Genomic DNA, 56,037 nt, shown 5'->3' on the forward strand with positions numbered 1-56,037 from the left:
ATGGTACTGCACTCGTGAGGGTGTGGGAGAGTAGGACGCCGCCGGACAATCTTCCAGAAAAGGCCACCCCATCACGGGGTGGCCTTTTCTGCGTCCACCGATTGGTGGGCTCACCGACCCGGGTTCCTCGCGCCGGAGGCAAGGTCACGCTCGAACCAGGATGTCGTGCTGTCCCCGACGTGCTGACCCCCACTACAACCAGGATGTTGCGCGACCCTGCGGCCTGCGGCCGGTCTTGCCCAAAACCGAACAGCCGCCAGGCGTCGACGTGTTGCCGCACGTGCCGACATCGGCGCAGCTGGCCGACACCGGGGCACCGGCGAGGGCTGAGGCTCGCCGCTACGCTCAGCGGGTGGGCGACGCGCTGATACTCCTGGTCTTCTCCGGCTGCGTGGCAGCGATCCTGGGGATCCTGTGGTGGCTGGCGTCCCGGGTACGGCGCCGCGGTATCGGTGGTGAGGTCATGGGCCCGTTCGAGGAGATCTGGCATCCGGCCGCACACCGTTTCCGTGCCGAGATCCGAGTGCAGGACGCACGGGTGGTGCCCATGCCACCGCAGGGTGGCCGGCGCCACGGCGAGGGCCGTGACGCCGGCGAGTAGACCTCGGAGCGGGTGCGACGTCAGGAGGGCTTGGGCCCGCAGACGTAGCGGGGTTCCGCGTCGTAGCGCCAGGTGAACTTCTCCCGCTTGACCACCGCGCCGTCCTTCTTGATGACCCGGAAGGCGTCCTGGGTGAAGCCGTTGATGCCATTGGTCGCGATGCACGAGGGACCGGGTTCCAGGTGGATCAGCTTCGGCGTGGTGATGTTGCGACGCGGCCCGTACTCCGTTTTCACGCTGTCGTAGATCTTCGTGCTCCAGATCGACACGGTGATCGTGCTCGACGTGTACGAGGTGTCGATGAGGACGCCGTACTCCGTGTTGTTGCGGAATTTGAAGTCCAGGTCCGGCCAGAAGATCGTCGACTCGATGACCGCCGGGTAGCGGTCGAACCAGTACGAGTGGGGCTTGTGCTCGACGTCCTCCAGGCCGGCGTAGTACGTCGCATTGAACAGCGTGGTGGTGAACTGTGAGGTACCGCCGCCGACACCCGGCACGAGCTTGCCGCCGAGGATGACCGGAGCGTCCCGGTAGCCCTGGGCGTAGCCGCGCTCGCCGGTGTGACCGTTCAACGAGAACGTCTTCCCGGGCAGGACGACAGTGCCGTCCACCTGCTTCGCGATGGTCGCGATGTTCTGGCTGCGCGACGAGGCCATACCGCCGGTGAAACGGGTGGTGAAGGTGGACACCCGCTCCTTGATGCCCAGGCCGGCCAGCTTCTCCGCGGTCAGCTCCGGCGGCGTCGGCTTCAGCTCGCCGGTCACCTCGCGGCCGTCCGCCTTCGGCAGGACCGCCAGCAGGTCCCGACCCAGGGTCGCGGTGTCCAACTGCTGACCAGGTCGCCCATCCTTGGTGGTGGGCCGCCCGCCGGCGATGGCCATCGTGGCGTTCTTCGGTGGCGCCTCGATGGCGGCCAGGCCGTCGCCGAGCGCCGCCCGCAACCGCTTGACGTCCACCGACGGAGTCAGCTTGCCGGCCTTGTCGGCGGTGAATCGCAGGCTCTTCGCGATGGCGGCGGGCGGGACCTGCACGGAACCCTTGTCGGTACGCAGGGTGACCGGTTTGGCGACCGCAGGCTTGGCCAACTCGGTGACCAGCCGGTCCAACTCCTCCGGGGTGGTCGCCGGGTGGCTCTCCACGAGTGGCACGGTGACCGGGGTGCCGGCCAACCAGCCGGCGCGCACCACCTCGGCCGAGCGTTGCGGTTCCAGGCTCAGCCCCGGCTTGGGCTGCACGACCTTCGGCGTGGTGCCCTGGTAGGTGATGGCCGGCATCGTCATACCCCGGGCCTGGTTGCCGAGCACCTTTCGGAGCGCGTCGTCCAACCGGTCCACGTCGACGGTGACCACCGGGTCGACCGTGCGGGAGCCGACCAGGCGGCTGACCGCGTGCGCGTCGGCGGCAGCCGCTGCCGCGACGGTCGCCGGCACGTCGACCGCCAACCCCACCTCGGCCGGGTTGATCTCGGCGGTCCGCCCGTCGACAGTGATCTTCAACGGGCCGGCGAGAGCTGCCGCCCGCCGGTCCAGCTCGGCCCGCAACTCCCGGTCGGCGTCCGCGCGGCTCCGGCCACCCAGTTCGGTGCCGAGCACGGTGGTGCCACGAGGAACGTCACCGGCGTACGCCCAGGCGCCGGCACCCGCCACGGCGGCGAGGACGCCACCGGTGACACCGGCGGCGAGCAGCATCCGTACCCGGCGGGGCCGGCTCGGGCCACCCTCCGGCTCGCCCGGGGCGGAGGTCGTCACCGAACCGTCGTCCGGCCAGGTGACCGCGGTGACCTGCACGGTGGGCCGGTCGTCGGCGGGGGGACTGTTTTCGCCGTACAGCGTCACTGCAACCTCGATCGCCAGGGTGCCGCGGGAGGTACGCCCTCCCGGAGGCACCTACGGTAACCAATACCCGGCCGTCCCTGCGGTTGCGCCCATCCGGTGCTGCTGGCGCGTGTCGTCGGCGCGCGGGGGCGGTGCCGGCGGCGAACCACAGACGTGGCACGGTGACCGGGTGGACACTGCGGAGCGGGTGTTGGCGTACGGCGGCGGTTGGTTGGACCGGGCGGGTCCCCTGCGCACCGAGCCGGCCCGGTTGAGCGCGCTGCTCGCCGAGTCGGGCACCGTGGTGTTGGCGCTGTGGCGGGACCGCTGTCTCGTCGACGCGGACGGGCCGGTCCGGCTCAGCGCGGAGCGGGCTGCGCTCGTCCGGTCCGCCGCGGGTGAGACGGTCTTCCTGGGGCTCGACGGTGACGTGGCCACGTTTGCCGTGGACCTGTCCGCACTCTCCGAGCGGGCCGCCGTCGAGATGGCCGGTGCGGCACGTTCCGTCGACGTGCGGGCCCTGGTCGGGCGGCTCGAACCGGGTGACGCGGCCGTCCAGGCGTACGCCCGGGGTTTGTTGCACTGGCATCGGCAGCAGCGATACTGCGGGGCGTGCGGGTCGCCGGCCGTCGCGGACGGCGGCGGACACATGCGCACCTGCACCGGCGGTGACTGCGGGCGTCTCCTCTTCCCCCGGATCGAACCGGCGATCATCGTGCTGGTCGAGGCGCCCGGCCCACCGGGTCGGTGTCTGCTGGCCCGGCACGCGGGCGCGGCCGAGGACGCGTTCTCGACGCTGGCCGGCTTCGTGGAGGTCGGCGAGAGCCTGGAGGACGCGGTTCGTCGGGAGATGGCCGAGGAGGCGGGCGTGACCGTCACCGACGTGACCTACCAGGGGTCGCAGGCGTGGCCGTTCCCCGCCGGCCTGATGGTGGGCTTCCGGGCCACCGCCACGTCCGACGAGGTACGCGTCGACGGTGAGGAGTTGCTGGAGGCGCGCTGGTTCACCCGGGCGGAGTTGCGGGAGCGGGTGGCCTCCGGCCGTACGCTCGGGCGGGTGGACGCCATCGACCACCGCCTTCTCGAGGACTGGTTGGCCGGGGTCTGACCGGTTGGACCGCTCCTGAGCTGCGTCAAACCACCCGCTGCGCGGTCGTTACATTATTGTAATCGGGCGATGTCTCGTCACGCTCCGCAGCAGTTCCGGCGAATCGCGCCGCTCTCCGTCCTTTTTGCCTTCTTTATCGACGGCTTCCGCAACCCAGCGTGATGCGGTGCCGGTGTCGACGCGGGCCTCTATTACTGCCCGGTAATCGGGGGGTTGTGACCTACGCCCCAACGGGTGCACCATCAACCCCGATCGTTACCCGCCGGTAACAGTGCCGAGCCCGGCACGGGGCCGCCAGTTCGTCACCGGCAACCGCGCGCATCCACCTCGAGGAGGAACCCGTGCAGGATCGGTTGAACAATCAGGGTCGTACCCGGTGGCGGCGGTTCGCCGCGATGGCGGTACCCGCCACGGCCGCCGCGGGCGCCATCCTGTTCGGAATGTCGACGGGCGCGATCGCGTCCGACATCACGGTCTCCGGCCAGACCTTCAAGATCGGCGCCGAGCGCCTCGAGGGTGACGGCTTCAAGCAGTACGGCGGCATCGTCCGGGAGAAGGGCAAGGACGGAAAGGCCGGTCAGGTCCACCCGATCGCGCTCTCCGAGATCAGCAGCGCCGAGTTGTACAGCCTCTGCCAGTCCGTCCGCGCCGACCTGCCGGGCCTGCCGGTGGTGCTCACCATCAACGCCGGTGAGGGCAAGGAGCCCGCGCGGGCCAAGGACCTGCTGATCGCGATGGACTCGCTCAACGGCAACGCGACCTTCACCAACATCAAGATCGGTCGGGACGCCACCGACCTGAACCCGACGGCGCAGGCCGGCTCGTTCGGCCAGAACTCCGACCACGTCACCATCACCAACCTGCAGCAGGTGTCCCGCTACACCACGGCGGCCACGTTCAACCTGGTCGGGCTTCGACTGAAGGTCAACGTGGGCGACGACGCCAAGGGCAAGGAGTGCTTCTGAGGTGAGCCGAGGCCCGCGGCGCGCCACCGCCGCGGGTCCGGCCCGTGTCCGTTTCCCCGCGTGGCCAGGAGGAGTACGTGACAACCGCGAACCCGTCCCACGCCCGGCCCGGCGGTCCGGCTCAGGCGTGGCGGCTCTTCCGCCGATGGCGGCGCAGTCGACCGTTTTACGGTGGCCTGCTCACCGCCCTGGCCGGGCTGGAGATGTTTGCGTCCACCCGGATGACCCTCAACGGCCTCAGCTTTCACAGTGGGGCGAGCGGCCTACTCTCGCTGCTGATCCCGGTCATCCTGGTCACCTGCGGTCTGCTGCTCTGGTTCACCCCGGCGCAGCGCCTGTTCTACTCGGTCGTCGCGGCGGTCACCGCGGTCTACTCGCTGATCGGGCTCAACCTCGGCGGCTTCTTCGTCGGTCTGCTCCTCGGCATCGTCGGCAGCGCGCTCGCCTTCGCCTGGACGCCGGCCACGCCACCGGCTGGCGATGAGCGGTCGGCTGGTGGGCTTGGCGGCGTCGAGTCGGCTGGCGATGAGCGGTCGGATGCCGAGCCGGCTGGCGTCGAGCGGGCCGTTCTCCCGACGACGGCCCAGGTGGCCGACGACGGCGAGCCGCCCGCGCGGCCGGGACCGTCGACTGACCCCCACCGGACGTACGGCATCGTTCTCGTGGTGCTCGGCCTGGCCGCGGGTGGGCTGGCGATCCAACCCCGAGTGGTGCGAGCCGCCCCGAGCCGGCCGGCGGCGACCGCCTGCCCCACCCCGTCCCGGGAGGCCAGCCCGTCGCCCAGCCACACCCCGGCCACACCGACCCCGAGCCCGGACGGCAACGTGGTCACCGACCTCCTGGACGGCATCGGTGATCTGCTGGGTGGTGGGCGCCGCGAGGAGCCCTCGACGAGCCCGGCCGCCCCGCCCACTCTGGGACCGACCGGCACCCCGACGGACGGCCCCGGCAACTGCCCGCCGCCGGCCCCGGGCGGGCCGGGCACGGCGACCCCCGAGGGGCCGGGCGGACCAACCCCCGACCGGCCGGGTACGCCGAACCCCGACAGGCCGGGCGCGGTCGAGCCGGGCAAGCCGCTGCCGCGCATCGCCGCCGATCCGACCCTGCCGACGGTGGCGCAGACGCCCTCCAAGCTCACCGGATCGTCGGTCCGGATGACCGGGCTGCGGTTCGAGGGAACCACCGACCTGCGTACCGTCAGAGGCGACCTCAAGGTGCTGAAGTTCAGCATGCGTGAGGCGGTGACCGACGACTTCCTGCTCAGCGCCGACGGCCCCGCTGGGCGCAACCAGCGTTACGCGACCGACCGGCTGACCGTCAGCGGAGACGTGGCGTTCTACGCCACCCGGTTCGTCGGCCGGCTACTCGGCATCAAGATCACCCTGACGCCGGATCTGCCGCTGCCGGACGGTGTGCCGGTCACCTCGCCCATCCCGATCACGTTCACCGACCCGGTCATCGACCTGGCGTACGTCACAAGTGACACGCTGACCGCCCGACCGGCGTTGGCGCTGACCCTCGGCTGAACGGCACGGCGGCAAGCGCCGGCGGTACGTCGTACCGCCGGCGCTTGAAGCCTTTGCTGGCTCAGAGCCGGGCCAGCGCCCGGCGCAGCGGGTCGAGACCCAGCGCGCCCAGGTCCAACGCCTGGCGGTGGAACTCCCGCAGGTCGAAGTCGGCGCCCTTGCGGGCCTTGGCGTCCTCGCGGGCCTGGAGCCAGATCCGCTCACCCACCTTGTACGACGGCGCCTGCCCCGGCCAACCCAGGTAGCGGTTCAGCTCGAAGCGCAGATTCTCGTCCGGAACCCGGCAGTGCGCCCGCATGAACTCCCAGCCCAGCTCGGGCGTCCACCGCTCGCCCGGGTGGAAGCCGAACGGATTGTCCTTGGGGATCTCCAGCTCCAGGTGCATGCCGATGTCGACGATCACCCGTGCCGCGCGCATCGCCTGGCCGTCGAGCATGCCCAGTTTGTCGCCCGGGTCCTCCAGGTAACCCAGCTCGTCCATCAGCCGCTCCGAGTAGAGAGCCCAGCCCTCGCCGTGCCCGGAGACCCAGCAGAGCAGCCGCTGCCAACGGTTGAGCAGGTCGGCGCGGACGGCGGTCTGCCCCACCTGGAGATGGTGACCGGGCACGCCCTCGTGGTAGACCGTGGTCACCTCTCGCCACGTCGAGAAGTCGCTGATGCCCTGCGGCACCGCCCACCACATCCGACCCGGGCGGGAGAAGTCCTCACTGGGGCCGGTGTAGTAGATCGCGCCGTCGCTGGTCGGGGCGAGGCAGCACTCGATGCGCCGGACCTGCTCCGGGATGTCGAAGTGGGTGCCGTGCAACTCGGTGATCGCCTTGTCGGCGAGGGCCTGCATCCAGTCCCGGAACGCCTCCTTGCCCTGGATGGTCCGCGCCGGGTCGGCGTCCAACCTGGCCACGGCCTCGTCGACGGTGGCACCGGAGCCCGCGATGCGTCCCGCGACGACCCGCATCTCCGCCTCCAGGCGGGCCAGCTCCGCGAAACCCCAGGCGTACGTCTCGTCCAGATCGACCTTGGCGCCGAGGAAGTACTGCGAGGCGAGCTCGTAGCGCTCCCGGCCAGCGGCCTGCTTGTCCCGCCCGTGCGGGGCCAGTTCGGTACGCAGGAACTGGCCGAACTCGGCGGTCGCCGCGGTTGCCGCCGCCGCGCCCCGCCGCAGTTCCGCGCCGAGCGAGCCCTCAGCGCCCAGCCGCTCGACCAGCCCGTGGAAGAAGTTGTCGCCGGTCGGGTCGACCCAGATGTCGCACTGCTTGGCCACCTCGACCAGCTGCACCTTCGAGCTGACCTGACCGGAGGCGAGCGCCTCACGCAGGGTGGTCTTGTAGCCGTCCAGCGCGGCACCGAAGCCGTTGAGCCGGGCGGCGATGTTCGCCCGATCGTCGCTGGTCGCGGTCGGCATCAGGTCGAACACCATGCGGATCTCGTGCAGCCCGCTTTCGATCACGCTGATGCCGCTTGTCGTCTCGCCGGAGTCGTACCGGGCCAGGTCCAGGCCGAGCCGTTCCTGCATGGCCTCCTTGGCGATCCGCTCGGACTCGGTCTGCGGCTCGGTCACCTCAAGCTCGGCAAGCGTCCGGCGGGTGAGGTCCGCGCGCGCCCGGTAACCCTCAGGTGAGAGATCGTCGAGTTGGTCTTCATGGCCGGCGATGCCGACGAAGGTCGCGCCGGTGGGGCTCAACGGCGCCCACTCGGCCACATAACGGTTGGCGATTTCATCGATTCGTCCCACGCAGCGACCCTACGTGACCACCCCGCCCTCGTGTCGACGACGTTTGGCGTGTTCAGACCACTGACGTGACGAGCGGCGCAACGGCCGAAAGGCGCGCGACTTTGTCGGAGGGGTCCGGCAGAGTGTCAGGGGTGACTGCCGATACCACTCCTGACAAGGCACCGGTTCGCGCCTGGCTGCCAGGCTTCGTCGCCCTCGCCGTGATCTGGGGTTCCAGCTTCCTGTTCATCAAGGTCGGGGTGGCCGAGCTGCACCCGGTCCAGCTCACCCTCTACCGGGTCGTCGCCGGTGCGTTGACCCTCTTGGTCGTCCTCGCCGTGCTGCGCGACCGGCTGCCTCGCGAGCCCCGGATCTGGGCGCACCTGACCGTCGGCGCCGCGTTCGGCGTGGCCGTGCCGTTCACCCTCTTCGGCTACGGCGAGCAGCGGGTCGAGTCGATGCTCGCCGGGATCTGGAACGCCACCACGCCCCTGATCGTGCTGCCGCTGGCGGTGCTCGTCTTCCGCACCGAGCGGCTGACCGTGCGCCGCGCGATCGGGCTCGGCCTCGGCTTCCTCGGGGTGCTCGTGGTGCTGGGGGTCTGGGAGGGCATCGGCGGTGCGCACTTCACCGGGCAGTTGATGTGCTTCGGCGCGGCCGCCTGCTACGGCGTCGCCATCCCGTACCAGAAGCGGTTCGTCGCCGGCAGCTCCTACTCCGGCCTGTCGCTCTCCGCGGCGCAACTGCTGCTGGCCGCCGTGCAACTGGCCATCGTCACCCCGTTCGTCGCCGGCCTGCCGCCGCTGCCCACCGAGTTGTCCGCCGGGGTGGTCGCGAGCGTGCTGACCCTCGGCGCGCTCGGCACGGGGCTCGCCTTCGTCATCAACATGCGCAACATCCGGGTGGCCGGCGCGAGCACCGCGTCCACCGTCACGTACCTGATCCCGATCTTCGCGGTGCTGATCGGAGCCATGGCGCTCGACGAGCGGCTCAACTGGCACCAGCCGGTCGGCGCGCTCATCGTGCTGCTGGGGGTCGCGGTCGCGCAGGGCGCGTTCGGGCGCCGGAAGTCCCGCCCGGTGGTCGGTGTCGGTGCTCCCGCCGCCCCAGCCGCCGAGCCCACCGCCACCCCCGCCGCCGAGCCCGCCCACCACTGACCGGCCCGGCCCGGCTCCGCGCGGCGCGTGATCGACTCGGCCCGGCTCCGCGCGGCGCGTGATCGACTCGGCCCGGCTCCGCGCGGCGAGTGATCGACTCGGCTTCATTGGAGTCGGGGTGTCCAAGGCAGTAGGACAGGCCGATTTCCTTGAAGTCGAGTCGATCAAGGCCGAGCGGCCGGTCGGGCGATCTGCGCCGAGCGGCCGGGTCGGGCGATCTGCGCCGAGCGGCCGGGTCGCCGGGCGAGCAGAGCCGCCGTGATTGGACGCGACGTTGGTCAGGCTCGCTCGTGCGTCCAGGCGACCAACTGTTTCGCCGGCCAGGTGTTGACCACCGAGTCGACGGGGACGCCGCAGAGGGCGGCCCGCTCACAGCCGAACCGCTGCCAGTCGAGTTGGCCGGGCGCGTGCGCGTCGGTGTTGATGGCGAACCGGCAGCCAGCCTCCAGCGCACGGCGGATCAGGCGCTTCGGCGGATCCTGCCGTTCCGGCCGGGAGTTGATCTCGACGGCGGTGTCGTACTCGGCGCACGCGGCGAAGACGGCATCCGCGTCGAAGTCGCTCTCCGCCCTGGTCCGGGCGCGGTGCCCCCGGTCACCCGGCCCGGTCACCCCGGCCGGGCGGGACGAGACCATCCGGCCGGTGACGTGACCGAGGATGTCCAGGTGCGGGTTGGCGACCGCGGTCAGCATGCGACGGGTCATCTTCGACCGTTCGTCCTTGAGGCCGCTGTGCACCGAGCCGACCACCACGTCCAGCCGGGCCAGCAGCTCGTCGTCCTGGTCGAGGGAGCCGTCGGCGAGGATGTCCACCTCGATGCCGGTGAGGATCCGGAAGCCCTCGGGCAGCGCCGCGTTCACCTGCGCCACGTGGTCGAGCTGCCGGCGCAGGCGGTCGGCGGTCAGCCCCCGGGCCACCGTCAGCCGTGGTGAGTGGTCGGTCAGCACCAGGTATTCGTGGCCCAACTCGACCGCGGCCAGTGCCATCTCCTCGATCGGCGAGCCGCCGTCGGACCAGTCCGAGTGGGTGTGGCAGTCGCCCTTCAGGGCGGCGCGCAACGCCGTGGCCTCGGCGTCGAGGTCACTGCCCTCGGTCGCCACCAGTCGGCGCAGGTAGACCGGCTCCTCACCGGCCAGCGACTCCGCCACGCATCGGGCCGTGACGTCGCCGACCCCGGCCAACTCGGTGAGCGTGCCGTTGTCCGCCCGCGCGGCCACCTCGGTCGCCGGCAGACCCGCCAACGCCTTCGCCGCCGACCGGAACGCTCGAACCCGGTACGTCGCCTCGTTCGCCCGCTCCAGCAGGAAAGCGATGCGGCGCAGGTCGGCGATGGGGTCCCGGGCCTTCATCCCACCGAACCTAGTCGCTGCGGGGCCGGTCAGGGAGCCTTCGGGCAGCCGTTTTTGCGCTGCCACGCGACGACCTCGGCGGCCGGTTCCCGATTGCCACCACCGCGCCAGGAATCCAGGTACCGAGCCGGCCAGAGCACTCCACGCCGGATCCACCAGCCGTCCTTGCCCTTGCACGGTGGCGAGATGCCGAAGTGCACGTGGCAGACGTTGTTGGCGTTGCCGGTGCGGCCCACCTTGCCGAGCTGCTGCCCGGCGCGGACCCGCACCCCGGCGTCGACGCCGCTGGACACGACGCTCAGGTGCGAACCGTAGTAACGCACCCCGTCGTCGCCCAGCAGGGAGACCGACAGGCCGCCGTTGTCCGGACCCTGCGGCCCGCCCTTCGTGTACCTGTCGACGCGACTGACCTCGAGCACCGTCCCGTCGGTCACCGCGACGAACGGTTCACCGCAGTTGGCGAAGAGATCCGTGGCGGGGTACGCGCCGTGTGTCGGGTGGTAGTCCACGTTGCCGGCGCGTACCGGAAAGACATGCCGTACCCCGGCGCGGGGTGCCGTGGCCGACGGGCTGGCCGACGACGGCTTCGGGCGGGCCGGACCGGTCGCCGTCGGCGTGGCCTTCGGCGCGGCTGTCGGCGACACCGCCTGGTCGGCGGTCGCCCAGACCGCCGACGGCGTCGTCGGAGCGGCGTCGGTCGGCGCTCCCGGTCGGGTGGTCGCGCAGCCGGCGGCCAGCACCGGGGCGAGAAGCAGCAGGATCGGGTACACCGGACGCGCGCGGCGGCTGATCGTCGGCGAGGGCATCCGGTCATCCTTCCAGAGCCGGTACCGTGAGCACGAGTGGCGCGCGTGAGGGAGGGCAGCGACGGTGACCATCGCCCGACCCGATCCTGGCCCGGATCCTGGTGCCGCGCACCAGGTGGCGCGTCTCCCGTCGGGGCTCTTCCCCGCCGGTCCCCCGTCCCGCCCCACCTACCGCGAGCCGCACCCGGTCAGCGGCGGTGGCGTCGCCGCCGGCGGTGGCGCGGCGGCCACCTGGCTGCTGCTGTTCGGCCTGCTCGGCACCGATCTGACGAGCTACGCGTGGTGGACGGTGTTGGCGGGTCTGCTGGCGTGGGTGACCGCGTTGGTGCTGGTCCGCTACGGCGATCGTGGGGTCGCCACCGGGGTGGCCATCGTCACGGCGGGTGGCTGGAGCATCGCCGCTGCCGTGGTGGCGGTCCGCTGGGCCACCAGCGGTGACTGGCCGCTGTGGTGATCCGGGGGCTGCGGACGATTGCGCCGTGTGCCCGGTTGGCTGCGTAGCGAACGCTGTCTTGACGTAGCCGCCGAGACTCGGCACGCTCGGGACCATGGCCTGGACCACCCCGCGACAGGACCCCGATCGCAGTCGACGCCGCCTGCAGTTGCTTGCCGAGTTGGCAGGCGCCCGCGCGGTCCGTCAGCGCAGCCGACCCCAGCGGCAGCGCACCGAGCGTCTGCGCGAGCTCATCGCTACCCGCCGTCGAGTAACCGGCTGATCCGACTTTGTCAGGAATGACCGACCTCTCGGGGCGTTGACGAGTCGCCTGCCGACCCGACCGGCTAACGTGCACGCGTAACGAGTCGACGCTGTGTCGAGGGCTATTGGGGGGACCGTGTCGTACTTCGCTGCGGCCGTGGTGCGCGACGACAGTGGCTGGACCGCCGCCGAGGTCAGCCTGCGTGGCGCCACCGACATCGACGAGGTCGCCGAGCGGCTGCGTGACGTCGACCAGGAGGCCGACGTGTCGCTGCTCTTCGTCGAGGCCGATGACGCGTACCTGGTGATCCTGCGTCTCGACGAGGGCGAGGACCTGCGGGTGTTCGGTTCGGATTCCGCGTACGCCGAGGAGTCTCCGCTGGGCGCGCTGCTGGTCGGTGACCTGAAGACCTCGGTCACCGGGCTCGACGGCGACGAGGAACCACGCCCGGCGTCCACCGGTGACGAGGAGAGCGAGCAGCCCGCCGTCGATCCGGAGGCCGATCCGGTGGGTGAGGCCGACCTGCTGACCAACCTGGGCATCTCCGCGCAGAAGCTGCTGACCCTGTGCACACACGAGGGGATGCTGCCGGCGGATGTCACCTCCGAGATCTGCCAGGTGCTCGGCTGCGCCGACGAGGTCGAGGAGCTGCGTGAGGTCTGAGCCGGCGGACGCCACCGACCCGGCACTGGAGACGATCCGGCCGGGGCAACCGACTCCCGGTGTGGTGGGACGTGCCGGACCGGGCGCGCACGAGGGCCTGGCCGACCCGGGTGCGGTCGGCCGTCGCCAGCGGCACGAGCTGTGGATGCGCCGCGCCCTGGAGGTCGCCGTCACCGGCACCGCCGGCGCGGCGGCGGGCACCACCGACGTCGACGACGTGCCGGTGGGCGCGGTGCTCTACGGGCCGGACGGGACCGAGTTGGCCATCGGGCGCAACGAACGGGAACTGACCGGCGACCCCACCGCCCACGCCGAGGTGCTGGCCCTGCGCCGGGGTGCCGAGCGGGCCGGCCGCTGGCGGCTGGACGGCTGCACCCTGGTGGTCACCCTGGAACCGTGCACCATGTGCGCGGGGGCGCTGGTGCTGGCCCGGGTCTCCACCGTCGTCTTCGGCGCGTGGGAGCCCAAGACCGGCGCGGCCGGATCGCTCTGGGACGTGCTCCGCGACCGCCGGCTGAACCACCGCCCCGAGGTCTACGGCGGGGTGCTGGAGACCGAGAGCGCCGCCGTCCTGCGCGCCTTCTTCCGCTGAGGTCGCCGGCTCAGGCCGCGGGCAGGGTGACCGTGACGATCAGGCCGCCCGCGGGGCGGGGCTGTGCCTCGACGGTGCCACCGTGTGCGCGGGCCACCGCGCGGACGATGGACAACCCCAACCCGAAGCCCCGCGCACCGGCGACCCGCTCCCGCGACAGCCGGCGGAACGGCTGGAACATCGGTTCGATGTCGTAACCGGCGATCGCCGGACCGGTGTTGGTCACCGTCAGGGTGACCTGGCCGTCGGCCCGGCCGGTGCGCACCTCGACCCAACCGTCGGCGCGCAGGTTGTGCCGTACCGCGTTCTCCACCAGGTTGACGGTGAGCCGTTCCACGAGCACCGGGTCACCACTGACCGGGGCCGGTGCCAACGACCGGCGTATCGGGACGTCGGGTGCCTGCTTCCCGGCCTGGTCGATGACGTGCGCGCAGACCTCGGCCAGGTCGATCGGCGTACGGTCGGTCAGCTCGTTCTCCGAATCGGCAAGGGTCAGCAGGCCGTCGATCAGCCGTTCGTGCCGCTCGTTGATCGCCAGCAACGACTCACCCAGCCGACGCGTCTCCGCCGACGCCTCCGGCCGGCTGACCGCCAGCTCCACCAGGGCACGGTTGAGCGCCAGTGGGGTACGCAGCTCGTGCGAGGCGTTCGCCACGAACCGGCGCTGCCCGTCGAAGGAGCGGTCCAACCGTTCCAGCATCTCGTCGAACGTGTCGGCGAGTTCGCGTACCTCGTCGCGGGGGCCGGTGAGCGCGATCCGCTCGTGCAGACCACGGCCGGCGGTGTCCGCGCCGGCGATCCGCCGGGCCGTGTCGGTGACCTGGTGCAGCGGCTGCAACGCTCGGCCGGCGAGCAGCCAGCCGAAGGCGACCGCCACCGCCGACACCACGATCAACGCGATGCCACCCTGGGTGAGCAGGGACTCCAGGGCGTTGCGCTTGGCCTCGTCCTGCGCCTCCTGCAACAGGGCGCGCACATTGTCGATGTTCTGCCCGCTGGGCGTCGTGGGGGCGGTCTTCGGCAGGTCGCTCAGTTTCACCCCGAACGGCTGGGGCATCCGCTGATCCACGAGCACGTACGTGACGGCCAGCAGGACCACACCGGCCAGCAGGAAGAGCCCGCCGTAGATCAGGGTGAGTCGGGCGCGGATGGTCAGGCGCTTCATCGGATCTGATACCCCGCTCCGGGCACCGTCTCGATCACCGGCGGGTCGCCGAGCTTGCGGCGCAGCTTCATCACGGTGACCCGGACGACATTTGTGAACGGGTCGATGTGCTCGTCCCAGGCACGTTCCAGCAGGTCCTCGGCGGAAACCACGGCGCCGTCGGCGCGCAGCAACTCGACGAGCACCGCGAACTCCTTGCGGGACAGCGCCACGTGCCGGTCGTCGCGGCGTACCTCGTGCCGGGCCGGGTCGAGCTGGATACCGGCGCGACGCAGCGTCGGCGGGGCCGCCGGACGGGCGCGCCGGGTCAGCGCGTGCACCCGCGCCGACAACTCGACAAGGGCGAACGGCTTGGTCAGGTAGTCGTCGGCGCCGAGCGCCAACCCCGCCACCCGCTCCCGGACCGCTGCCGCCGCGGTCAGCATCAGGACCCGGGTCTCCCCGCCCGCGTCCACGATCGCCCGGCACACGTCGTCGCCGTGCACCACCGGCAGGTCCCGGTCCAGGACCACCACGGCGTACTCGTTGACGCCGAGGCGCTCCAGCGCGGCGTCACCGTCGTACGCCACGTCGACCGCGAACGACTCCCTACGCAGCCACTCCGCGATGGCGTCCGCCAGCACGGTCTCGTCCTCGACAACAAGCACTCTCACCCCTCCATGGTCCTCGGGGTGCGGTAACGGCGGCATAACCGCTGACGGTAACGCCGGGGATACGCCCGCTGCCGTGCACTGGGTGTCGACGTCCGACGAGTCGCGTCGGACCCACAGCGGAGGCGGACACCATGCGGCGACAGATGCTCGCGATACCCGTCCTGCTCGCCCTGGCGGTGGCCGGGTGCGGTGCGGGAGGCGACGACGGCGGCGGGGTGGCGACCGCCGGTGGGGCGACGGCGAGCGCCACGGCGAGCGGCGCACCGGTCAGTGATTCGGACAAACAGCTCGCGTTTGCCAGGTGCATGCGGGAGAACGGAGTGGACCTGCCCGACCCGGAGGCGGGCGGCCGTCCCGGCTTCCGGTTCGGCGCGGACGTGGATCGGCAGAAGGTCCAGGCGGCCATGGAGAAGTGCCAGGACAAGCTGCCCAACGGTGGGCAGGGACCGCAGCTCAACCCCGAGCAGGCCGAGCAGATGCGCGCGCTCGCAAAGTGCATGCGGGAGAACGGGGTGCCGGACTTCCCGGACCCGGACGCCGACGGGAGGGTCCGGATCGGGCAGGGCGGCAACGCGATCGACATCAGCGACCCGGCCATGAAGGCCGCGATGGAGAAGTGCCGGCAGAACGCACCACAGTTCGGGGGCGGCCGGTGACCGGCGTTTCCCGACGCGGGCGGCTGCGCGCCGCCGTCATCGGCGGCGTCGTCCTGCTGCTCGCCGCCGTGGGCGTGAGCGCCGCGGTGGGCTTCGGCGGCGGCGGAGACCGTGCCGAGGCCGGCAGCCCACCACCGGCCACCGCGACCGTCACCCGGCAGACCCTGGCCGACTCGGAAACCGTCGAAGGCGAGTTGGGGTACGGCGCGACGCGTACCGCCACGGCGAAGCTCGGCGGCACCGTCACCGCGTTGCCACCGACCGGGTCGACGGTGCAGCGGGGGCGGGCGCTCTACTCGGTCGACAACGAGAAGGTGGTGCTCCTCTACGGCGGGTTGCCCGCGTACCGGACCCTCGCCCCCGGGGTGGAGGGCGCCGACGTCGCGCAGTTCGAGCGGAACCTCAAGGCGTTGGGATACACCGGCTTCACCGTCGACGACGAGTACACCGGCTCCACCGCCGACGCCGTCCGGGACTGGCAGGAGGACCTCGGCCTGCCCGAGACCGGCCGGGTCGAGGCGGGCCGGATCGTGTACGCCGACCGGGAGGTCCGGGTGGAGAGCCACCAGGCGGACGTCGGTGATCTCACGCAACCCGGCCAGGCGGTGCTCGCCTACACCGGTACCAGCCGCCTGGTCACCGTCGAGTTGGACGTGGACGACCAGCGGCTGGCCAAGCGCGACGCGAAGGTCACCGTGCGGCTGCCGGACGCCCGGACGGTGGCGGGCACGGTCAGCACGATCGAGACCGTCATCCAGGCCGGCGCCGCCGGAGAGAACGGGCAGTCCGGCGACGCCGAGACGAAGATCGAGGTGACCGTCGCGGTCGCCGACCCGAAGGCCCTGGCCGGCTTCGACCAGGCCAGCGCCGACGTCGTGTTCACCGCCGCGGAGCGCCCGGACGTCCTCACCGTGCCGGTGTCGGCGCTTCTCGCGCTCGCCGAGGGCGGGTACGGCGTCCAGGTCGCCGAGGGGGAGGCGAGCCGGATCGTCGCCGTGACCACGGGCCTGTTCGCCGACGGCCGGGTGGAGGTCACCGGCGCGGACCTCACCGAGGGCACGACGGTGGTGGTGCCGAGATGACCGGCGAAGTGATCGTGCTCGACCGGGTCAGCAAACGGTACGCCGGCGATGTTGTCGCGTTGGACGACGTGTCGTTGCGGATCGGCCACGGCGAGCTGGTGGGGATCGTCGGCCCGTCCGGGTCGGGCAAGTCGACGATGCTGCACCTGATCGGCACCCTGGACCGGCCGTCGTCGGGCAGCGTGCTCATCGACGGGTACGACGCGGCGAAGCTGACCGACCGGGAGTTGTCCGCCCTGCGGGCCAGCCGGATCGGCTTCGTGTTCCAGCAGTTCCACCTGGCCCCCGGCGTTCCGATCGTGGACAACGTGGCCGACGGGTTGCTCTACTCCGGCGTACCCCTGCGGCGGCGGCGCGAACGCGCGCAGGCCGCGCTGGTCCGGGTTGGCCTGGGCCACCGGCTCGGGCACCGGCCGCACGAGCTGTCCGGCGGGGAACGGCAGCGGGTGGCCGTGGCGCGGGCGGTGGTCGGCGAGCCGACGGTGCTGCTCGCCGACGAGCCGACCGGCAACCTGGACTCCGCGTCCGGTGCCGGGGTGCTGGAGTTGCTACACGAGCTGCACCGGTCCGGCACCACCGTCCTGGTGATCACCCACGACCGGGAGATCGCGGAGGGGCTGCCCCGGCAGGTGCGGATGCGCGACGGCGCGGTGCGGCACGACTCGGCCGGTACGCCGGGCGGGGTCGGCTGATGGCGACGTTGACGCCGGCCCGGCTGGGACCGGCGGACATCCTGCGGGTCGGCGGGGTGGGCCTGCGGACCCGTCCGCTGCGGGCGTTCCTCTCCGCGCTGGGCATCGCCATCGGTATCGCCGCGATGATCGCGGTCGTCGGGATCTCGTCGTCGTCCCGGGCGGAGCTGGACCGCGCGCTCGACGCGCTCGGCACCAACCTGCTCACCGTCGAGCCGGGCAACACCCTGTTCGGGGCGGACGCCCAACTGCCCGACGAGTCGGTCGCCATGATCGGACGGATCGGCCCGGTGACCGAGGTGTCGGCGACCGGGCAGGTCGCCGACGCCAAGGTCTACCGTTCGGATCGGATCCCGGCCGCGGAGACCGGTGGCATCGCCACCCGGGCGGCCCGTCTGGACCTGCTCGGCACCGTCGGGGCCGAGCTGACCAGCGGTACGTGGCTCAACGAGGCGACCGCCCACTACCCGGCGGTGGTACTCGGCGCCACCGCGGCGCAACGGCTCGGGATCATCGCGGCCGACCCGCAGGTGCAGGTGTGGCTGGGTGGGCGGGGGTTCACGGTGGTCGGCATCCTCGCCGCCGCGCCACTGGCTCCGGAGCTGGACACCGCGGCGTTGGTCGGCTGGCCGGCGGCGACCGACTACCTGGGCTTCGACGGGCACCCCACCACCATCTACACCCGGGCGCAGGAGGCGCAGGTCGAGGCGGTCCGCTCGGTGCTCGGCGCGACCGCCAACCCCGGGGCGCCGAACGAGGTCGAGGTGTCCCGTCCCTCCGACGCGCTCGCCGCCGCCGAGGCGACCGACGACGCGTTCACCGGGCTGCTGCTGGGCCTGGGCGCGGTCGCCCTGCTGGTCGGCGGGGTCGGCGTGGCGAACACCATGGTGATCTCGGTGCTGGAACGGCGGGCCGAGATCGGCCTGCGCCGTTCGCTCGGCGCGACCCGTGGACAGGTACGGACCCAGTTCCTCGCCGAATCGCTGCTGCTCTCCGCACTTGGCGGGATCGGCGGGGTGTTGCTGGGCATCCTGGTCACCTCGGGGTACGCGTTCTCCCAGGACTGGCCGACAGTGGTGCCGGCCTGGGCGATGCTCGGCGGCGTCGGCGCGACCCTGGTCATCGGCGGTTTCGCGGGCCTGTACCCGGCGGTGCGCGCCGCCCGTCTCGCGCCGACGGAGGCGCTGGCCGCCGTCTGACCGCCGTGCCGGCGTGCGGGTCGGGCCGGGGTGGCGCGGGTCGGGGTGGCGTGGGCGGGGCCGGCGCGGATCGGCCCCAGGCAGAAAAGCGTGATGACTGTGAGGCATCAATATGCCCCACAGTCATCACGCTCTTCGCGGTGACACCCGACCGACGGGTCAGGCGATGATCGTGTCGAGGGCGATCTCGACCATCTGGCTGAAGGTCTGCTCCCGCTCCTCCGAGGTGGTCTTCTCGCCGGTCTTGATGTGGTCGCTGACGGTCAGCACGGTCAACGCGCGGGCCTTGAACCGGGCGGCGATCGTGTAGAGCGCCGCCGACTCCATCTCCACCGCCAGCACGCCGTAGTCGGCGAGGGTGTCGTAGAGGTCCGGCCGGTCCGTGTAGAAGGCGTCCGCCGCCAGGATCGGCCCGACGTGCATGCTGATGCCGCGCCGCTCGGCCACCTCGACCGAGGTACGCAGCAGCCCGAAGTCGGCCACCGGCGCGTAGTCGATCAACCCGTCGAAGCGCATCCGGTTCATGTTCGAGTCGGTGGACGACCCGATCGCGGCCACCACGTCGCGCAACTGGAGGTCGGTGCTGAGGGCGCCGCAGGAGCCGACCCGGATCAGCGTCTTCACGCCGTACTCGTTGATCAACTCGTGGGCGTAGATGGAGGCCGACGGCATGCCCATGCCGGAGCCCTGGACGGAAACCTCGACGCCGTTCCAGCGGCCGGTGAAGCCCAGCATGCCCCGGACCGTCGAGTAGCAGGTAGCGCCCTCGAGGTAGGTCTCCGCGATCCACTTGGCCCGCAGGGGGTCGCCCGGCATCAGGACCCGCTCGGCGATCTCGCCCGGCTTCGCGCCGATGTGCGTACTCATGGCAAAGATCCTGCCAGGCCGGCGCGGGCGATACCGGTTCGGCGTCCGAACCGGCGGTCCTGTACCCTCGTCGGCGGTGGCGTGTCCGAGCGGCCTAAGGAGCACGCCTCGAAAGCGTGTGAGGGTTAACGCCCTCCGAGGGTTCAAATCCCTCCGCCACCGCTCTGTAGTGCAGAAACGCCCGGTTGATCCGCGAGGGTCAACCGGGCGTTTTCGGTAGGTTGCGCCAGTTCAGAGCTCCGACTGGTCGGCGTAGTTGCCGCCGGCGATCTCCCACGAGATGAAGTCCCAGTAGTTGTCCCCGATCATCGCCGGCGCATCCCACTCCTCGATGACCCGCCGCATCTCCTTCTTGGCGTCTTCCCAGCGGTCCGGGTCGCCACCGACGATCGCGGGCGCGAGGCTGGCGACCAGGCGTGACGAGCGGGCATACAACTCGAGCGACGAGTTCACGAACGTCCGTGACGGGATTTCGTCGACGACCAGCACCGCACCCGTGCCTGGATCGAGAAAGAATTCGCCCCCCAACCCGTCGGTGGCGTATCCGAACCGCACCATTCCCTCCCGCATGGTGAGAGCCGGGCCGAGGAGAAAGAGGTCATATTCGTCGAGCCGCAGCGCCTCTGGCAGGTCGACGCCGGCCAGCCGTTCGCGCAGCTCCGGCGACAGCGAATCCCACCCGTCGAGTTCGTCCAAGGATGCCATGGAAGGCAATCTATCGAGCGCCGGCCAGCCGCGCCGGCTCCCTTGCTGGGGGGACGCGGCTGGCTCGCCTGAGGGATTCGGCCGCACCGGCGTCTGGTGATGCTGGAAGGCGTCAGCGACGGATGGTCAGGCAGGAGCGACATGTTCGGATCGGGTTTGCGTGCGACGACATTGGCGGCGGTCGCGGCGGTGGGGGTGGGGGTGGCACCCACTGTCGCCCAGGCCCAGCCGCCCAAGGCGACAAGCGCCGCCGCCGGGCGGTCGTCCGTCGCCGGGATAGGGCATTTCGTGTACGACGAGCCCAACACGGTCGGACACCGGATCTGGTTCGGCGTCTACGCGGTGACGACCCTCGACGAGTCGGCGCACGGTCAGTTCCTGTACCGGCACGAGCGGGCGGACGGCACGCTGGCAGCGCAGGGACGGGCCGACGTGACGTGCCTGCGGGTCACCGGAAACGTCGCGATATTCACCGCGATCGTCCCGGAGGGCCAGGGCAGCGCCAAGAACCACGGCTTCTACGTGAAGATCATTGACGGGGGAAGAGGGCCGGATCAGATCGTCGACGCGCAGGCGACGAATGGGAGCGAGCGACCGCCCACCGGCTGCGTCGACCCGGAGACAGACCTTCCTCCGGAATCGGCACCGAGGCCTCGGTACCCGGTTCTCGCGGGCGGATTTGTCGTCCATGCCGCCGCGCCGAGCCGAGCGGGTGCCGACGATCTCCCGGTGGAGCGCCAGGAACGGTCGCAACCGTGATCTGGCGTTTGTGGGCGCACTGGCCGACGTGGTCCGGTTACGCGGCCACGGCCTTCTCGCTCGTGTACGGCGCGTTGGGGTTGTACTGGTGGGCCGGTGGGGACGGGTTCCCCTTCGCGCCGATCGATCCGGAGCGCGTGTCGGGGTCCGTCCTGGAGGGCAGTCGCGTCGAGGTCGTCGCACCGGTCATCGCCGTACTCGGGCTGGCTGGCGCGGTCATCGCGCTGGTGATGACGCGACGTGCCCGGCCCGGTCGCCTGTCCGTGGGGCTGGCTGTCTTCGGATGGCTCATGGCGGGCGGGCTGGTCCTGATCATTCCCGACTACACCCTGATCGTTCTGGTGGCGTTCGCGCCGCTGCTGCTGGTCTTCGCCTTCACCGGCGTGCCCGGCGACCAGGGCGGAATTGGTGACATCCTCTACTGGCACCGGACGAACCTGATCATCATCTTTGTCGGTGGTCTGCTGTGGGCCGCCGCGACCGTCGCCTACCGTCGGCGGGTCCGGGGCGCCTGTGTCCACTGCGGCCGCCGCCACGGGGCCGGTGACGGGCCGTCCCGGCAGACTCTGCTGCGGTGGGGACGGTGGGGCGTCGTGGTCGCCTGCCTCGCCCCGCTGCCCTACGAGATCACCAGGATCGCCTGGGCCCTCGGTTATCCGCTCGGCGTCCCCGCGGACTTCCTGCGGATGATGCGGGAAACGCCAGGGATGCTTGCGGTCGGGCTGGGCTGCGCTGTGGCGTCGGCGGTGGGTGGGGTGCTCACCCATGGTCTGGTGGCACGGTGGGGCGAGGTGTATCCCCGCTGGATCTGGTTCCGGGCCGGCAGACGCGTTCCACCCGCCCTCGCCGTCATCCCAGCGTCGATCGTCGCGGTAACGATCATCCCGGCTGGACTGATGTTCCTCTGGACGCCCGAAGCCCGGGGCACCTGGGCCATGCACGTCCCGAGCCTCTTCTGGATCGCGTGGGGGATCGGGCTCGGCGTCGCCACCATCGCCTACCACCTGCGCCGACGTGGAGCCTGCCGCCGCTGCGGCCAGGGCCACGAACTGGTCGGGTCTGTCCCGTCCGGGGCGGCCGTTCAGGCGACCGAGAACGTCACGGTTCCGGAGTAGGCGCCCGCGACGGCGGTCAGCGGGATCTGGACCGAGACGACGGGGTCCCAGGTCGCTGCGTTGTTGCCGATGCCGTTGGTCAGGGTGAACGCGGTCCGTTCGACATTGATGATCTCCGCGTCACCGGCGGTGGGCTGGCCCGAGGTGAAGGTGCCGATACCGCTGGTCGAGGTGGCGGGCCCCGACCAGTAGGAGACGTTGGCGTTGGAGATCGTGTGGACCGGGATGCCGCCGGTGACGAAGTTCGTCGCGACGACGGTCGCGGTCCAGGTCGGCGCGGACAGCAGGCGCTCGTCCGTCACCGTGACCGGGCCCAGGTTGCCGGACACGACTCCGCCGAGGCTGGCGCTGCCCAGATCGGCTGTCGTCGGCGCGCTGACCGACAGATCCCCGGGTACCGCGCAGGTCGAGCGGGTGATCGTGGCGGTGTCCATGGTGACCGCGCCGTTGATGGCGAGGGTTCGGCCGTCCACCTCGAGCGCCGCGCCCACGGTGATCGAGGTGAAGGCCAGCAGGTTGCCGCGGAGCGTGGAGTTGGCGCCGAGCGTGGCGGAGCTGCCGACCTGCCAGAAGACGTTGCACGCCTGGGCGCCGTTGACCAGGTTCACCATGCTCGCCGCACCCGTGATGAGCGTGGTGGTGGTCTTGAAGATGAAGACGGCGTTCGGGTCACCCTCCGCGTCGAGGGTCAGGTCACCGGTGATGTCGAAGGTGCCCGCCACTGATTCGTACACCCCGGTGGTCTTGGTGGTCCCACCGAGCTGGTCCGAGACGACGTCGGTGGTCGTTCGCGAGACGGCGTCGTTGTACGCGATGGCCAGATCACTCTGACCAGCCACGGCGACTGCGTCGTTGGCGTGCAGGGACCCGTTGAGCTGGCCGGGAGGGAAACCGGTGACCGCGGTACCCGGGCTGACCCCGATGTCACCGTTGACCTCGCTGAGCCCGGTGCTGGTGATCGTGGTGCCGGCGAGGACCGCGAAGGTGGCGGCGGCGCCCAGCGGCACCGGCGGCTCCGCAGCGCTCGCGCTGCGTGGGACGGCCAGCACGGCCAGGATGGTGATCGCACTGACCAGGGTCAGAGCAGTAGCCACTCGGGACATCCCGGTGATCTTGTGGGACGCGTCCGTGATGCCGCAGGTCGCCATGTTTCCTCAGGACACTCGACGGTTGAAAGCCTCTAGCGCCCCATATTGGCATGAACTTCTACAAAATGGACTAAATCGGTCGGTGTTCGAGGAGCTCTGCCATCCCGTCGAGCAGGCGCTGTAGACCGAACTCGAAGAGGCTGTCGGCGTTGAGGTCGATCTCCGAACGGGACAGCCGCGCCAGGTGCGGGAACTCGCCGGCGGTGAGCAGGCCGGCAAACACCTCGGCCTGCGTCACCATCCACTCGTCGTCGGTCAGACCGGTGTCCTGTTGCGCCTCGGCCCCCTGTTGCAGGTTGACCGCCGTGCCGCGTACGTGATTGGCCAGAGTGGCCACCAGGTGGAGCTGGGTGTGCTGGTCCAGGCCGTACCCGGCGAGGGCGCGCAGAGCCCACTCGGTGTGCGCGACGGCGTGTGGCGCCATCAGCGGACGGGTCACCGAGATCACCTGGGCCAGCCAGGGATGCCGGCGGTAGATCGACCACTGGAGCCGGCAGAGCACCTCCAACTGGGCCCGCCACCCGGCCGGGAGCGTCCGGGGCAGACGGTGGGCGGCGAAAGCGGCGTCCGCCATCAGCAGCAGAAGCTGCTCCTTGCCCCGCACCTGCCGATACAGCGACATCGTCGGCACGTCCAGCTCGGTGGCGATCCGGCGCATGCTCAGCCCGGCCAACCCCTCGGCGTCGGCGATCTCGGTGGCGGTGCGTACCACCTGGTCGCGGGTCACCCCTCGGGCCGGACGCTGGCGTGCGTCGACCCGCGCGCCCCGACCAGCCGGCGTCGATTCGGGGCCGGTCACCACCATGCCGACGCCGGGCACCGCCCGGACCAGCGCCTCCTGACGGAGCAGGGTGAGCGCCCGGCTGGCGGTCGCCATGGCGACCCCCCACTCCCGGACGATCTGGCGGGTCGACGGCACCCGGTCACCGGGGCTCAGCTCGCCGGCGGTGATACGCCGCCGTAACTCTCCGACGATGCGCAGGTAGGGCGGAGTGGACTCGTCGAACTCGGTCACGGCGCGCCTCCCCGCGGTCGCCAGTGACCGTAGCGCACTAGAGCGCCGACGGTCGTCCCCGTCGATGATCAGCGGTCGTGTGGCTCGGCGCACTAGAGCTCTCTGGGCGAACGATGAACGGATCGGCAGGCTCAGCGCAACGGCTCGTACGCCGTACCGGCTTCGACTTGGAGGAGAGCCATGACCAGGATCCCGTACCCCCGATGGGCCGTCGTGCTGAGCGCGGTCGCGCTCCTCGCGCCGGCGCTGGCCGTCGGCCCGGCCGCGGCGGCCGACGACCGCCGGAGCGCGGCCGTCGTCCGAACCGATCAGGGCGCGGTAGGCGGCACCGTCGCGGCGAGACACCTGTCGTTCCAGGGCATCCCGTACGCCCGTGCGCCGCTGGGGGCGCTGCGCTGGGCTGCACCGCAGCCGGGTCCGGTCTGGACCGGCGTCCGCGACGCGACGAGGCCCGGTGCTGCCTGCGCCCAACTGCAAGGGCTGCCGATGGACCGTGCCTCGGTGGCCGAGGACTGCCTCCACCTGAACGTCACGACCCCGCGTACCGCCGCGCGGACGCCCCGACCGGTCATGGTGTGGCTGCACGGCGGGGACTTCCGGTTCGGCAGGGGAGACGTGTACGACGGGCAGCGACTGGCCGCCGACGGTGACGTCGTGGTGGTCACCGTGAACTACCGGCTCGGCGCGCTCGGGTTCCTGGCCCATCCGGCGCTGGCTGGCCCCGATCGCGTCACCGGCAACTTCGGCGTGCAGGATCAGCAGGCCGCACTGCGGTGGGTGCGGCACAACGCGGCCGCATTCGGGGGCGACCCGGGCAACGTGACCCTGTTCGGCCAGTCCGCCGGGGCGACAAGCGTCTGCGCACACCTCGCCGCACCGAGCTCCGCCGGCCTGTTCCATCGCGCGATCCTGCAGAGCAACTCGTGCGCCAACCCGATCCAGACCCGGGCCGAGGCGGCCAGGGCGGCTGAGGAGTTCGCCCAGAACATCGGCTGCACCGACGCGGCTACGGTCGCCACCTGCCTGCGCGGGCGGGACCCCGGCCGGTTGGTCGCGACGGCCGGCTACCCGGGTGCCGGTGTCGACCTCGGCCCGGTCGTCGACGGCCGCACGTTGCCGGTGGACCCGGCCGCCGCGCTGGCCGCCGGCAGACTGCATCCGGTGCCGGTGCTGACCGGGATGAACCGGGACGAGTCCCGCCTCGTGGTGTGGGGCATGGAACGCAGCGGACTGAACTGCCCGGAGCCGGAGCCGGAGCCGGAGCCGGAGCCGGGGCCGGGGCCGCAGCCGGGGGATGAGGCCGAGTCGTGCCCGCTCACCGACGACCAGTACCGGGACCAGGTACGCGGCGTGTTCGGTGACCGCGCGGAGGAGGTGCTGGCCCGTTATCCCCGCAGGGGCACGGAGTTCCCCAGCGAGACGTTGGGTGCCGTGCTGACCGATCACGACTACGCCGAACCGATCTACTCCGCGGCGTTGGCCTTCGCCCGACGCGTGCCGACGTACCTGTACGAGTTCGCCGACGATGACGCGCCGTTCTTCGCCGAGGGACCCGAGTCGACCTTCCCCACCGGCGCGTACCACTGCGCGGAACTGCCGTACCTGTTCACTGTCGGCTACGCCGAGGCGCTCACGCCGGCTCAGCAGCGGCTCGCCGACGACATGGTCCGGGTCTGGAGCGACTTCGCCCGGACGGGCCGGGCCGGGTGGCCCCGACTGCACGGTGCCGCCCCGTACGTGCGGGTGTTCGCCGATGGCGGGGCATCGGGCACGACGAGCTTCGCCGCCGCCCACTCGTACGACTTCTGGCGGTCGTTGCGCTGATGCCGTCGCCCGGACGCGTGTGACCGGCAGTGGTCAGCATGGGCCCGCACCCTCCTCGAAGAGGCGGCGGGCCCAGTCGGCGTACCCGGCGATTGTTTTTCGGACCGTGCGGCCGTCGTGCAGGAAAAGGTACGCGCGGTCGCCGCTGCGGGCGAGCAGCCCGTCCAGGCGGTGCGTTCCCTGTGGAGCACGCAGTCGGGTGACCTGCGGGTACCGGGTCCAGACCTGGCCGATGGGCGAACCCGCGGTGATGCCCTCCGGTGTCCGCATCGGGTCACCAACCCAGAGCAACACCAGTTTGTCCTCTACGAAGACCGGACTGACCGTGTCGTGGCCGGCGAGCGTCGGCCCGCAGGCGTCCAGATTGGTCAGCAGGATGCCGCGTCGGGTCAGCTCCTCCTCGGTGTCACCGAACTCGATGTTACGCAGGCCGTTCAGGTCGATGATCTCCACGCTGCCGGCGGGCCGGCCGTCCGGGATCGGCCCGGTCGGCGGCACTCCGCTGCCAGCGATCAAGGCAGCCGTCATCAGCGTGGCAATAAACGCAAATTGTCGCAATTTCATGGAATCCCCCAGTCCCCAACGGGGCGGGAGCGTTCAGGTTGCTGCCGGTCGCCGGATTACTGATCGGCCTGCGGGATGTGTCTCGAATGGGCCGGCGTTCTGTCCACGGATGGTGGCCGCCGGGCGCAGGAATGCGAAGGCGTGGTCCAGTAGCGCAGCCCGGTCGGCGGTGCCGTCGGACCGCAGCCATTCCTGCGAAACCGTGTCAAGGACCGAGGCCGCGGCGTTGGTGAGTAGTTCCGCGTCGAACGAGTCCAGTTGTACGCCCGGTCGATCGCGCAGCGCGTCGCTGACGTGTCGGCGCCACTGTGCCCGCTTCTGGTGCAGCCGGGCACGCAGCGACGGGGTCGATTCGATCAAGCGGAGGCTCGTCAGCGCCTGCTCGGACGTGTGGATCTGCTGCTCCCACTGGCGTAGCACCTGGTGCAGGGACTGCCACGGGTCCTCGTCGGCGGGCCGTGCGCGGATGTCGTCGACGACCTGTTCGCCGGTGACGTCCACCCCGCCGAACACGGCGTCTTCTTTCGCCGGGAAGTAGCGGAAGAAGCTCCGTTTGGTCAGGCCGGCGGCCTGGGCGATCTCGTCGACCGTTGTCTCGTCGAACCCGCGTTCCGCGAACAGGTCCAGTGCCACCCGGGCGAGCTCTGCGCGAACCGCGCGTCGCGTACGTTCACGTAGTCCGTCAGCCACGCACCGAAGTATACTTCACAACATTGCATGTCGATCGTGTCACTCGGTGTCGTATATTGATGACGACCTGAGTAGAGGGAGGCGACCGCGATGACGCTGAACGGCAAAACCGTCCTGGTGACCGGCGGCACGGGTGGAATCGGCAAGGAGACCGCCCGCGGGTTGGCTCGGCTCGACGCCCGTGTCGTCCTCGTCGGGCGCGACCCTGGTCGGGCAAGCGCCGCGGCCGTCGAACTCCAGCGCGACACCGGCAACGGCAACATCGACACCCATACCGCCGACCTGACCCGGCGACGCGATCTGCACCGACTGGCCGACCGGGTGACCGCGCGGTACGGCAGCGTGGACGTGCTGATCAACAACGTCGGCGTGACCAGGGAACGACGCGAACTGACCGAGGACGGCATCGAGACCGCCTTCGCCGCCAACGTCGTCGCGCCGTATCTGCTGACCCACCTGCTGCTGCCGGCGCTGAAACGTGTCCCGGCGGCCCGCGTCATCAACATCACCGGCGGCATTCCGCGAGGACGAATCGACCTCGACAACCTGCAAGGCGAGAGGTCCTACGTCGGGCTGTCGTTCTACAACCAGACCAAGCTGGCGCTGATGGCGATGAGCTACACGTTCGCCGAACGCCTGACCGGGACTGGCGTGACCCTCAACGTGGCCTACCCCGGCCACGCGTACACGTCGATGAACCGGGGCCTGACCAGCAGCGCCTACCCGACGCTGGCGCGACCCATCGTCCCGCTGCTACGTCTGGTGTTGCCGGTCCTCTACGGACACCGAGCGGTGGTCAAGGCGTCGAAATCAAGCATCCACCTCGCCTCCAGCCCGCAGGCGCACGGAATGCACCGGACCTACGTCAACAGCCGGTCCCAGCGCACCGCGTGGCCCGAAGCGGTCCTCGACAAGCGCAACCGCGACACCATCTGGTCGCTCTGCGAGAAGTTGGCCGGCTAGGCCGACCCAGCGCGGAGTCACCCCCGCGCCGGTCGGGTCAACTCGCACGGTCAGCGGCCTTCCTCCCACTGCTCGACCAGCTCGTCCCAGTAGTCGGCGCTGAGCCGACGCCGCCCGTGCGCCAACCAGCCATCGGTGTTCCGTTCCTGGTGCAGCCCCAACTCGGCGAACGGGTCGATCCATGCGCCCGGCTCCGCGCCGAGCCGCGTCAGCGCCGAGTTGATCGGCCACTGCTCGCGCGGGGCGTCGAAGACGTCGGCGAAATGTGGGCCCCACGAAAGCGTCCCGCCCAGCCACACCGCCGCCGACTGGTAGCCGTCGCCGCCGACGAACTCCGCCTCCAGGTACGCCACCGGCCCCGACGTGGACCAGGCCGACAGCAACTCGACGAGCGCCGGCGACAGCACCAGCCCGAACGGCTGGTCGACGCTGGGATCGTCCGCCGCGTAGTCCGGCAGCGACCCGGTCAGCTCGATCATCAGCTGCGGGGTGACCGGCAGCAGCGCGAAGTCCTGCCGCAACTCGCCGAGGACCGCGTGATCCAGCTCGCCGGTCTGCTCCCGGAGCAGCTCGGCGTCCGCGACCACCGCGCTGAGCTGGTAACCCATCCATCCCTCCGCCGTCCACAGCCTGTGGATAGAACATGTGTACGACGGTCGTGTGGTCCGTCGGTGCCTGGCACCGTACCGGTGTTGGGGTCAGACCCGCCCCGGCGGCACCGCGACTGTCCGCACCGCGTCGGCGAGCAGGTGCGGATGGGACAGCATCGGGTGATGGCCGCTGGGAAGTTCGACAGTCCGGGTCGCGCGGGCCGCCTGGGACCGTTGCAGGGCGGGTGGGGTGGCCCGGTCCTCGGCGCAGACGATCGCCGTCGACGGCAGGTGACGCCACCCCGCGTGCCGGACCGGGGTGGTGAGCACCGAAGCGGCCTGTCGGGTCAGGCGGGCGACCGCACCCTCGGCCGCCTGCTCGTCGCAGTCCTGGAGAAACAGGTCGCGCACCGACTCGCGTCGCGCGCCAAATGTGCCGTCCGGAAAGAATTCCAGGTGGGGGGCCGGCTCCGCCGGGCCGAGGTGGGCAAGGGCCTGCCCGACGTCCGGCAGGAAAGAGCTGACGTACACCAGATGAGCGACCTCGCCAGCGTCGGCGGCCTCGGTCGCGACCACCCCGCCGTAGGAGTGCCCCACCAGCACCGCCGGACCCACCTCGCGCAGTACCCGTCGGGTCTCGGCGACGTCGGCCGCGAAGTCGGCCGCGGTACCGGTCACCTCACCACAGCTCGGTAGCCGGACCGCGACGCTGCCCAGCCCGTCGGCTCGCAGCGCGCCCGCGACCCGCGACCACCACCACTCCCCGTCGCGGACGCAAGCGCCGTGCACGAACACCACATTCATCGCCGTCTCCCGTCCGGCGGACCCGCACCGGTCCACTCCCTCGTCGACGTTAGACGTAGCGATCGTTACGTGAAAAAGTGGCGGCATGGGACGCCGTCCGCAGCCGGAGATCCGCGAGCGGCTCCTCGACGGGTGCGTCGACCACCTGCTGGAGCACGGACTCCCGGTCACCTCGTTGACGCCGGTCGCGGCGGCGGTCGGAGTCAGCCCACGCATGCTGATCTATCACTTCACCACGAAGGATCGGCTGGTCCGGTCGGCGCTGATCGAGGCCCGGCGGCGGCAGCGGGCGCTGTTCGAGGATGTGTTGCGACACCGCCCTGGCACGCCCTACGTCGACACCCTGGCCGCGGCCTGGGCGACCCTTTCCGGTCCGGCTGCCCGACGCTACGTCCGCCTGTTCAGCGTCGTGCACGCGCTGCCGCCGGCCGAGACGCCGTGGCAGGACTTCCCGGTGATGGCGGTACACGACTGGCTGCCCACGATCGCCGATGGGCTACGCGCCGACCGTCACCCCCAGGCGGATGCGCTGGCCACGTTGGTCCTCGGAGTGACACGCGGGCTCCTGCTCGACGATCGATCGACAGGGGAGCACGACCGTGTCGGTGAGGCGTTCGTCGCCTTCCTCGGCCTGCTGGCCGGCCACCGGCGATGAACCCGGCTGAGGCCGCGCCCAACTCGGTGACCTCGACCGTGCTCGCACCGGAGCTCGCTGGGCGCGCGCTCAGCCGGAGAGGCCACCGCGCCGTCGGAGCCGTTCAGGCCCGTCGGGCGAGCTGACTGACGAACGCGCGCCAGGCCGTCGGCGCGAAGGTGAGCGCCGGGCCGCTCGGGTCCTTGGAATCCCGTACGCCGACCACGTCGGCCAGGTTGTCGGCGACCTCCACACACGCGCCGCCGTTGCCGCTGCTGCGGCTGCTCTTGCGCCACCGGGCGCCGCCGTTCAACTCCATGACTCCGCCACTTCCCTGATGAGATCGACCGACTGCCAGTGGGACAGTGCCTCCCCGCGCACGTTCTCCCATGCCGCCATCATGGCCGCGATGTCCTCGGGGTCGCTAGCGACTTGGCCCTGGAGTTGGTTGTCCAGGTAGCCCGCGACCCGGTGGTCGTGACTGTGCGCGATCACGAACGGCCCGTTCAGGCCGGCGTAGGCGCCGACCGCGCTGGGCACGACATGGACCCGGATGTGCGGCTCGGCGCAGGCTGTCGCCACGGCCAGCAGTTGCTCGTGCATCGTCGACCGGCCGCCCACCGGGCGGCGGAGGATCCCCTCGTCGATGACCGCCGTGAACTGCGGCGGGTCGTCACGCTTGAGCACTCCCTGTCGGCCGAGCCGGACCGTGAGGTGCCGCTCGATCTCACCCCGGGGGATCAGGCCCGCGCCGCCCAGGACGGCGCGGGCGTACGCCTCGGTCTGGAGCAACCCCGGCAGGACGGTCGACTCGAACCAGCGCAGTGACACCGCCTCCCGCTCGATCTCCTGCCACGGACGAAACCAAATGGGATCACGACGTCTTGAAGTGTCCGGCCAGATGTCCGACACGTTCTTCTGAAGGGCCTCGGCAGCCGCCAGGCGGTGCCGAGCATGCGGGATGCGGCCCTCGGCCAACCACCGCCCCACGGTCTTCGGGTCGACGCCGACGGTCTCGGCGAGAGATTCGGTGGTGTGCCCGGTGTCGCTGAGCGCCACTCGCAACGCGTCGTTCACGGCCCCTCCATCGAGATGTTTCAAATATCTGAGGACCATATCGCTACGCGGTGTATCTGTCTGGTGACGCACCCGAGGGTGGCCTGTAGAAGACGGCGCGACCGGTGGAGGCGCAGCAGCCCGGCGGTGGGCGTCAGTCAGAGGGTCGCCCCGGCGGGGAGGGCGGGGCGACCCTCTTCCACCGCGAAGGAGGCCCGCCCATGCCCCGCCGCCACCGGGATCACGTACCGACTCGCCCCACCTGGCGTTGCGCGGCATGCGGCATCGCCTGGCCCTGCTCGGCGGCGAAGCTGCGGTTGCTCGGCGAGTATCGACACGACCGGCTGGCGTTGACCGTCTACCTGGCGACCCTTCACGCCGAGGCCGGCGAACACCTCACCGACATCGACCCGGCCCGCCTGGCCGAACGCTTCCTCTCCTGGGCGCGCGCCCGCACCTGACCGAGCTGCCTCCCTGCGGCGACTGCGGCGACTGCGGCGGCTGCGGCGACCCCGCCGACCCCGCTGACCGTGGCGACCGCGGCCACCGCGGATGTCAGGGTCGCCAGATCGCCACCTCGATGTCCCCTTGCCGCTCGGCGAAGCGGCCGTCTCGTGCTGCCGTCGTCAAGAGCCGCCGCAGCTCCGCCGAGAAGGCCGGGAGCCGGTCGCCGAACAGGTGCGGCGCCGAACTGGACAGCGAGAACACCGCCGAGGTGACCTCGTCTACCGAGCGTTCCACGACGGTCCCCTGTTCGACAGTGATGCGGGTCGGGTCGGTGAAGCCCGCCGCGCCCATGATCTCGGCCTCTCCGGAGGGGGTGCCCGCTGGCAACAACCCCTGGCCGGCCCGACGGATCGGCCCCAGGTAGCTCGCGACCAGGTCGTTGATCTGCTGCCAGGGCGCTCGGGGATACGGCAGGGGGTCGTCCCCGGTCGCGCCCTGATGCGTGTTGGCGCCCACGTGGACCCAGGCTCCGTCGGGCGTGAGCATGTCGCGGACGCGACGAGCTACGAGCGGACGGTCCACCCAGTGGAACGACTGGGCGAACGTGGCCACCCGGAAGGTGCCCAGGTCGGCCGGCAGGGCCTCGGCGCGCAGGTGTCGCCACTCGACGTTGATCACACCGACACCGTCAGCTCTGCGCCGCCCCTCCGCGAGCATGTCCTGGTCGGCGTCGACGCCCACCGCCGCCTCGAACAGCGGCGCGAGCAGCAGCGTCAACGATCCGGGTCCGCAGCCCACGTCCAGGAGTCGACCGGTGCCGTCGAGGTCGAGCGCGGTACGGATGGCATCGGCGAGGGCAGCCGGGTAGGGCCGCCGTCCGACGCTGTAGTGGCGGGCGCTGCCCGCGTACAAGGTCTCGTCCCACTGCCAGGTCGCCTCGGTCACGACGTCGATGAGACCACAGGGCGGGTTGTGGCGTCTCGCGTAAAAGGTTGCGGACGCCGGCCCATGTAAATCTCCGTCAGCTCCGCATGATCACCTTGAGCGACCGAGGGGATACCTGACTGCCGAGGTCCCGTGCGCCGTGGCGGCCCGGGCGAGCAGCACGGCCGGTGGTGAGCGGTTCGATGAGCGGATACAAACGGACCAGCGGTGACGTCGTTCGGCCCGGTCCTCGTCGACGAGGGCGCGACCCGGACCCTCGGCGGCGACGACCTCGAAGCGTGGCTCTCGGCACAGGGCGCGGAGAGTGTCCGGGTGGTGGGCTGACGCCGAGACGACTCAGGGCCGGTCCCCGTGAGGGCCGGCCCTGTCGTTGGTGCTGCTCGGACGAGCGGAGGATACGAGATTCGAACTCGTGAGGGTGTAAACCCAACACGCTTTCCAAGCGTGCGCCCTAGGCCTCTAGGCGAATCCTCCGCGAGCCAGGATACAGGCCCTCGCCGGCCGGGCCACCCCACCACCCCCTGAAGATCGACCGGCGGTCGGGTAGGCTTGGCGACACCTCCCGTGCGGCGGTATCTCGTGAACCTCCCCAGGGCCGGAAGGCAGCAAGGATAAGCGAGCTCTGCCGGGTGCACGGGAGGCCTTTTTGTCTGTGGGCCGGTTGATCCACTCGACATCCATGATGTCGGGGCATCCCGGGCCTGCGGACACCCCGATTTCCAGGAAGCCGAGTCGATCAAGCGCGGCGGCCAGGTCGATCAAGCCCGAGAGCCCAGGTGCCCCGGCGGGGTGGGTGGTCACCCGCGCCCGACCGGCGCAGAATGGCTCGGTCGAGAGGAGGCGGGACGAGTGACGCTGGCGCTCTACCGCAAGTACCGGCCGCGTACCTTCGCTGAGGTCATCGGCCAGGAGCACGTGACCGAGCCGCTGTCGCAGGCGTTGCGCAGCGGGCGGCTCAACCACGCCTACCTCTTCTCCGGCCCTCGTGGCTGCGGCAAGACCACCAGCGCCCGGATCATGGCCCGCTCGCTCAACTGTGAGCAGGGCCCCACCCCCGAGCCGTGCGGCAAGTGCGCGTCCTGCCGCTCGCTGGCCACCGACGGTGCCGGCTCGATCGACGTGATCGAGATCGACGCGGCCAGCCACGGTGGTGTCGACGATGCCCGTGAGCTGCGCGAGCGTGCCTTCTTCGCGCCGGCCAACAGCCGCTTCAAGATCTACATCATCGACGAGGCGCACATGGTCTCGACCCAGGGCTTCAACGCCCTGCTCAAGCTGGTCGAGGAGCCACCGGAGTACGTCAAGTTCATCTTCGCCACCACCGAACCGGAGAAGGTCCTCGGCACGATCCGGTCGCGGACCCACCACTACCCGTTCCGGCTGTTTCCGCCGAAGGTGGTCCGCCCGTACCTGGAGCAGCTCACCCAGGCCGAGGGCGTCGCCGTCGAGCCGGCGGTCTTTCCGCTTGTGGTCCGCGCCGGTGGCGGCAGCATGCGGGACAGCCTCTCCGTGCTCGACCAGCTCATCGCCGGCGCCGGCCCGGAGGGGGTCAGCTACGCCCGGGCCGTCGCGCTGCTCGGGGTCACCGACTCCGCGCTGATCGACGAGATGTGCGACGCGCTGGCCGCCGGTGACGGCGCGGCCGCGTACGCCACCGTCGACCGGGTCGCCGAGGCCGGCCACGACCTGCGCCGGTTCGCCGCGGACCTGCTCGAACGGCTCCGCGACCTCATCGTGATCCAGCAGGTGCCGGACGCCGCCGCGAAGGGCCTGATCGACGGCCCCGCCGACCAGATCGAGCGGATGGCCGCCCAGGCCGCGCAACTCGGGCCGGGCACGCTCTCCCGCTGCGCCGACATCGTGCACGACGGTCTGATCGAGATGCGTGGCACCACAGCGCCCCGCCTGCTGCTGGAGCTGATCTGCGCCCGGATGCTGCTGCCCGGCGCGGACGACTCCACAGGTGGCCTGCTCCAACGCCTCGAACGCATGGAACGCCGGCTCACCCTGAGCGGCACCGACGCGCCGCCGGTCACCGCCGGCTCCGCGCCGGCCGCCCACCCGGGAGTACGCCCACAGCCGAGCCCCCCGGTCCCGGCTGCCGCACACCCCGCACCCGTCAACGCCCCCACCTCCGCGCCGCCGTGGGCGGTCGACCCGGCCGCGTCCCCGACCCAGAGCGCCGGGGGTGCTCCCGCGTCGGCTGCTGCGGTCTCCGGCGTACCCGCCTCGCACGGCCCGGTCGGTGGCACACCGGCTCCGACCTCCGGTGCGTCTGCCTCGCACGCCCCGACCTCCGGTGTACCTGCCTCGCACGCTCCGACCTCTGGCGCGCACGCGTCGGCCGCCGACTCGCCGATCCCGGCGTCACCCGGTGCGTCGGCTGTCGCCGGGTCGGCACCCGTTTCGCCCGCCGCGGCCCCGCGTCGTGTGGTGCCACCGTCGGCGGTGCTGCCCGACCCGGCCACGCCCCAGCCGCCCCGACCGGGAGCGCCGGCCGCGGCGCTGGACGCCGTCGCGGTCCGCCGCGTCTGGCCCGATGTGGTGGGCAAGGTCAACCGCACCAACAAGCGGATCGCCGCCCTGATGCGCGACGCCGTGGTGCGTGAACTCGACGGCGACATGCTGGTGCTGACGGTGAAGTCCACCGTGCTGGCCAAGATGATGGCCGATCACGCGGCGGTGCTCACCGACGCGCTCTACGAGGAGTTGGGCGGGCGCTGGCAGATCCGCTGCGAGGTCGCCGGCGAGCGCGGTGGCGTCTCGTTGTCCGGTCCGCAGCGCGCGCAATCCGCCGCGCCGGCCCGACCCGCCGCCCCGGCCCCTGCGGCGAATCCGACCGCCACGCCGAACGCCCCGAGCGGGAACGCCGTTGCCGGCCCGCCGAACGCACCGCCTGCCGCGCCGAACCCGTCGGCCGCGGCCAACCTGCCGGGTGGGCCGCCCAGCGCGCCCTACCCGAGCAGCGCCGCCAGCCCGGCGACTGCGCCGCCCGTCGCGCCGAACTCGACAAGCGTCGCCGGCTCGGACGCCCGTGGTGGCCTGCCGGGAGGCGCGGTTGCGCGTGCCGGTGGGGGCGGGGAGGGCTACGGCGCGCACGGCTCGGGTCGGCAGGGCGGAACGCAGCCCGGGCCAGCGGACGCCTCGGCAGACGACGAGGACGACTGGCCGGCGGCGGCCCGCCCTGGCGGTGGCGAACCGACCGCCGAGGCGACCGACGACGAGGACTGGCCGGAGGCCGCCCGTCCGGGTGGCGCATCGGCGGGGAACGACCCCGGCCCGGATGCTGGACCGGGTGGCCCCGGCACGGCACCAACCCCGACCGGCCCGAACGGCAGTGGCCCGAACGGCAGTGGCGCGAACGGCAGTGGCGCGAACGGCAGTGGCGCGAACGGCAGTGGCCCGAACGGCCGTGGCCCGAACGGCAGTGGACCAGGCGGCAGCGCTAACGGCAGCGGCACTAACGGCGGCGGCGCACCGGTGAGCAGCGCCATCGCCGCGGCTCGCGCGGCGGCGGCGGGGCGCGGTGTGCGTACCGGATCGGCGGCCCGGCCCGTCGCGGACGCCGAGTGGGCGGGCGAACCGCCCTACGACCCGGACTTCGACGGCCCGGTGCGGGGTGGTCGACCGGGTGGCGCGGCGCCGGCGACACCGGTCTACGAGGGGTTCGATCCGGGCGACGAGCCGTTGGACGAGGTCATCGACGAGAAGACCGCCCGGGAGTCCAGCGAGGAGCAGGCGGTACGGCTGCTGCGCGAGACGTTCGGCGCCGAGAAGATCGACGAGGTAGACGCCCGTTAACCCGCCCCCGGCTCGGCGATCTTGCACTTTCGGTCGCCGTTTTGTGGAGAATCACCTCTTATTTCGGGGCAGAAAGTGCAAGATCGCGCACGGGGCGGGTCTCGGCCAGCAGGACGCCCAGGCAGCAGGCCCAGAGGGGGAAGGGCAGCACGGCCACCCGTTCCATGCCGCCCACCCCGATCCCCATGCCCTGCTGGGCGAAGAACAGCACCGTCCCGACCAGCGCGATGATCCCGGCGGCGAGGGTGATCCGTCGCCACCGGCCGAGCGTCGTGCTGGCCGGTGCGAAGCCGGCGAGGAGCAGACCGACGTTGCCCGTTCCCATGATCAGGAACGCGCCGAGGACGTGCAGGTTCTCGTCCACGTCGGCCGGGTAGCGGGCCGCCAGGGCGTACCCGGCGGTGGCCAGCAGCAGGAGGATCTGCGCCGTGCGCACCACGCCGCCGCGACCGAGGAGCCGCCAGGTCAGCAGGAGCCCGGCGGCGAGCAGCACGGCGGTGACCAGCATCGCGGCGTTCATCAGCGGGTGCCAGGGCGAGCACACGTAGCGGGGTCTGGTGGTGTCCCAGATGCCGCAGTGGGCGTTGCCGAGGTCGCTGATGTTGTGGATGGCCCAACTGTAGGCCGGCTGCCGCCAGCGCAGTCCGGTGATCAGGCTGGCGACGAGGAAGACCGGTGCGGCTGCCACCCAGCACAGCGCGCCGGCCCGGCCGGTGCGGTTGAGATTCATGCCGTTGAGCACACCAGCGCGACGGGTCCCGGCGCACTACCGACAGATGGCCGTTTCGGGGTAGTGACAGCTGTACCCGGAGGGCTCGCCGTGGGGCACACACCGGACGGGGGCGTGGTCGGTCCCAGCGGATAGGCTGGGCGGCGGCCGAGCAGACGAGTGCGAGAAGGAGCCATCCGTGCGCCCAGGTGGACAGCCGAACATGCAGCAGATGCTGAAGCAGGCGCAGAAGATGCAGCAGCAGATCGCCGCCGCCCAGGCCGAGCTGGCCGAGGCCGAGCTGACCGGCACCGCCGGCGGTGGGCTGGTCACCGCGACCGTCTCCGGCGCCGGTGAACTCAAGGCCATCAAGATCGACCCGAAGGCCGTCGACCCGGACGACGTGGAGACCCTTGAGGATCTGGTCGTCGCGGCCGTGCACAACGCCGCCGAGGCGGCACGGGAGCTGACCGAGCGCAAGATGGGTCCGGTCGCCGGCGGCATGGGCGGCCTCGGCCTGCCCGGTTTCTGAGCCGGCAGATGTACGAAGGTGCCATCCAGGACCTGATCGACGAGTTGGGCCGGTTGCCGGGCGTGGGTCCGAAGAGCGCTCAGCGGATCGCGTTCCACGTCCTGTCGGCGGATCCGGCCGACGTCAACCGGTTGGCCGGCGCGTTGCGCAAGGTCAAGGAGCTGGTCCGGTTCTGTACGACCTGCTACAACGTGGCCGAGTCCGAGCAGTGCCGGATCTGTCGGGACCCGCGACGCACCGACGAGGTGCTGTGCGTAGTGGAGGAGCCCAAGGACGTGGTCGCCATCGAGCGGACCGGTGAGTTCCGCGGTCGCTACCACGTGCTGGGCGGCGCGATCAATCCGCTGGAGGGGATCGGTCCGGACAGCCTGCGCATCCGGGAGCTGATGATCCGGCTGGGTGGTGGCGGCATCCGGGAGTTGATCCTGGCCACCGACCCGAACACCGAGGGCGAGGCGACCGCCACCTATCTGGCGCTGATGGTGAAGCCGATGGGTATCTCGGTGACCCGACTGGCCAGTGGGTTGCCGGTCGGCGGCGACCTGGAGTACGCCGACGAGATCACCCTCGGCCGGGCCTTCGAGGGGCGCCGGGCCGTCTGACGGAGACGCCAAGGATGCGTGCCACTGGCGGACGGTCGCCACACTCGGTGGGATACGACTGAGTGGTCGGCGTACCCCTGGGGGTGGCGAGTGGCGATGCGGCAGCCGGTCCAGCAGTCCTGGACTCCGGCGGTGCTGGTGGTCGTGGTGGCCCTGGCCATCGCGGGCCCCGTCGTGGCGGTCGAGGTGTGGATGCGGCGAATGGCCGCGGACAGCCGCGTGGAGCAGGCCGAGGCCGAAGCAACCATGACTCGCGTCACACAGGCGTACGCCGACGCGGTGGTGGCCGACGGTGACCCGGCGCCGACCGACGACCGGTTGGCGGCGGTCGCGGAGGGCATGGGGATGCAGGTGCGGGAGGTGCGAAGGCTGCCCGACCTGATGGTGATCGTGTACCGGGAGGAGCCCGTCAGCGCGATGATCTCGGTGAGCATGGTCTACGTCTGCCACCGCGTGACCTTCCACGACCTGGGCACGGCCGCGGCGGGTTCGGTTTCCGAGCGGCTGGCGGACTGCCCACCACCCGTGCCCTGGCCGACGCCCTCCTGACGCGTCCCGACGTCGCCGACGCCCGCTTTCGATGGCCGACCGCGCGACGTCCGGCGCCCAGCAGATCTATGTCGCTCCCTGTCTGCGTCGTGCCGTCGACTGTCAGACCTCGGGACCAAGGTGTCGGCTTGGTAGCGATTGCCTAACGCCCGTTCCGCTTGACGTGTGACATGTCATAGCCTCCCGCACACGGACCGAGCCACAGCTCGGCGTGGTCATGCGCATGACAGAGGTGAGAGATGCAGGCGAGAAGGCTTAAAACGGCCGTGGCCATCGCGGCCGTTGCCGCTCTGGCGGTCGGTGCGGCCGGCTGCGCGGAGAGCGAGCGCGGCGACAGTGGCGAGGCCAAGACTGGCGGCACCTTCATCTTCGCGGGTGCCGGTGACCCGAAGAACTTTGACCCGATCTTCAACGATGACGGTGAGTCGTTCCGGCCGGTCCGGCAGATGTTCGACACCCTGGTGAGTCACAAGCCGGGCACCGCGGAGCTTCAGGGCGGCCTGGCGGAGAGCTGGGAGCACGACCCGGAGGGCAAGGTCTGGACGTTCAAGCTCCGCCAGGGCGTGAAGTTCCACGACGGTACGCCGTTCAACGCCGCCGCGGTCTGCTTCAACTTCGACCGCTGGTACAACATGAAGGGCGCTGCCGCCCAGTCCCAGATGATCTACTACATGGACGTCTTCGGGGGCTTCGCCAAGAACGAGAGCGAGTCCGCCGGCAAGCCGCTCTACAACAAGTGTGAGGCGCAGGGCGACGGCACCGCGGTCGTCACGCTGAACCAGTACAAGGGCGCCTTCCCGGGTGCCTTCGCGCTGACCTCGCTCTCGATCGCGAGCCCGGACGCGCTGAAGAAGTACGACGCCAACACGGTGAAGCAGAACGGCGACTCGTTCGAGTACAGCGCCTTCGCGACCACCAACCCGGTCGGCACCGGCCCGTTCACCTTCGGTGGCTGGGACAAGGCCAAGAACGAGATCACCCTGAACCGCAACCCGGACTACTTTGGCGACAAGGCCAAGGTGGACAAGATGATCATCAAGATCATCAAGGACGAGAGCACCCGCAAGCAGGAGCTTCGTGCCGGCACCGTCCAGGGCATCGACTTCCCGGCCCCGGCCGACCGCAAGGCGCTCGAGGGTGAGGGCTTCCAGGTCGTCAACCGCCCGGCGTTCAACGTCCTCTACCTCGGCCTCAACCAGAAGAACCCGAAGCTGAAGGACCTGCGGGTGCGCCAGGCGATCGCCTACGCCCTCAACCGCCAGCAGCTGGTGCAGACCAAGGGTCCGGGTGGCGCGAAGGTCGCCGACGAGTTCCTGCCGGACACCGTGCTCGGCTACGCCCCGGACGTGCAGAAGTACGAGTACAACCCGGAGAAGGCCAAGCAGCTCCTCAAGGACGCTGGCGCCGAGGGTCTGACGCTCAACTTCTACTACCCGCCGGACGTCACCCGGCCGTACATGCCGAACCCGCAGGAGATCTTCACCGTCCTCGCCAACGACCTGCAGGCCGTCGGCATCAAGGTCAACGGTGTTCCTCGCCCGTGGAACGGTGGCTTCAAGGACGACGTGCAGCAGTTCGGCAAGCACGACCTGCACATCCTCGGTTGGACGGGTGACTACAACGACCCGGGCAACTTCGTCGGCACGTTCTTCGGCCGGGGCAAGATCGAGTTCGGCGACCAGTCGATGACCGAGATGTTCGACGCGATCGCCAAGGCTGACGGCATCGTCGACGAGGCGGGCAAGAAGGCGGCCTGGGAGCAGGTCAACCGCGACATCGCCGCCAAGTGGCTGCCGGCCGTTCCGGTCTGGCACGCTCCGCCGGCCATCGTCGTCACCAAGGACGTCAAGGGCCTGGTGGCCAGCCCGTTGACCGACGAGCGATTCAACACGGTCAGCATCAGCAAGTGACGTCCCTCGGCTGAGGCCGTAGGCGTGATCGGCCCGGTCCGGGGTTCCTCCCGGCCCGGGCCGATCCGCGATCTTTGAGAGTCTGGTGTGTGAGAGATGTTGCGAGTCATAGTTCGCCGCCTGTTGCAGCTGGTGGTGACCCTCATAGCGCTGTCGGCGCTGATCTTCATCTGGCTGCGGAACCTGCCCGGCGGCCCCATCGAGGCACTGCTCGGCGAGCGGGCGACGCCCGAACGTCGCGAGCTGCTGACCAAGGCGCTCGGCTACGACCAGCCGATCCTGGTGCAGTACGGCAAGTTCATGCAGCGGGTGTTGACAGGCGATTTCGGCAACTCGATCCGGACCGGTGACCCGGTCACCGAGGTGATCAGCCGCGCCTTCCCGGCCACCATCGAGCTGGCCGTCGCCGCGATGATCATCGCCGTCGGCCTCGGTGTGCCGCTCGGCTACCTCGCCGCCCGCTGGCGCGGACGGTGGCCGGACAACCTCACCATCGCCGGCACCCTGCTCGGCATCTCCATCCCGATCTTCTTCCTGGGCTACCTGCTCAAGGACGTCTTCACCCAGAACATCCACTGGTTCCCGCCGTCCGGGCGGCTCACCACCGGACTGGAAAACACGAACGTCACCGGCTTCTTCGTGCTCGACGGCCTGTTGACCCGCGAGTTCGACGCCAGCGCGGACGCGTTGTGGCACCTGATCCTGCCGGCGATCACCCTCGCCACCATCCCGCTGGCGGTGATCGTGCGGATCACCCGCGCCAGCGTGCTCGACGTCCTGGACGAGGACTACGTACGGACCGCCGAGGCGAAGGGCCTGCGTCACCGGACGATCCGCGGCCGGCACATCCTGCGCAACGCACTCCTGCCCGTGGTCACGACCATCGGCCTGCAGACCGGTGCGCTGCTCTCCGGCGCGGTGCTCACCGAGAAGGTCTACAACTGGGGCGGCATCGGCACCCTGATCACCGACTCGATCAGCGGCGGCCGCGACTACCCGGTGCTCCAGGCGATCATCCTGCTGGCGGCGCTGGTCTTCGTGGTGGTCAACCTGCTCGTCGACCTCTCCTACGCCTTCATCGACCCGAGGGTGCGTGTGCGATGAGTGACCCGATCACCCAGGCCGGCACTCCGGCTCCCCGTTCCGGGGACGACAAGCCACGTCCCGGCATGAGCGAGCGCAGCATCGGCCTGCTCGGCGACCGCAAGAAGGCACGGCTCGACGAGTTGGCCCAGGCGAGTGCCTCCGACCGGGGCGGGATCAGTCTCGTCCGCGACGCCCTGCGCCGGCTGCGGCGCAATCCGGTCGCCGTCGTCGGGGCCGTGATCGTGGGGCTGTTCGTCCTGGTGGCGATCTTCGCCCCGCTGATCGCACCGCACGACCCGGTGCAGCGCTTCGACGAGTTGACCAAGGGCCTCACCGTGGACACCATCCCGGGGGCCAGCAGTGGGTTCCCGTTCGGCTCCGACCCGCTCGGCCGGGACTTCCTTTCCCGCATGATCTACGGCGCACGGCAGACGCTCTTCGTGGGCGTACTCGCGACCCTCATCGGTCTCGCGCTCGGGGTCCTGATCGGTGCGATCGCCGGCGCCTTCGGCGGCTGGGTCGACGTGGTCCTGATGCGACTCACCGACGTGATGCTGGCCCTGCCGAGCCTGCTGCTCGCCATCACCCTGGTCGCGATGGCCAGCCGGTCGAGCCAGTGGACGGTCATCTTCGCGGTGGCAATCGTGAGCGTGCCGATCTTCGCCCGGCTGCTGCGCGGCTCGATGCTGGCCCAGCGGGAGAGCGACCACGTGTTGGCCGCCCGCGCGCTCGGCGTCAAGGAGCGCAACATCGTGCTGCGGCACATGTTGCCCAACTCGTTGACCGCCGTGATCGTGCAGGCGACCCTGACCTTCGCGGTGGCCATCCTGGACGCCGCGGCGCTGTCCTTCCTGGGCCTCGGCGACCCGGACATCAACCGGGCCGAGTGGGGCCTGATGCTCGGCGTGGACGGCCAGCGCTACTTCGAGGTCCGCCCGGAGTTGGCGTACTACCCCGCGCTCGCGATCATCGTGGTCGCGCTCGGCTTCACCCTGCTGGGTGAGGCGATGCGCGATGCGATCGACCCGAAGAACCGGCGGTGACCACGGTGAGCGCTGTCAGCGCGCCCGGACCCCGTCTCGGGCGAGCGCGAGGAGTGAGCTTGCGAGCCCCGCAGTCGCGAGCGAAGGACCAAAGCAGTGAGGAAGTGACTCGATGAGCCTGCTCGACGTCCGTGACCTGAGCGTCGTGTTCCAGCGGCGCGGCGAGCGGCCCTTCACGGCCGTGGACAAGGTCAGCTTCACGGTGGAGCCGGGGCAGACGGTCGGCCTGGTCGGCGAGTCCGGCTGCGGCAAGAGCGTGACCAGCCTGGCCATCATGGGTCTGCTGCCCAAGCGCGGTAACAAGGTCACCGGGGAGGTGCTCTTCGACGGCACCGACCTGCTGAAACTGCGACCGGACGACATGCGCGACCGACGCGGCCGGGAGATCAGCATGATCTTCCAGGACCCGCTCTCCTCGCTGAATCCCGTCATCCCGATCGGGGTCCAGGTGGCCGAGGTGTTGGAGCGTCACCAGGGCCGGGACCGCAAGCAGGCGCTGCGCGAATCGCGGGACCTGCTCGACGCGGTCGGGATCCCCGACCCGCAGCGGCGACTCAGCGAGTACCCGCACCAGATCTCCGGCGGGATGCGCCAGCGCGCGCTGATCGCCATCGCGCTGGCCTGCAAGCCTCGGCTCCTGATCGCCGACGAGCCGACCACCGCGCTCGACGTGACCATCCAGGCGCAGATCCTCACCCTGCTCAAGCAGTTGGTCGACGAGACCGGCACCGCGCTCGTCATGATCACGCACGATCTGGGCGTGGTGGCCGGGCTCTGCGACACCGTCAACGTCCTCTACGGCGGCAAGGTGGTCGAGCGGCAACGGCGGCACGAGCTGTTCGCGCACGCCCGGCACCCGTACACCCACGGGCTGCTCAACTCGGTGCCCCGGCTGGACTCACCGCGCGGTGAGCGACTGCACGCGATCCGCGGTTCGGTCGCCGACAACATCCCGTGGGTCGAGGGGTGCGCCTTCGCGCCGCGCTGCGACAACGTTGTGGACGCGTGTCTCGAGGGACCGCCGCCGCTCGAACCCACCGCGACCGGCGGCGACCTCCGCTGCAACAACCCCGTCTCCGAGGAGGTGGCGGCCCGATGACCGAACAGACCGGACCCCTGATCGAGCTGCGCGACGTCAAGGTCCACTTTCCGATCAAGAGCGGCCTGCTCTTCGACCGCACCATCGGGTACGTCTACGCGGTGGACGGGGTGTCGCTGAGCATCCGCAAGGGCGAGACGTACGGCCTGGTCGGCGAGTCGGGCTGCGGCAAGTCGACGTTGGGTCGCGGCCTGCTGCGGCTCGTCGAGCCGACCGAGGGCGAGATCGTCTTCGACGGCATCGACGTGCGCTCGCTCAAGGGCGAGGCCATGCGGCAGGCCCGCCGCCGGATGCAGATGATCTTCCAGGATCCGCTGTCCAGCCTCGACCCCCGACAGTCGGTGGAGTCGCTGTTGGTGGAGGGGCTCAAGGCGCACGGGTTGGCCGGCGACAAGGCCGAGACGAACCGGCGGCTGCGCGAGACGCTGGAGGCCGTCGGCCTGCCCGCGTCGGCCCTCGGCAAGTATCCGCACGAGTTCTCCGGCGGCCAGCGCCAGCGGATCGGTATCGCCCGCGCGTTGGTGCTCAACCCGGACCTGATCGTCGCCGACGAGCCGGTCTCCGCGCTTGACGTGTCGATCCAGGCCCAGGTGCTCAACCTGCTGGAGGACCTGCAGAACGAGCGTGGCCTGACGTATCTGATCATCGCGCACGATCTGGCGGTGGTGCGTCACATCGCCGACACGGTGGGCGTCATGTACCTCGGCGGGCTGGTGGAGGAGGCGTCCAGCGACGACCTCTACCGCGAGCCGATGCACCCGTACACCCGGGCGCTGATGTCCGCGGTGCCGGTGCCCGACCCGCTGGTGGAGGACCGCCGGGAGCGGATCCTGCTCGCCGGTGACCTGCCGTCGCCGACCAACCCGCCGTCGGGCTGCCGGTTCCACACCCGGTGCCCGTGGGCGCAACCCACCCGGTGCGCCGACGAGCGGCCGGAACTGCGCGACGTCGTCGGCGGACACCGGGTGGCCTGCCACTTCGCCGAGGACATCGCTGCCGGTCGGATCCGGCCGCACGAGGTCGAGGTGGAGCTGGTCCGCCCGCGCGAGGGCACCGGCCCCGTCGACCCGCCGGGCGAGTTGATCCCCACCCCGTGACGCAACCAGGGGCCGTCCGGGAACGGACGGCCCCTGGGCAGCGCGTGCTCCGGGTGGCTCAGCCGACGGTACGTCGCTCGGGTGGCTCAGCCCTCGGGGCGGTGCAGCAGGCCCACCGCGACGCCGTGTACCGCGTCCAGTCCCGCCGGGTCGGCCAGCGCGACCGACGTGCCGGTCACCGCGTACCACTCGTCGGCGTCCTTGTACTGCACCCGCAGGGTGACCTTGCCGTCCGCGTACTCGGTGCGCAGCGTCAGGTCACCGGTGACCACGCCGACCTCGTCGGTCATCACACCGCCGGGGCCGGGCACGATGTCGGTGGTGCGGCTCTGCGGGCCGGCCGCGCCCCCCGAATCCGCGACCATGCCGGCGCCCGGTACGGCGGCGGGGGTCTCGGCGGCGCCGTCCGCGGTCATGCCGGCGGCGGCCGGGACGCCTTCCCCGGCGGCGGTCACGTGTCGCTCCCCACTCAACAGCCCTCCAACATGTCGGTCAGGGCGGTCTTCTCGGCGCTTGTCACCGTCAGCCGCCAGTAGTGCTTGACCGTCACCCAGTCCTGGGCGTACTTGCACCAGTACGATCGGTTTGCCGGCTTCCACTGGGACGGGTCCTGGTCACCCTTTGCCCGATTGGAGGACGCGGAAACCGCGAAGAGCTGCGGACGGGTGGTGTCGTTGGCGAAGTCACCGCGCTTCGCGTCGTCCCACTCGTCGGCACCGGAGCGCCACGCGTTGGCCAACGGCACCATGTGGTCGATGTCCACGTCGGAGGGATCGGAGAAGCTGCGACCGTCGTACACGCTCTCCCAGCGCCCACCGACCACGTTGCAGCCGGAGAGCTTCACGTCCTTGCCGTCGCGCTGGAGGATGCTGTCCCGCACGTCGCAGTTCTTGCCGGTGTCCCGCCAGTGCGGGAAGTGGTCCCGGCTGTAGCCCTTCATCGAGCCGGCGGTGGCCACGGTGAGCTGGCTCAACTGCTCTGCCGCGTTGCCGCCGTCGTTCGACGACGGTGGTGTGGTCGGCTCGTCCTGCGGGACACAACCGGCCACGCCGAGTGCCAGCGCCGCGGCGAGCGCGATCACCGCCGCTCGCGGTCCTGATCTGGTACGCACAGACGACACCTCTCCAGCTTGCGGTCTCCCGGCGATTGCGCACAGTACCCGGGAATGGTTTCGGCGTTTCGTGGCGTCTCCCACATGATGCAAGGCAGATTGGTGGGATGACCGCACCCGTACCGGCGCCCGCCCTCCGGATGGGCACCACCGCCGGCCGGGGCACGCTGCTCGCCGCCGTGCTCGCCTCTGGCATGGTCTTCCTCGACAGCACTGTCGTCAACGTGGCCCTGCCGAAGCTCGGGCAGGATCTCGGCGCGAACGTGGCCGATCTTCAGTGGACCATCAACGGCTACCTGCTGATGCTGGCGGCGTTCGTGCTGCTCGGCGGCGCGCTCGGGGACCGCTTCGGTCGCCGGCGGATCTTTCTCATCGGGGTGGTCTGGTTCACCGCCGCCTCGGTGCTGTGCGGGCTGGCCCAGGACACCGGCATGCTGATCGCGGCCCGGTTCCTCCAGGGCGCCGGTGGCGCGCTGCTCACGCCCGGGTCGCTGTCGGTGCTCCAGGCCAGCTTCCACCCCGACGACCGGGGCCGGGCGATCGGTGCCTGGGCTGGGCTGTCCGGGGTGTCCACCGCGCTGGGACCGTTCATCGGGGGCTGGCTGATCGACACGCTGTCCTGGCGCTGGATCTTTTTCCTCAACCTACCGATCGCCGTGCTCGTGGTGCTGGCCACGCTGCGCTGGGTGCCGGAGAGCCGGGACGAGAGCGCCTCCCGGACCGCGGGGCCGGGTCGGACCCGACGGCGCTTCGACGTCGGAGGAGCACTGCTCGGCGCGCTCGCGCTGGCCGGCGTCACGTACGCCCTGATCGACGCGCCGGCACGTGGCTTCGACTCCGCCCCGGTGCTGATCGCCGCGCTGGTCGGGGTGCTGTCCGCGGTGACGTTCGTGCTGCTGGAACGACGGCGGGGCGACGCCGCGATGCTGCCCACCGGGCTGTTCGGCAGCCGGCTCTTCTCGGTGCTGAACATCTTCACCGTGGTCGTCTACGCGGCGCTCGGCGGCTTCACCTTCTTCTTCGCCGTCTACCTGCAGAACGTGGTGGAGTGGTCGGCCTTCCGCACCGGCATCGCGTTGCTGCCGATGACCCTGCTGCTGTTGGTCGGGTCGGCCCGAGCCGGAGCGTTGTCGGCGCGGATCGGGCCGCGGCTGCCGTTGACCATCGGGCCGGTGGTGGCCGCGGTCGGTCTGCTACTGCTGCGCGGCGTCGGCCCGGGCGCGTCCTACTGGACCGACGTGCTGCCCGGGGTGCTGCTCTTCGGCATCGGGCTGACCCTGGTGGTGGCACCGCTCACCGCATCGGTGCTGGCCGCCGTGCAGGACCGGTTCTCCGGGGTGGCCAGCGGCTTCAACAACGCCGCGTCCCGGGCCGGCGGACTGCTCGCGGTGGCGGCGCTGCCGCTGCTCGTCGGCCTGTCCGGCAGCGGCTACGCGCAGAAGGCCGAGCTGACCGACGCGTTCCGGGGCGCCATGGTCTGGTGTGCCGGGCTGTTGCTGGCCGGGGCCGTGCTGGCCCTCGTGCTCGTGCACCGGCCGCCCCGCGCGGCCCCACCGTCGCAGCCCTGCCACTCGATGCCCGCGGCCACACCCCCGAGATAGGCAACCACCTCGGGGGCGCGGCGCGTGCGGTCAGCCGCGGGCGCGGTTGACGGCGCTGGTGACCGCCTTGATCGAGGCGGTGACGATGTTGGCGTCGGTGCCGACACCCCAGACCGTCCGACCGTCGACCTCGCACTCCACGTACGCGGCGGCCTGCGCGTCCCCACCCGAGGAGAGCGCGTGCTCGTGGTAGTCGAGCACCCGCACGCCCACCCCGACCGACTGGAGCGCGTTGACGTACGCGTCGATCGGGCCGTTTCCGATCGCGACCAGGGACCGCTGCTCGCCGCCCACACCGACCTGGGCCTCGATCTCGACCTTGCCGTCGGTGGTGCCGATCGTGTAGCTGTTCAGTCGGACCGCCGGGTCGGGCTGGTGGTCGAGCAGGTAGTGCGTCGCGAAGATCTCCCACATGGCGCTCGGGTCGACCTCGCCGCCGTCGTGGTCGGTGACGTGCTGCACCACCCCGGAGAACTCGATCTGGAGCCGGCGCGGCAGGTCCAGTTGGTGCTCGCTCTTCATGATGTACGCGATGCCACCCTTGCCGGACTGCGAGTTGACCCGGATGACCGCCTCGTAGGTGCGGCCCAGGTCCTTCGGGTCGATCGGCAGGTACGGCACGGCCCAGGTGTGCTCGTCCAGCGGCACCCCGGCGGCCTTCGCGTCGGCGGCGAGGGCGTCGAAGCCCTTCTTGATGGCGTCCTGGTGGGAGCCGGAGAAGGCGGTGTAGACCAGGTCGCCCGCGTACGGGTGGCGCTCGTGCACCGGCAGCTGGTTGCAGTACTCGACCGCGCGCCGGATCTCGTCGATGTTCGAGAAGTCGATCATCGGGTCGATGCCCTGGGAGAACAGGTTGAGCCCCAGGGTCACCAGGTCCACGTTGCCGGTGCGCTCGCCGTTGCCGAACAGGCAGCCCTCGATGCGGTCCGCGCCGGCGAGCAGGCCCAGCTCGGCGGCGGCGACCCCGGTGCCGCGGTCGTTGTGCGGGTGCAGGCTCAGCACCACGCTGTCGCGGCGCGGCAGGTGCCGGTGCATCCACTCGATCGAGTCGGCGTACACGTTGGGGGTGGCCATCTCGACGGTGGCCGGCAGGTTGATGATCAGCGGCCGGTCCGGCGTCGGGTCGATCACGTCGATCACCCGGGAGCAGACCTCCAGCGCGTACTCCAGCTCGGTGCCCGTGTACGACTCCGGCGAGTACTCGTAGAAGATCTCGGTGTCCGGGGTGTGGATCTCCGCGTACTTCTGGCAGAGCCGCGCGCCGGTCGTGGCGATGTCGGCGATGCCGTCCCGGTCCAGCCCGAAGACCACCCGCCGCTGCAGGGTGGAGGTCGAGTTGTAGAAGTGCACGATGGCCCGCTTCGCGCCGCGCAGCGACTCGAACGTCCGCTCGATCAGGTGCTCCCGGCACTGCGTGAGTACCTGGATCGTAACGTCGTCCGGGATCATGTCCTGGTCGATGAGCTGCCGGACGAAGTCGAAGTCGGTCTGGCTGGCCGACGGGAAGCCGACCTCGATCTCCTTGTAGCCCATCTGGACCAGCAGCTGGAACATCCGCCGCTTGCGCTCGGGCGACATCGGGTCGATCAGTGCCTGGTTGCCGTCGCGCAGGTCCACGGCGCACCAGCGCGGCGCGGCGTCGACGTGCCGGGTGGGCCAGGTGCGATCCGGCAGGTCGATCCGGAACTGCTCCCGGTACGGCTGGTAGCGGTGGTACGGCATCCGGCTCGGGCGTTGCCGAGCGATCGGATCGGTCTCGGCGTCGGTGACAGGTTGAGCCATCTCAGAGTGCTCCCTGGAACATGTGGCGTCAGCAGATCGGAAGGTGTCGGCGGAATGCCGGGCAACGGTGCGCGGCGGTGCCGAGAAGAAAATCGGATGTGCTGGACGGCGCGATGCGACTCCGCGACGAGGTGCCGGCCGGTCAGGCCTCGTCGCGGCGGCTAAGGAGGAGCAGCGCCCGCCACATGACCACGTCACCCTACGTGATGAAACGGAGGGGGGAAAGGCAGGTCCGGACTATGGGACCAGTGTTCCGGCCTGTTCCGGGGCCTCGGCACCCAGTCGTGGAGTCCGTTCGGCCCAGGCCACCACCGGTACGACAGCCAGCCCGACGAGCACGAAGATCGCTGCGGCCGGTAACCAGCCCCACCCGCCGGTGGTCACCCCGAGCGCGGTCAGACCGACCGGGGCGATCAGGTACTGCACCTGGGAGCCGAGCCGGAAAGCCCCCACGTACGCGCCGCGCTGGGCGGTCGGCGGCAGGGTGGCGGTGAGCCCCCAGGCGCCCGCTGACTCGATCAACTCGGCCAGGATCAGCACCAGGGCGGCGGCCACCAGCACCACCACGGTGAGCAGGCCCCGGGTCAGCCCGGAGAGCGGCAGGACCAGACAGAACAGGGCGATCAGCAGGGCACCCCGGCGGGAGGCTCGGGCCGCGCCCGGCGCGGTGTCGGCGCCCCGGCTCAGACGTACCTGGAGCAGCACGACCAGGACCGTGTTGAGCAGCACCAGCCCGGCGATCACCGTCTTCGGGGCATCGGTGTGGGTGAGGATCCAGAGCGGCAGCACCGTCAGGTAGAGCGTCTGGTGCGCGGTGAGCAGCCCGGACAGCAGGGACACCGCCACGAACGGGCGGTCGCGGAGCACGGCGAGCCGACCCATCGGCTCCACCGGCCGGGTGACCTGCGGCAGCCGGGGCAGTCGCCGCACGAAGAGAGCCGTCACCAGGAAGACCGTCGCGATGAACCAGACCATTCCCCGGTACGCCGCCATCGTGTCCACCGTCAGCACCACGCCGCTGAGCACCGCACCCAGCCCGAAGCCGACGTTCAGCGACGAGCGCTGGTACGCCATCGCGGTGACCCGTTCCGCCGGGGGCAGCGCGTTGATCGAGTAGACCTGCACGGCCACGCCGCTCGCGGCCTCCACGGCGGCCAGGGCCACCACCACGGCGAGGAACCCGGCGAAGCCGCCGACGAACGGGTACGTCGCGAAGAGCGCCGCGTTCAACACCAGCCCGACCACCCAGACCCGCTGCGGTCCGTACCTGTCGGTGAGTCCGCCCAGCGGCACCGTGCCCAACAGCGACACCCCCGCCGCGATGGACAGCCCCAGCCCCACCTGGGCGGCGCTGAGCCCGAGCGCCCGGGTGAAGAAGACGGCGCTGCCGGCGTGGAACAGCCCGCTCCCGACGGCGTAGACCATGGCCTGCACGGCCAGGGCGCGGGTCAGCCCGGCCGGCGGTACGACGTCTCGGACGGCGGTACGGATCGATTCTCTGGTCCCCATGGTCGGGGAGTGAATCGGGTCCCCAGGACCTCGGTCGAATCTTTTAGGCTGGACCGAATCCTGCTCCTGGGGGGCGTGTGTCCGAGTTGCGGTTCAGCCTGGCCGACGTGGCGGGAGTGCGGCTCGCCGTGTCACCGGTCAACGAGACGGTCATGAGCATGTGGGCGCTGGCCAACCCGGTCCGCTACGCGGTGCACCTGCCCTGGATCGACCGGGCCCGGGTGACGTTGCGTCGTCCCGAGGTGGCCGACCGGGTCCGGCCTCTGGTGGGGTTGGTCGTGCCGGGTCGCTGGCTGCCCGACTTCCTCACCCCGGCGGCCCGACCGAACGTGGAGATGGCCGAGCAGCTCGACCAGATCGCCGCGACGCCGCCGGCCGTGGTGGCCCAGGACCTGCTGGCCACCACCTGGCAACGACCGCTGAGCCCGTTCGGGCGGGCCCTGCTGGCCGACCCCGGCGGGCTGCTGCCGCAGGTGGTCGACGCGGTGCGGGTCTGGTACGACGAGGCGATCGCCCCCGACTGGCCGCGGATGCGGGCGCTGCTCGATGCCGACGTGGCGTACCGGGCCGCGCAGCTCGCCGAGAGCGGCGCCGGCGGGTTCTTCGAGCAGCTCCACCCGAGCCTGCGCTGGCACGGCGACCGGGTGGTCAGCGACGACACGTTCGAGCGGGACTTCGACCTCCGCGGTCGTGGGCTGGCGCTGAACCCGACGGTCTTCACCGAGCAGCACGTGCTGTGGAACCTGCTGGAAGATTCGCTGCCGGCCGGCGCGTACCCGGTCCGTGCCGTCGGGACGCTCTGGGAGGCGACCGGCCCGCCGCCCGGCGACCCACTGGCCCGGGTGATCGGCCCCGGCCGGGCCGCGCTGCTGCACCTGCTCGAGACGGCACTGACCACCACCGACCTGGCCCGACTCACCGGGATGTCCGCCGGAAACGTCTCCCAGCACCTGACCGCGCTGCACGCCGCCGGCCTGGTCTCCCGGTCCCGACAGGGTCGGCACGTCCGGTATCGCAACACCGAGGTCGCGGCCGTCCTGCTTCGCGCCAGCGGCGGCGAGTAGGCCCGTCGACCGGTCAGCCGAGCAGGAGTTCGGCAAGCGGTCGACGGCGGCGCAGACCGGTCTCCTCGGCGACGAGGTCGGCCGGGAGGCTGAGTGGGTCACCGAGTTGCCCCACCGCGAGCACCGCGTACGGCCGCACGTCGGCGGGGAGGTGCAGGTCGGCGCTGAGCCCGACGCGATCCACGGTGAGGACCTGGCGCACGTGCAGCCCGAGCGCGGTGGCCTGCACGGTGAGATGGGCGACCGCCTGACCCAGGTCGTACGCGACCCCGTCGGGTGGCGCGGCGTCCGGCGCGGTGTCGCCGTCGACGTGCGCGGCGAGCAGCAGGGCGGCGGCACGGTGTGCCCAGCGTTGGTCGTGCTCGGGCAGGTTGACCAGAATCCGCTTCCAGGTCTCGTCGTCGCGGTGGCCGAGGGTGAACCGCCAGGGTTGGCGGTTGCCCAGGGACGGTGCCCAGCGGGCCGCCTCCAGGAGGAGGGACGCGTCCGTGGCGTTCAACTCCTCGGTGGGGTGGAACGCCAGCGGACTCCAACGGTAGGCGAGCAGCGGAGTGAGGTCGGTCATGCTCCAGATCGTCCCGTATGGGCGATTCGCCCTCTCAGTATGGGGGACCAAATGTGGGCAAGAGCACCCGTATCGGGATGAAGATCAGGGCGTTCCCGCGCTTGGGCTGTCCGACGGGTCAGGGGTCGGCGGCGCGGCGGTGTCCAGCGGATCCCGGTCGACGACCACCGGGCCGGCCAACTGCACAGTGGCCGGCGCCGGGCCCGGCGGTGCGGCCAGCCGCAGCGTCCCCGACCCGGTCCGCACCCCGGTTGGAGTGCCGTCCCGCTCGTAGCAGTAGATGCCCACCTCCACCGGAGCGTTGAGCGACGCCGAGGTGGAGTCCACCGAGTAGCAGGTGCCGGTGAGGCCCTCGGGTGGGCTGGCGGGAGCCACCGCCAGCGGTGCGCGCCGGTCGGTGAGCACGTCCAGCCAGTCGGTGAGCGGATGCTGGACCCGGGGGTCCGACCGACGGGGGATCGCGTCGTCGCGCTCACCGAGGCGTACGCAGCTCGCCGACTCCGGTCGCCCGGCCGACGGCAGGGCGCACTGGAACAGCCCGTCGCTCGTGGCGGCTATCGAGACGTCGGCAGTGCCACCCCATGCGCCACCCGGCACGTCGACCCGCCAACTGCCGTCGTTCGCGCTGGTGAACGTGATGGTGCGAGCCGGCTGACCGGTCTGGCTGTACGCGTACTGCGCCACCAGGTGGCGATCCTGGGCGGCCGCGGCCAGGGCGGCCAGGTCGTCCCGCGCGGTGTCCACCGCGACCGGCCCCGGATCGGCGGGCGGCGGGGCCGGGGGGCGCGCATCGGCGCAGGCGACCAGGAGAGCCGGCAGGGCGAACACGAGCGGCCCGAGCACGCGGACGGCCGGGCGGATGAGGACGGGCACCGGCCCATTCTGGTGGGTCCGGACTGCTGGTGGGCGCCAGCGGGTGACGGCTCGCGCCGGCGTGTCGGACGGTTCGTCGCCGTGTACCGCCGGGGTTGGTGGGAGCGGCCCGGCCGCCCCGCGCGGGCCGGATGGTGGGATCACCTGACCCGGCATCGTTACCCGCCGGATACCCTCAGGGGGACTGACATGCGCCGCCGGCCCCGGTTCCGGCGGCGTCGGCACGCTCAGGGTCGCTGGGAGGGAGTGCACCGTCGTGGCACTCGTGGTGCAGAAGTACGGCGGGTCCTCCGTCGCCAACGCCGAGCGGATCAAGCGGGTGGCCGAGCGCATCGTCGCCGCCCGCAAGGCCGGCGACGACGTGGTGGTGGTGGTCTCCGCGATGGGGGACACCACCGACGAGCTGCTGGACCTGGCCAACCAGGTCAGCCCGCTGCCTCCGGGCCGCGAGCTGGACATGCTGCTCACCGCCGGGGAGCGGATCTCCATGGCGTTGCTCGCCATGGCCATCCACAACCTGGGGTACGAAGCCCGCTCGTTCACCGGCTCGCAGGCCGGCGTCATCACCACCTCGGTGCACGGCCGCGCGCGGATCATCGACGTCACCCCGGGGCGGCTCAAGGGCGCGCTCGACGAGGGTTCGGTGGTCATCGTCGCCGGCTTCCAGGGTGTCTCGCAGGACACCAAGGACGTCACCACGCTGGGCCGCGGTGGTTCGGACACCACCGCCGTGGCGCTCGCCGCCGCCCTGCACGCCGACGTCTGCGAGATCTACACCGACGTGGACGGCATCTTCACCGCCGACCCACGGATCGTGCCCAACGCCCGACACATCCGGCAGATCACCTACGAGGAGACGCTGGAGTTGGCCGCGTGCGGCGCGAAGGTGCTGCACCTACGTAGCGTGGAGTATGCCCGTCGGGCGGGGTTGCCGATCCACGTCCGTTCGTCATACTCGACCAACACCGGCACGATGGTCACCGGATCGATGGAGGACCCTTCCGTGGAGCAGGCACTGATCACCGGCGTCGCGCACGACCGCAGCGAGGCCAAGATCACGATCGTCGGGGTGCCCGACGAGCCGGGTGCCGCCGCGCGGATCTTCGACACCGTCGCCGGCGCCGAGATCAACATCGACATGATCGTGCAGAACGTCTCCACCGAGGGCACCGGTCGGACGGACATCTCATTCACCCTGCCCAAGGCCGACGGCCCCACCGCGATGGCCGCGCTCAGCAAGATCCAGGAGCCGGTCAAGTTCAAGGGCCTGCTGTACGACGACCACGTCGGCAAGGTCTCGCTGATCGGTGCCGGCATGCGTTCGCACCCGGGTGTGGCCGCCGGCTTCTTCGCCGCGCTCGGCGCCGCCGGAGTCAACATCGAGATGATCTCCACCTCCGAGATCCGGGTCTCCGTGGTCTGCCGCGACACCGACCTCGACGCCGCCGTCCGCGCCATCCACGACGCGTTCGAGCTGGGCGGCGACACCGAAGCCGTGGTCTACGCGGGGACGGGTAGGTAGCGCCGATGACGGCGCTGCCCACCCTCGCCGTGGTCGGAGCGACAGGTGCCGTCGGCACCGTGATGTGTGAGCTGCTCTCCGGTCGTCGCAACGTCTGGGGTGAGATCCGCCTGCTCGCCTCCGAACGCTCGGTCGGCAGGCGGGTGCGCTGCCGGGGTGAGGACGTCGTCGTCCAGGCGCTGACCCCGGAGGCGTTCGACGGGGTCGACGTGGCGATGTTCGACGTGCCCGACGAGGTCTCCGCCGAGTGGGCGCCGATCGCCGTCGAGCGCGGTGCGATCGCCGTCGACAACTCCGCCGCGTTCCGGATGGACCGGGACGTCCCGCTGGTCGTTCCGGAGATCAACCCCGAGCAGGTCCGCAACCGGCCCCGGGGCATCATCGCCAACGCCAACTGCACCACCCTCGCGATGATCGTCGCGGTCGCGCCCCTGCACCGCGAGTACGGCCTGCGGGAGCTGGTGCTCGCCTCCTACCAGGCGGTCTCCGGTGCCGGCCAGGCCGGCGTGGACATCCTGCACGACCAGCTCACCAAGGTCGCCGGGGATCGCGCGCTCGGCTCGCGCACGGGCGACGTCCGCCAGGCCGTCGGCGACGACCTCGGTCCGTTTCCGGCCCCGCTGGCGCTCAACGTGGTGCCCTGGGCGGGCTCGTCCGCCGACGGTGGCTGGTCGTCGGAGGAGATGAAGATCCGCAACGAGTCGCGGAAGATCCTCGGCCTGCCCGACCTCAAGGTGTCCGCCACCTGCGTCCGGGTGCCGGTGGTCACCGCTCACTCGGTGGCCGTGCACGCGGTCTTCGGCACCGAGGTGGATGCCGAGGGCGCCCGCGAGGCGCTGCGCAACGCGCCCGGGGTCATCCTGGTCGACGATCCCGCCGCTGGGGAGTTCCCGATGCCGATCGACGCCGTCGGCACCGACCCGTCCTGGGTCGGCCGGATCCGCCGCGCCCTGGACGACCCGCGCGCTCTGGACTTCTTCGTCACCGGCGACAACCTCCGCAAGGGCGCGGCCCTCAAC

General features: G+C 71.0%; 55 protein-coding genes, 2 tRNA genes and 1 other RNA gene (1 of these 58 only partly in view). 33 read left to right on the forward strand and 25 right to left on the reverse strand.

What is annotated here, in order from left to right; translation table 11 throughout:
* Window positions 1-352 precede the first annotated feature (352 nt).
* Complete coding sequence (locus AB0C01_RS08135) at window positions 353-601, forward strand: hypothetical protein (RefSeq protein ID WP_357570714.1); 249 nt, start codon at window positions 353-355, stop codon at window positions 599-601.
* A gap of 20 nt (window positions 602-621) precedes the next feature.
* Here the strand turns inward: AB0C01_RS08135 and AB0C01_RS08140 are convergent, their stop codons facing one another.
* A complete protein-coding gene (locus tag AB0C01_RS08140) occupies window positions 622-2,436 on the reverse strand; it encodes a VanW family protein (protein ID WP_357570715.1) in 1,815 nt (604 codons plus the stop codon).
* Window positions 2,437-2,605: 169 nt separating this feature from the next.
* Here AB0C01_RS08140 and nudC point away from each other — a divergent pair, with 169 nt between their 5' ends.
* The 3 genes from nudC to AB0C01_RS08155 all read left to right on the forward strand — a co-directional run bounded on the left by nudC (window position 2,606) and on the right by AB0C01_RS08155 (window position 6,014).
* Window positions 2,606-3,523, forward strand: coding sequence for an NAD(+) diphosphatase (nudC, locus tag AB0C01_RS08145; protein WP_357570716.1), 918 nt, complete (start codon window positions 2,606-2,608; stop codon window positions 3,521-3,523).
* Between the two features lie 341 nt (window positions 3,524-3,864).
* The gene (locus AB0C01_RS08150; protein ID WP_357255580.1) at window positions 3,865-4,488 is read left to right on the forward strand and encodes a DUF6230 family protein; all 624 of its coding nucleotides are present in this window, start codon (window positions 3,865-3,867) and stop codon (window positions 4,486-4,488) included.
* A 77-nt stretch (window positions 4,489-4,565) separates the two neighbouring features.
* On the forward strand, window positions 4,566-6,014 hold the full coding sequence (locus AB0C01_RS08155; protein ID WP_357570717.1) for a DUF6114 domain-containing protein: 1,449 nt from the start codon (window positions 4,566-4,568) through the stop codon (window positions 6,012-6,014).
* A 61-nt stretch (window positions 6,015-6,075) separates the two neighbouring features.
* Here the strand turns inward: AB0C01_RS08155 and AB0C01_RS08160 are convergent, their stop codons facing one another.
* Window positions 6,076-7,746 (reverse strand): DUF885 domain-containing protein, encoded by a 1,671-nt coding sequence (locus AB0C01_RS08160; RefSeq protein ID WP_357255577.1) that lies wholly within the window; start codon window positions 7,744-7,746, stop codon window positions 6,076-6,078.
* Window positions 7,747-7,877: 131 nt separating this feature from the next.
* Here AB0C01_RS08160 and AB0C01_RS08165 point away from each other — a divergent pair, with 131 nt between their 5' ends.
* A complete protein-coding gene (locus AB0C01_RS08165) occupies window positions 7,878-8,882 on the forward strand; it encodes a DMT family transporter (protein WP_357255575.1) in 1,005 nt (334 codons plus the stop codon).
* Window positions 8,883-9,160: 278 nt separating this feature from the next.
* Here the strand turns inward: AB0C01_RS08165 and AB0C01_RS08170 are convergent, their stop codons facing one another.
* Entirely contained in the window at window positions 9,161-10,231 is a 1,071-nt protein-coding gene (locus AB0C01_RS08170; RefSeq protein WP_357255573.1) for a PHP domain-containing protein, read from the reverse strand.
* 29 nt (window positions 10,232-10,260) lie between these two features.
* Window positions 10,261-11,037 (reverse strand): peptidoglycan DD-metalloendopeptidase family protein, encoded by a 777-nt coding sequence (locus AB0C01_RS08175; RefSeq protein WP_357255571.1) that lies wholly within the window; start codon window positions 11,035-11,037, stop codon window positions 10,261-10,263.
* A 70-nt stretch (window positions 11,038-11,107) separates the two neighbouring features.
* Here AB0C01_RS08175 and AB0C01_RS08180 point away from each other — a divergent pair, with 70 nt between their 5' ends.
* The 3 genes from AB0C01_RS08180 to AB0C01_RS08190 all read left to right on the forward strand — a co-directional run bounded on the left by AB0C01_RS08180 (window position 11,108) and on the right by AB0C01_RS08190 (window position 12,990).
* Window positions 11,108-11,491, forward strand: a complete 384-nt coding sequence (locus tag AB0C01_RS08180) for a hypothetical protein (protein ID WP_357255596.1) — start codon at window positions 11,108-11,110, stop codon at window positions 11,489-11,491.
* A 379-nt stretch (window positions 11,492-11,870) separates the two neighbouring features.
* Window positions 11,871-12,398: a tRNA adenosine deaminase-associated protein gene (locus AB0C01_RS08185; RefSeq protein WP_357255569.1), complete on the forward strand. Its 528-nt coding sequence runs from the start codon at window positions 11,871-11,873 to the stop codon at window positions 12,396-12,398.
* A 145-nt stretch (window positions 12,399-12,543) separates the two neighbouring features.
* Window positions 12,544-12,990: a nucleoside deaminase gene (locus tag AB0C01_RS08190; protein ID WP_357255594.1), complete on the forward strand. Its 447-nt coding sequence runs from the start codon at window positions 12,544-12,546 to the stop codon at window positions 12,988-12,990.
* Window positions 12,991-13,000: 10 nt separating this feature from the next.
* On the opposite strand, the gene AB0C01_RS08195 is transcribed toward AB0C01_RS08190, so the two are convergent.
* Together AB0C01_RS08195 and AB0C01_RS08200 are read right to left on the reverse strand one after the other, a co-directional pair.
* A complete protein-coding gene (locus AB0C01_RS08195) occupies window positions 13,001-14,155 on the reverse strand; it encodes a HAMP domain-containing sensor histidine kinase (protein ID WP_357255566.1) in 1,155 nt (384 codons plus the stop codon).
* Window positions 14,152-14,808: a response regulator transcription factor gene (locus tag AB0C01_RS08200; RefSeq protein ID WP_357255565.1), complete on the reverse strand. Its 657-nt coding sequence runs from the start codon at window positions 14,806-14,808 to the stop codon at window positions 14,152-14,154. Before AB0C01_RS08200 ends, AB0C01_RS08195 begins: the two co-directional genes overlap by 4 nt.
* 143 nt (window positions 14,809-14,951) lie before the next feature.
* On the opposite strand from AB0C01_RS08200, the gene AB0C01_RS08205 reads away from it, so the two are divergent.
* From AB0C01_RS08205 to AB0C01_RS08220, 4 genes are read left to right on the forward strand one after another with little or no spacing between them, the layout of a single operon-like run.
* The gene (locus tag AB0C01_RS08205; protein ID WP_357570718.1) at window positions 14,952-15,464 is read left to right on the forward strand and encodes a hypothetical protein; all 513 of its coding nucleotides are present in this window, start codon (window positions 14,952-14,954) and stop codon (window positions 15,462-15,464) included.
* Window positions 15,461-16,546: a peptidoglycan-binding domain-containing protein gene (locus AB0C01_RS08210; protein WP_357570719.1), complete on the forward strand. Its 1,086-nt coding sequence runs from the start codon at window positions 15,461-15,463 to the stop codon at window positions 16,544-16,546. Before AB0C01_RS08205 ends, AB0C01_RS08210 begins: the two co-directional genes overlap by 4 nt.
* The gene (locus tag AB0C01_RS08215) at window positions 16,543-17,238 is read left to right on the forward strand and encodes an ABC transporter ATP-binding protein (RefSeq protein WP_357255559.1); all 696 of its coding nucleotides are present in this window, start codon (window positions 16,543-16,545) and stop codon (window positions 17,236-17,238) included. Before AB0C01_RS08210 ends, AB0C01_RS08215 begins: the two co-directional genes overlap by 4 nt.
* Window positions 17,238-18,437: an ABC transporter permease gene (locus tag AB0C01_RS08220; protein ID WP_357255557.1), complete on the forward strand. Its 1,200-nt coding sequence runs from the start codon at window positions 17,238-17,240 to the stop codon at window positions 18,435-18,437. The genes AB0C01_RS08215 and AB0C01_RS08220 overlap by 1 nt, the downstream gene beginning before the upstream one ends.
* A gap of 159 nt (window positions 18,438-18,596) precedes the next feature.
* Here the strand turns inward: AB0C01_RS08220 and deoD are convergent, their stop codons facing one another.
* The gene (gene deoD / locus AB0C01_RS08225) at window positions 18,597-19,304 is read right to left on the reverse strand and encodes a purine-nucleoside phosphorylase (protein ID WP_030328147.1); all 708 of its coding nucleotides are present in this window, start codon (window positions 19,302-19,304) and stop codon (window positions 18,597-18,599) included.
* A gap of 75 nt (window positions 19,305-19,379) precedes the next feature.
* Here deoD and AB0C01_RS08230 point away from each other — a divergent pair.
* Window positions 19,380-19,466 (forward strand) — tRNA-Ser (locus AB0C01_RS08230).
* Between the two features lie 69 nt (window positions 19,467-19,535).
* Here AB0C01_RS08230 and AB0C01_RS08235 read toward each other — a convergent pair.
* Window positions 19,536-20,000 carry an SUKH-4 family immunity protein gene (locus AB0C01_RS08235; RefSeq protein WP_357570720.1) on the reverse strand — a complete coding sequence of 155 codons (465 nt, stop codon included), beginning with the start codon at window positions 19,998-20,000 and terminating at the stop codon, window positions 19,536-19,538.
* Between the two features lie 150 nt (window positions 20,001-20,150).
* Here AB0C01_RS08235 and AB0C01_RS08240 point away from each other — a divergent pair, with 150 nt between their 5' ends.
* Window positions 20,151-20,768: a hypothetical protein gene (locus AB0C01_RS08240; RefSeq protein WP_357255553.1), complete on the forward strand. Its 618-nt coding sequence runs from the start codon at window positions 20,151-20,153 to the stop codon at window positions 20,766-20,768.
* A complete protein-coding gene (locus AB0C01_RS08245; protein WP_357255551.1) occupies window positions 20,765-21,883 on the forward strand; it encodes an NYN domain-containing protein in 1,119 nt (372 codons plus the stop codon). The genes AB0C01_RS08240 and AB0C01_RS08245 overlap by 4 nt, the downstream gene beginning before the upstream one ends.
* Here AB0C01_RS08245 and AB0C01_RS08250 read toward each other — a convergent pair.
* Window positions 21,850-22,986 (reverse strand): ice-binding family protein, encoded by a 1,137-nt coding sequence (locus AB0C01_RS08250; RefSeq protein ID WP_357255548.1) that lies wholly within the window; start codon window positions 22,984-22,986, stop codon window positions 21,850-21,852. The two genes, AB0C01_RS08245 and AB0C01_RS08250, sit on opposite strands and share 34 nt — an antisense overlap.
* 115 nt (window positions 22,987-23,101) lie before the next feature.
* Complete coding sequence (locus tag AB0C01_RS08255; RefSeq protein WP_357255546.1) at window positions 23,102-24,046, reverse strand: TetR/AcrR family transcriptional regulator C-terminal domain-containing protein; 945 nt, start codon at window positions 24,044-24,046, stop codon at window positions 23,102-23,104.
* A gap of 180 nt (window positions 24,047-24,226) precedes the next feature.
* Here AB0C01_RS08255 and AB0C01_RS08260 point away from each other — a divergent pair, with 180 nt between their 5' ends.
* Window positions 24,227-25,870 (forward strand): carboxylesterase family protein, encoded by a 1,644-nt coding sequence (locus AB0C01_RS08260; protein WP_357570721.1) that lies wholly within the window; start codon window positions 24,227-24,229, stop codon window positions 25,868-25,870.
* A 33-nt stretch (window positions 25,871-25,903) separates the two neighbouring features.
* Here AB0C01_RS08260 and AB0C01_RS08265 read toward each other — a convergent pair whose 3' ends face one another.
* Entirely contained in the window at window positions 25,904-26,398 is a 495-nt protein-coding gene (locus AB0C01_RS08265; protein ID WP_357570722.1) for a hypothetical protein, read from the reverse strand.
* 69 nt (window positions 26,399-26,467) lie between these two features.
* On the reverse strand, window positions 26,468-27,124 hold the full coding sequence (locus AB0C01_RS08270; protein ID WP_357570723.1) for a TetR family transcriptional regulator: 657 nt from the start codon (window positions 27,122-27,124) through the stop codon (window positions 26,468-26,470).
* A 90-nt stretch (window positions 27,125-27,214) separates the two neighbouring features.
* Between AB0C01_RS08270 and AB0C01_RS08275 the strand changes: the two genes are divergently transcribed.
* Complete coding sequence (locus tag AB0C01_RS08275) at window positions 27,215-28,087, forward strand: SDR family NAD(P)-dependent oxidoreductase (RefSeq protein WP_357570724.1); 873 nt, start codon at window positions 27,215-27,217, stop codon at window positions 28,085-28,087.
* Between the two features lie 50 nt (window positions 28,088-28,137).
* Here AB0C01_RS08275 and AB0C01_RS08280 read toward each other — a convergent pair whose 3' ends face one another.
* Complete coding sequence (locus AB0C01_RS08280) at window positions 28,138-28,695, reverse strand: hypothetical protein (RefSeq protein WP_357255536.1); 558 nt, start codon at window positions 28,693-28,695, stop codon at window positions 28,138-28,140.
* A gap of 90 nt (window positions 28,696-28,785) precedes the next feature.
* A complete protein-coding gene (locus AB0C01_RS08285) occupies window positions 28,786-29,481 on the reverse strand; it encodes an alpha/beta hydrolase (RefSeq protein ID WP_357570725.1) in 696 nt (231 codons plus the stop codon).
* 85 nt (window positions 29,482-29,566) lie between these two features.
* On the opposite strand from AB0C01_RS08285, the gene AB0C01_RS08290 reads away from it, so the two are divergent.
* Entirely contained in the window at window positions 29,567-30,136 is a 570-nt protein-coding gene (locus AB0C01_RS08290; RefSeq protein ID WP_357255534.1) for a TetR/AcrR family transcriptional regulator, read from the forward strand.
* A 103-nt stretch (window positions 30,137-30,239) separates the two neighbouring features.
* On the opposite strand, the gene AB0C01_RS08295 is transcribed toward AB0C01_RS08290, so the two are convergent.
* Window positions 30,240-30,434 (reverse strand): DUF397 domain-containing protein, encoded by a 195-nt coding sequence (locus AB0C01_RS08295; RefSeq protein ID WP_357570726.1) that lies wholly within the window; start codon window positions 30,432-30,434, stop codon window positions 30,240-30,242.
* A complete protein-coding gene (locus tag AB0C01_RS08300; protein WP_357570727.1) occupies window positions 30,425-31,192 on the reverse strand; it encodes a helix-turn-helix transcriptional regulator in 768 nt (255 codons plus the stop codon). The genes AB0C01_RS08295 and AB0C01_RS08300 overlap by 10 nt, the downstream gene beginning before the upstream one ends.
* A 200-nt stretch (window positions 31,193-31,392) precedes the next feature.
* On the opposite strand from AB0C01_RS08300, the gene AB0C01_RS08305 reads away from it, so the two are divergent.
* Entirely contained in the window at window positions 31,393-31,632 is a 240-nt protein-coding gene (locus AB0C01_RS08305; protein ID WP_357570728.1) for a flavin reductase, read from the forward strand.
* A 94-nt stretch (window positions 31,633-31,726) separates the two neighbouring features.
* Here the strand turns inward: AB0C01_RS08305 and AB0C01_RS08310 are convergent, their stop codons facing one another.
* Window positions 31,727-32,563 (reverse strand): class I SAM-dependent methyltransferase, encoded by an 837-nt coding sequence (locus tag AB0C01_RS08310; RefSeq protein ID WP_357570729.1) that lies wholly within the window; start codon window positions 32,561-32,563, stop codon window positions 31,727-31,729.
* A 389-nt stretch (window positions 32,564-32,952) separates the two neighbouring features.
* Window positions 32,953-33,037, reverse strand: a tRNA-Ser gene (locus tag AB0C01_RS08315).
* 82 nt (window positions 33,038-33,119) lie between these two features.
* Between AB0C01_RS08315 and ffs the strand changes: the two genes are divergently transcribed.
* Window positions 33,120-33,209, forward strand: an RNA gene (gene ffs / locus AB0C01_RS08320) — signal recognition particle sRNA small type.
* Window positions 33,210-33,412: 203 nt separating this feature from the next.
* Entirely contained in the window at window positions 33,413-36,364 is a 2,952-nt protein-coding gene (locus tag AB0C01_RS08325) for a DNA polymerase III subunit gamma and tau (protein ID WP_357570730.1), read from the forward strand.
* Window positions 36,365-36,422: 58 nt separating this feature from the next.
* On the opposite strand, the gene AB0C01_RS08330 is transcribed toward AB0C01_RS08325, so the two are convergent.
* A complete protein-coding gene (locus AB0C01_RS08330) occupies window positions 36,423-37,094 on the reverse strand; it encodes a DUF998 domain-containing protein (RefSeq protein ID WP_357570731.1) in 672 nt (223 codons plus the stop codon).
* Window positions 37,095-37,296: 202 nt separating this feature from the next.
* Here AB0C01_RS08330 and AB0C01_RS08335 point away from each other — a divergent pair, with 202 nt between their 5' ends.
* The 8 genes from AB0C01_RS08335 (at window position 37,297) to AB0C01_RS08370 (ending at window position 44,991) form a co-directional block, all read left to right on the forward strand.
* A complete protein-coding gene (locus AB0C01_RS08335) occupies window positions 37,297-37,605 on the forward strand; it encodes a YbaB/EbfC family nucleoid-associated protein (RefSeq protein ID WP_238433593.1) in 309 nt (102 codons plus the stop codon).
* An 8-nt stretch (window positions 37,606-37,613) separates the two neighbouring features.
* A complete protein-coding gene (gene recR, locus AB0C01_RS08340; RefSeq protein WP_357255522.1) occupies window positions 37,614-38,207 on the forward strand; it encodes a recombination mediator RecR in 594 nt (197 codons plus the stop codon).
* Between the two features lie 96 nt (window positions 38,208-38,303).
* Window positions 38,304-38,756 (forward strand): hypothetical protein, encoded by a 453-nt coding sequence (locus AB0C01_RS08345; RefSeq protein WP_357570732.1) that lies wholly within the window; start codon window positions 38,304-38,306, stop codon window positions 38,754-38,756.
* Window positions 38,757-38,995: 239 nt separating this feature from the next.
* Entirely contained in the window at window positions 38,996-40,666 is a 1,671-nt protein-coding gene (locus AB0C01_RS08350; protein WP_357255518.1) for an ABC transporter substrate-binding protein, read from the forward strand.
* A gap of 96 nt (window positions 40,667-40,762) precedes the next feature.
* Window positions 40,763-41,770: an ABC transporter permease gene (locus AB0C01_RS08355; protein ID WP_357255516.1), complete on the forward strand. Its 1,008-nt coding sequence runs from the start codon at window positions 40,763-40,765 to the stop codon at window positions 41,768-41,770.
* A 65-nt stretch (window positions 41,771-41,835) separates the two neighbouring features.
* Window positions 41,836-42,795, forward strand: a complete 960-nt coding sequence (locus AB0C01_RS08360; RefSeq protein WP_357255591.1) for an ABC transporter permease — start codon at window positions 41,836-41,838, stop codon at window positions 42,793-42,795.
* A gap of 112 nt (window positions 42,796-42,907) precedes the next feature.
* Window positions 42,908-43,894, forward strand: coding sequence for an ABC transporter ATP-binding protein (locus tag AB0C01_RS08365; protein ID WP_357570733.1), 987 nt, complete (start codon window positions 42,908-42,910; stop codon window positions 43,892-43,894).
* Complete coding sequence (locus AB0C01_RS08370) at window positions 43,891-44,991, forward strand: oligopeptide/dipeptide ABC transporter ATP-binding protein (protein WP_357570734.1); 1,101 nt, start codon at window positions 43,891-43,893, stop codon at window positions 44,989-44,991. The genes AB0C01_RS08365 and AB0C01_RS08370 overlap by 4 nt, the downstream gene beginning before the upstream one ends.
* Before the next feature lie 86 nt (window positions 44,992-45,077).
* Here AB0C01_RS08370 and AB0C01_RS08375 read toward each other — a convergent pair whose 3' ends face one another.
* Together AB0C01_RS08375 and AB0C01_RS08380 are read right to left on the reverse strand one after the other, a co-directional pair.
* Window positions 45,078-45,467 (reverse strand): hypothetical protein, encoded by a 390-nt coding sequence (locus AB0C01_RS08375; protein ID WP_357570951.1) that lies wholly within the window; start codon window positions 45,465-45,467, stop codon window positions 45,078-45,080.
* Window positions 45,461-46,102: an HNH endonuclease family protein gene (locus AB0C01_RS08380; RefSeq protein WP_357255512.1), complete on the reverse strand. Its 642-nt coding sequence runs from the start codon at window positions 46,100-46,102 to the stop codon at window positions 45,461-45,463. Before AB0C01_RS08380 ends, AB0C01_RS08375 begins: the two co-directional genes overlap by 7 nt.
* Before the next feature lie 107 nt (window positions 46,103-46,209).
* Between AB0C01_RS08380 and AB0C01_RS08385 the strand changes: the two genes are divergently transcribed.
* Complete coding sequence (locus AB0C01_RS08385) at window positions 46,210-47,703, forward strand: MFS transporter (protein WP_357570735.1); 1,494 nt, start codon at window positions 46,210-46,212, stop codon at window positions 47,701-47,703.
* Between the two features lie 30 nt (window positions 47,704-47,733).
* Here the strand turns inward: AB0C01_RS08385 and leuA are convergent, their stop codons facing one another.
* A complete protein-coding gene (gene leuA, locus AB0C01_RS08390; protein WP_357570736.1) occupies window positions 47,734-49,485 on the reverse strand; it encodes a 2-isopropylmalate synthase in 1,752 nt (583 codons plus the stop codon).
* 237 nt (window positions 49,486-49,722) lie between these two features.
* Complete coding sequence (locus AB0C01_RS08395) at window positions 49,723-50,994, reverse strand: MFS transporter (RefSeq protein ID WP_357570737.1); 1,272 nt, start codon at window positions 50,992-50,994, stop codon at window positions 49,723-49,725.
* Between the two features lie 77 nt (window positions 50,995-51,071).
* On the opposite strand from AB0C01_RS08395, the gene AB0C01_RS08400 reads away from it, so the two are divergent.
* A complete protein-coding gene (locus AB0C01_RS08400) occupies window positions 51,072-52,058 on the forward strand; it encodes an ArsR family transcriptional regulator (protein WP_357570738.1) in 987 nt (328 codons plus the stop codon).
* A 13-nt stretch (window positions 52,059-52,071) separates the two neighbouring features.
* Here AB0C01_RS08400 and AB0C01_RS08405 read toward each other — a convergent pair whose 3' ends face one another.
* Window positions 52,072-52,623: a nitroreductase family protein gene (locus AB0C01_RS08405; RefSeq protein WP_357570739.1), complete on the reverse strand. Its 552-nt coding sequence runs from the start codon at window positions 52,621-52,623 to the stop codon at window positions 52,072-52,074.
* Window positions 52,624-52,707: 84 nt separating this feature from the next.
* Window positions 52,708-53,496: a hypothetical protein gene (locus AB0C01_RS08410; protein ID WP_357570740.1), complete on the reverse strand. Its 789-nt coding sequence runs from the start codon at window positions 53,494-53,496 to the stop codon at window positions 52,708-52,710.
* 256 nt (window positions 53,497-53,752) lie between these two features.
* Between AB0C01_RS08410 and AB0C01_RS08415 the strand changes: the two genes are divergently transcribed.
* Window positions 53,753-55,018, forward strand: coding sequence for an aspartate kinase (locus AB0C01_RS08415; RefSeq protein ID WP_357255498.1), 1,266 nt, complete (start codon window positions 53,753-53,755; stop codon window positions 55,016-55,018).
* 5 nt (window positions 55,019-55,023) lie between these two features.
* Window positions 55,024-56,037: the 5' portion of an aspartate-semialdehyde dehydrogenase gene (locus AB0C01_RS08420; RefSeq protein WP_357255496.1), read on the forward strand. 48 nt of this gene lie beyond the right edge of the window; only the first 1,014 of its 1,062 coding nucleotides appear in the window; it begins with the start codon at window positions 55,024-55,026; its stop codon lies beyond the right edge, outside the window.

Source organism: Micromonospora sp. NPDC048905 (assembly GCF_040649655.1).
Classification (GTDB): Bacteria; Actinomycetota; Actinomycetes; order Mycobacteriales; family Micromonosporaceae; genus Micromonospora.

Excerpts from the sequence above, each read along its gene's own strand:
- AB0C01_RS08170 (WP_357255573.1), bottom strand. The coding sequence starts at position 10,231 with ATGAAGGCCCGGGACCCCATCGCCGACCTGCGCCGCATCGCTTTCCTG.
- AB0C01_RS08175 (WP_357255571.1), bottom strand. The coding sequence starts at position 11,037 with ATGCCCTCGCCGACGATCAGCCGCCGCGCGCGTCCGGTGTACCCGATC.
- AB0C01_RS08190 (WP_357255594.1), top strand. The coding sequence starts at position 12,544 with ATGCGCCGCGCCCTGGAGGTCGCCGTCACCGGCACCGCCGGCGCGGCG.
- AB0C01_RS08195 (WP_357255566.1), bottom strand. The coding sequence starts at position 14,155 with ATGAAGCGCCTGACCATCCGCGCCCGACTCACCCTGATCTACGGCGGG.
- AB0C01_RS08205 (WP_357570718.1), top strand. The coding sequence starts at position 14,952 with ATGCTCGCGATACCCGTCCTGCTCGCCCTGGCGGTGGCCGGGTGCGGT.
- AB0C01_RS08215 (WP_357255559.1), top strand. The coding sequence starts at position 16,543 with ATGACCGGCGAAGTGATCGTGCTCGACCGGGTCAGCAAACGGTACGCC.
- AB0C01_RS08220 (WP_357255557.1), top strand. The coding sequence starts at position 17,238 with ATGGCGACGTTGACGCCGGCCCGGCTGGGACCGGCGGACATCCTGCGG.
- deoD (WP_030328147.1), bottom strand. The coding sequence starts at position 19,304 with ATGAGTACGCACATCGGCGCGAAGCCGGGCGAGATCGCCGAGCGGGTC.
- AB0C01_RS08240 (WP_357255553.1), top strand. The coding sequence starts at position 20,151 with ATGTTCGGATCGGGTTTGCGTGCGACGACATTGGCGGCGGTCGCGGCG.
- AB0C01_RS08250 (WP_357255548.1), bottom strand. The coding sequence starts at position 22,986 with ATGTCCCGAGTGGCTACTGCTCTGACCCTGGTCAGTGCGATCACCATC.
- AB0C01_RS08260 (WP_357570721.1), top strand. The coding sequence starts at position 24,227 with ATGACCAGGATCCCGTACCCCCGATGGGCCGTCGTGCTGAGCGCGGTC.
- AB0C01_RS08265 (WP_357570722.1), bottom strand. The coding sequence starts at position 26,398 with ATGACGGCTGCCTTGATCGCTGGCAGCGGAGTGCCGCCGACCGGGCCG.
- AB0C01_RS08275 (WP_357570724.1), top strand. The coding sequence starts at position 27,215 with ATGACGCTGAACGGCAAAACCGTCCTGGTGACCGGCGGCACGGGTGGA.
- AB0C01_RS08280 (WP_357255536.1), bottom strand. The coding sequence starts at position 28,695 with ATGGGTTACCAGCTCAGCGCGGTGGTCGCGGACGCCGAGCTGCTCCGG.
- AB0C01_RS08285 (WP_357570725.1), bottom strand. The coding sequence starts at position 29,481 with ATGAATGTGGTGTTCGTGCACGGCGCTTGCGTCCGCGACGGGGAGTGG.
- AB0C01_RS08290 (WP_357255534.1), top strand. The coding sequence starts at position 29,567 with ATGGGACGCCGTCCGCAGCCGGAGATCCGCGAGCGGCTCCTCGACGGG.
- AB0C01_RS08295 (WP_357570726.1), bottom strand. The coding sequence starts at position 30,434 with ATGGAGTTGAACGGCGGCGCCCGGTGGCGCAAGAGCAGCCGCAGCAGC.
- AB0C01_RS08305 (WP_357570728.1), top strand. The coding sequence starts at position 31,393 with ATGCCCCGCCGCCACCGGGATCACGTACCGACTCGCCCCACCTGGCGT.
- AB0C01_RS08330 (WP_357570731.1), bottom strand. The coding sequence starts at position 37,094 with ATGAATCTCAACCGCACCGGCCGGGCCGGCGCGCTGTGCTGGGTGGCA.
- AB0C01_RS08335 (WP_238433593.1), top strand. The coding sequence starts at position 37,297 with ATGCAGCAGATGCTGAAGCAGGCGCAGAAGATGCAGCAGCAGATCGCC.
- recR (WP_357255522.1), top strand. The coding sequence starts at position 37,614 with ATGTACGAAGGTGCCATCCAGGACCTGATCGACGAGTTGGGCCGGTTG.
- AB0C01_RS08345 (WP_357570732.1), top strand. The coding sequence starts at position 38,304 with ATGCGGCAGCCGGTCCAGCAGTCCTGGACTCCGGCGGTGCTGGTGGTC.
- AB0C01_RS08350 (WP_357255518.1), top strand. The coding sequence starts at position 38,996 with ATGCAGGCGAGAAGGCTTAAAACGGCCGTGGCCATCGCGGCCGTTGCC.
- AB0C01_RS08355 (WP_357255516.1), top strand. The coding sequence starts at position 40,763 with ATGTTGCGAGTCATAGTTCGCCGCCTGTTGCAGCTGGTGGTGACCCTC.
- AB0C01_RS08360 (WP_357255591.1), top strand. The coding sequence starts at position 41,836 with ATGAGCGAGCGCAGCATCGGCCTGCTCGGCGACCGCAAGAAGGCACGG.
- AB0C01_RS08365 (WP_357570733.1), top strand. The coding sequence starts at position 42,908 with ATGAGCCTGCTCGACGTCCGTGACCTGAGCGTCGTGTTCCAGCGGCGC.
- AB0C01_RS08370 (WP_357570734.1), top strand. The coding sequence starts at position 43,891 with ATGACCGAACAGACCGGACCCCTGATCGAGCTGCGCGACGTCAAGGTC.
- AB0C01_RS08385 (WP_357570735.1), top strand. The coding sequence starts at position 46,210 with ATGACCGCACCCGTACCGGCGCCCGCCCTCCGGATGGGCACCACCGCC.
- leuA (WP_357570736.1), bottom strand. The coding sequence starts at position 49,485 with ATGGCTCAACCTGTCACCGACGCCGAGACCGATCCGATCGCTCGGCAA.
- AB0C01_RS08395 (WP_357570737.1), bottom strand. The coding sequence starts at position 50,994 with ATGGGGACCAGAGAATCGATCCGTACCGCCGTCCGAGACGTCGTACCG.
- AB0C01_RS08405 (WP_357570739.1), bottom strand. The coding sequence starts at position 52,623 with ATGACCGACCTCACTCCGCTGCTCGCCTACCGTTGGAGTCCGCTGGCG.